We start from the raw sequence: 44,674 nt of genomic DNA, 5'->3' as shown, positions 1-44,674 counted from the left end.
CAGTGAACGACCCACCGGCTGACGCCGGTGGCATCATTTGGAGGAATGTAATTCCAGATACTGCAGGATGATATCGTCGGTGACATTCCCAGACGTGGTGGAGAAGTAGCCACGGGCCCAGAACCGCCTGCCCCAGTAGCGCTTGCGCAACTCTGGGAACTCTATCTGGATGCGGCGCGATGATCGGCCTTTGATGCGCTGCATGACACCAGACAGCGATAGCTTGGGCGGGATCGACAGAAACATATGCACGTGATCTCGCGCCAAAACGCCGCGCACAATATGTACCCCCATCTCATTGCAGGTCTGCATGATGATCTCCCGGATACGCGCGCGCATCCGTCCCCGTAGAACTTTGTACCTATACTTTGTGGCCCATACGACATGGAATCTGTGGTAAAATCGCGTGTGCGCGGATGCCGAGTAGCGCATGATCTCTCCTCCTGAAATTTGAAGCCTTACCGCCTCAGCGGGCTTCAAATTTCAGGAGGAGAGATCAGCAGAAGATTCGCTGAAGCGGACCGGCTGGAAGCCGGTGGCTTCGATCCGTTAGATGGAAAGTCAATTCGAAGGACCAGCTACGCATCGGATACGATTTGTGCAACACGCTCTGACGCGGCTGGCATCCATTATCTCGACGCCCCGATTTCCGGCGGGTCGATCAAGGCCGCCAGCGGGCAATTGTCGATCATGGCCGCCGGTACGCCAGAGGCTTTTGCCGCCGCCCGGCCGCTGCTTGACAGTATCGCGGAGACAGTGTTCGAGCTGGGCGGCAGCGCCATGAAGGCCGTGAACCAGCTTCACTGGGCGCGGAAACTCTGGTTGATATCGATCTTGGCTGCACGCCGAACACCATCGAACCGATCACGGCACCGATGGCTGGTCAGCATGACCTGACGCTCGGCTCAAAGATCGAGATCGGCTTTGCGCCCCGTGATGCCATGCTTTTTTACGCCAATGGAGATACCGTTCCTGCAGCCTTTGCCTGACAGGCCTCGTCAAAGCAACTCGGTAGGAATGGGGCTATCGGCGAATTGGCTTAAGGTTGGAGCGCAGGGGCAAGTTATAAACTACGAGGACCTGTATTGGTTGTACACCGGGGAAAGGCTCGGCGTAAGAGGGCGGCGTGGCCCGAAACGGGCGCGGGGATTTCCGACACCTGAGCGGCATCGTCAATCCCCGTCTCAGATTGGGTGCGGCGCTAGCGCAATTCGTCCATCGCAACAAAATCCATGTCGGTGAAGTCTTGGTTGTCGCCAGCCATTGACCAGATAAAGCTGTATCGGCCAGTCCCCGCTCCGCTGTGAATGGACCAGCCAGGCGACAGAATAGCCTGCTCGTTGGCGACGACGAGATGACGGGTTTCTGTTGGCTCACCCATTAGATGGAATACCCGGGTATCCTCTGTCATGTCGAAATATAGATAGACCTCGGAGCGCCTGTCGTGGGTGTGACACGGCATCGTATTCCAAATACTACCGTCCGCAATGGTCGTGATGCCCATGACCAGTTGGCAGCTATCGCACACCTCGGGATGGATATATTGTCGCAACACCCGAACATTTGCGTCTGATTGGCAGCCAAGCTCCAGTTTGTTTGCATCCTTCGGCGTGATCTTTTTCGCGGTATGGGCGTGGTGTGCCGGTGTGCTGATAAAGTAGAAATACGCAGGCGTGGCGGCAGAATTGCTCGTGAAGGTTACCGTCTCGATACCCATCGGGAGGTAGAGGCAATCAAGGGCGTCAACAGCAAAGTCCTTGCCATCTGCCGTAATCGTCCCTGCCCCGCCGATATTGATGATACCGACCTCGCGACGGTCGAGAAAATTCTTGGACCCGACCTGCTTGCAAGACGTAAGCGCTAGTCCAGCTTGCTTCGGCACCGCGCCACCAACAATCGTCCGGTCCAGATGGCTATAAACCATGGTGACTTTACCGGTACGGAAGATATCCACAATGAGGTAGTTTTCACGCAGTTTCTTGGTGTCGAATGACTTGGTTTCTGCAGGGCTGCAGACTTGACGAATTTCGATAGTCATAGTGTCTCCGGTGTGTTGCGAATGGCAGGTTAGATGTTGACCAAGGCGTCGAGGTCCGCATCGTGGATGAAATAGTCTGGATGGGAATCAACGACATTTTTGATGTGCAGGTGGAGGCCGGTCAGATGACGTTCCATTGCCGCACTCGCCTGTTCGGCATCCCGAGCCTCGATTGCATCAACAACAGCAGCGTGTTCCTCGATGACCATGTTCATTCGCCCGACTTCAGGAAGGGTCAGGCGGCGGAACCGGTCTACCTGAAGTTTGATGTCCTGGATCATAAGCCAAAGTCCGGGCAACCTGCCGGTCGCCGCTAGTTGCTCGTGGAAGGCTTCGTCCGCGAGATGAAAATTTGGCATGTCTCCCTGCGCAGCCAGTTCGCGCTGCCGCTCGAGAAGCGCCCGTAACTCGAGCACCTGACTGCGCGATGCAAATATTGCGGCGGCGCGTGTGGTCGCGCCTTCAAGAGCGCATCGGGCAATCAGCGCCTCGGGCAGAGCCGAGACGGGAATGCGGGCGACAAATGTGCCTGACTTAGGGACGACCTCCACGAGATTCTCACGCGCAAGCCTCAAGATCGCCTCGCGAATTGGAGTGCGGCTGACACCGGATTCCTTGGCGAGTTCCGTTTCCGAGATGGGCGCACCAGGACGAAGTGTCATCGAAATGATGTCATCTCGAATTTTCGTATAGAGGCTTTGCGCCAGGGTCGGTGTGGCCCCCAAAGGGAACCGAGCTCGACCCTTCGGGGCGGCATTTTGTGCGCGTTTTCTGTGTTCAGGCACCTGAAGGCTACTCTCTGCAAGGGTCATCTGATCAACGTATCTTATTCCTCAGGTTATAACGCCACTGCAAATAAGCCTTGTTATTCGCCATAACTTGTATATTAGATATTCAAGATGTCGTCAACCGCGCCGAGAGGGCCCACTGGGTTGCGGCATAATTCGCCCGTTCTGAGGGCCAACAGGGAGAGAATGATGTCGATTCGAGATTTTGCTTCAATTGTAACGGCGGGATGCTTCGTGCTTGCTGGCACAGGTTCTGCTTATGCGACGGAAACGCTCAAATGGGCTCATGTATATGAAACCGGCTCGGCCTATAACGAGGTTGCAGAATGGGCAGCGGAAGAGGTCAATCGGCTCACTGATGGCCGTGTGGAAATCGATGTTTTTCCTGCTTCAACACTGGGAAAGGAAGTCGAGATCAACGAAGGGTTGGGTCTTGGGGCTGTCGATATCATCTATACCGGTCCAAGCTTTGTTGAGCGCTACTATGGTCCGATCGCGATTTCCGACTACCCGTTCATCATGCGCGGCTGGGATCATTGGTCAGCGTATCGCGATAGTGAACTGTTTGCCGAACTTTCCGAGGGTTATCACGACGCGACCGGAAACCAGGTGCTCGGCCTCGTCTACTACGGTCAGCGCCACGTGACGTCCAACAAGCCAATTCTGACCCCCGCGGATATGGAGGGGCTGAAAATACGTGTACCCAATTCGCCGGTTATGTTGATGTTTCCGAACGCTGTTGGCGCCAACCCGACACCAATGGCGTTTTCCGAAGTCTACCTTGCCCTGCAGCAAGGCGTGGTTGATGCTCAGGAAAATCCGCTTCCGACCATCAAGTTCAAGAAGTTCTACGAAGTTCAGTCCAACATCAATCTGACAGGCCATATCCTGAACTCCTTGCTCGTGATCGCCTCTGACAATGCACTGGATCGCATAGGTGAGGACCAGGCCATTGTGCGAGACGTATTGAAAGAAGCTGCCTCAAAGGTTTCGGATGAAATCTATCAGTCAGAACTTGATCTGGTCGCCTGGTTTCGCGAACAAGGCATCACGGTGAATGAGGTCGACAAAGCTCCATTCCAAGACGCTGTGCGCCCGATGCTGACCGGTGAGGATGTTCCCTATGCGATGGAACACTTCCGCCGCCTCGGCGAGCTGTAAGCCATCAGGCTGAATTTCAGATATGGACAATCATAAGCAGTCGATGGAGGGACGTGCCGATGAGGCGCGTCCTGACATCACCTTCACCGATTCAGAGATTGATATCTCTGACTTTGGTCTCACCGACCTGCCGGGGCTGATTGCACTGTGGTTCCTGGCAGCGATCGTTTTTCTCCAGTTCTTCACGCGCTACGTGCTCAACGACAGTTTGGCGTGGACAGAGGAGATCGCAAGATACGTCCTGATTTTAGTCGCATTCTTCGGTGCCATTTCTGTTACCCGTAAGGGGACGCACATTTTTCTGGAATTCTTTTATCGTTACCTCTCTCCGCGCGCCGGGAAGTGGCTCGCAGTCATTATGGAGCTGGTTTCGGTGGTGTTCTACGGATGTCTGACGTGGCTGGCCGTGGAACTAGCACAAAAGACCAGAACCAAAATGGCGTCAGTCGAAATTCCGAAAAGCCTGCTCTATTGGGGCGTCGTAGTGGCCTTAGCCGCAATGACTGTTTTTTCGATCTATTGGCTTGTACGAAAGATCCGCCAATCCCCAGAGGATGTCCTGCGCGAGCTGGAAGAACATTCCCTCCACGACGCTACGAACTGACAGGCGAAATTCAAATGACACTTATTCTTCTCTTTGTTCTGCTGTTCCTGTTGCTGATCTCCGGTGCACCTGTGGCAGTAGCGCTCGGGGTTTCATCGCTGATCTTCATCATGCTGGATGGGTTGCCCAACGTCATTGTGCTGCACAATATGGTCAATGGAATTAACTCGTTTCCCCTGATCGCCGTGCCTTTTTTCATCATGGCAGGCCATTTGATGAACTCGGCTGGAATCACCACGAAAATCTTTGCGTTTGCACGCGCGGCAATTGGCTGGATGTACGGCGGTCTCGGACATGTAAACGTCGGGGCGAGCGTTATCTTTGCAGGGATGTCGGGCGCGGCCGTAGCGGATGCCGGGGGGCTGGGAAATATTGAAATTAAGGCGATGCGCGAGGCTGGGTATGACACGGATTTTTCGGTTGGCATAACCGCCGCATCTTCAACGATCGGACCAATCATTCCACCCTCGCTGCCATTGGTCGTCTATGGCGTGATCGCTGATACATCGATCGGTCAACTGTTTGCCGCGGGCCTTATCCCCGGCATGCTGATGGCTTTCGCGCTCATGGTGATGGTCGCCATTTTTGCGAAACTCAGAAACTATCCTCGTGATGAGCGTTTCCAGGTGCGCCTGTTTTTGACGACATTGTGGCACGCTATCCTGCCTCTGTTTACACCTCTGATCATCGTTGGCGGCATTCTCACAGGCATCTTCACACCGACCGAAGCAGCGATCGCAGCAGTGGCATACTCCATGGTGCTCGGGTTGTTTGTTTATGGCACGCTAACGTTCAAACGCATTCTGCGGGTGTCGATGGATACAGTCGAGACCACTGCGTCCATCATGATGATCGTCGCAGCATCCTCCGTTTTTGCATGGATATTGACGGCAAATCAGGTTGCGCAGATGTTCGCTGAATCCATGTTGGGTTTCACTGACAATCGGACGGCGATCCTCTTGATTATCATGCTGATTGTCCTTGTTGTTGGATGCTTCATGGAAACCTTGGCTGCCATCACGATCTTGACGCCGGTGTTGCTGCCAGTAGCAATTGAGATCGGAATTGATCCCGTCCATTTCGGCATCATCTTGATCCTGAACCTCATGATCGGCCTGCTGACACCACCGGTCGGCTTGGTTCTATACGTCCTGGCTAAGGTCTCTGAGGTCCCGTTTGAGCGTTGCGTGACCGCGACCGCACCGTTCCTCATCCCGTTGATTTCGGTGCTGTTGTTACTGACCTTTGTGCCTGCGTTGTCGATGTGGCTGCCTGAAATCATCTACCGATAGGCTTCGCGTTTCAATCGGTCAGATAATCAATCAAGGAAATACAATGAACACGGACACTCTTTTTGACTTGCATGGAAAGACCGCCCTAGTGACTGGGTGTAAACGTGGTTTAGGGCGCGCAATGGCCGTCGCTTTGGCAGAAGCCGGAGCCGACATCGTCGGTGTCAGTGCCACGCTGGAGGCAACCGGCAGTGACATTGAGCGCGAAATCACAGCGCTCGGTCGTAGATTCCGAGCCTACGCATGTGACTTTTCCGACAAGCAAGCCGTTCTGGACTTTGCAGCGCAGGTGCAACGTGACGTCGAAAGTATCGATATTCTCGTCAACAATGCAGGTACAATCAGGCGTGCTCCTGCGGCGGACCATAGTGACGAACTATGGGACGAGGTGATGGAGGTGAATCTGTCCTCTCAGTTTCGCCTCACACGAGAGATAGGCAAGAAAATGGTCGCCCAAGGGGCTGGAAAGATAATCTTTACGGCATCTTTGCTAACATTTCAGGGCGGTATCAATGTTCCTGGCTATGCTGCGTCCAAGGGTGGGGTCGGTCAGCTCGTAAAGGCGTTTGCAAATGAATGGGCCGGCTCTGGCGTAAATGTCAACGCCATCGCGCCCGGTTACATTTCCACGGACAACACCTACGACCTGAGAAACGACCCTGACCGCTCCGCCGCGATCCTAAGCCGAATTCCCGCAGGCCGTTGGGGGACGCCCGAAGATTTCGCGGGTCCCGTCGTGTTTTTGGCGTCGGAAGCAGCAGCCTATGTTCACGGTTCAATTCTGACTGTCGACGGAGGTTGGATGGGAAGATAATCGCAGGAGTTGTGAACCGGCGTGCGAGATTGTGGCTGTGACTCAAAGTAGGGCCATGCCAAACACTCCCGTTTCAGCGCCTTCAACCGAGACACCGCTCGCATCCGGAACCAACAGGACCTTCAGCCCGCGCCCATCTCGCCGCTGGAGATGCCCTTGAGATAGAGCCAAGGCACCGCTGTCAATCGGCACGTTCCGATACTCACCTTCGAATTCAAAGGTCGGCGTCTACCACAGCTTGGTAAGCAGGCCCATTTTCCAAAAGTTTGCGACATGTATGGACATCCCCCTTTGCGCAAGAAGAATCTCTGGTTAGCAATTTGCGTAGTCGGGTGCTGACATTTATGCGGCCTCATGTTGCGGCTTTCATACACCGCGGGCCCGTATGGAGTTCTCAGATCAGGTCCAATTCAGAACCGCGTGCTCAAGGGCACTTTGTCGCAATCTGGTTTTCCTGATCTCGTCTCGTCGACTGTTGCGCCTTACCTTCCGTTTGACCTTCCTACGTCTCCGAACTCAAATCTATTTCCACGATTCAACGTGTTACGACTTGTGCTCGGTATTCTCCGCCATGTGCCATCAACGCCCAGGCGATACGTGCCATCTTGTTGGCCAGTGCCACTCGTATCAGCATGGGAGGCTTGCGCTCCAGCATCCTTGCAAGCCAGGAACCCGGACAAGGGCCAGTCCCTGCAACAACGTAGCCGTCCGGCGTGCCTGCTCTGACGCGGTTTGTAGAGTATTGATAGTGTCCACCATCGATAGTGGACACTATGAGGCACTCTATGGCGGGCAAGAAGGGCGGAAAGAAGCGGTTTTGGTCTGATGAGGAGAAGCAGTCGATTTGCGATCAGACGCGGGTTTCGGGCGTTTCGGTTGCACAGGTGGCGCGACGGTACGCGCTGAACGCCAACCTGATCCATAGATGGCTGCGTGACCCGCGTTTTACATCAGACAACGAGGCAGACGGTAACCGCCCGATTTGAACCGCCTGCTCGTATGCCCTGTTGATTGATAAGAGACGTCCATAATGACGTCATTAAAGACGTCTCCTACAGGGAGGCAGGGATGCGGGGCGAAATTCTGGGCGTGGAACGTCGGCGCCGGTGGAGTGACGACGAAAAGTTGTCGATTGTGCTTTCGGTCGGGGTGAATGGCGCGACGGTATCGCAAGTCGCGCATCGGCACGAGATCAGGAGGCAGCAGATTTATGCTTGGCGATACGAGCTGAGGAAGAAGGGGCTTCTACGGTAAGCCCGGATGCATAGTCAGCGACAACGGGACAGAGTTCACGAGCCGGGCCATTCTAAGGTGGGCCGATCAGAACGCAATTCCGTGGCACTACATCGACCCCGGCAAGCCGCAGCAGAACGCGTTCATCGAGTCATTCAATGGCAGCCTGCGCGACGAGCTGCTGAACGAGGAGATCTTCGACACCCTGGGTGACGCACGCCGAAAGCTGGCCCTCTGGCGCTACGACTACAACACCGTCAGGCCGCACTCATCGCTCGGGAACCAGACGCCGCTCGAAGCGCGCCGGACGCTTGAGCAATTTGAGGGCGCCGCGCCCGGCGCGCTTGCCCAAACCGAAACCGACGACTATCAAAACCAAACCCGCAGACTCTCGTTATGAACGAGGGACCAGCGGGGGGCAGGTCAGGTGCAATGTCTGTCATTACCGCGGCCAGCCGGTTCGGTGTCAAAAAGGGTTCCTGGCTGGAACGCCTTCTTGCACGAAAGCCCAAACTCGTGGCGGCGATCACCTTGGCCAATAGAATGGCCCGTGCAATCTGGGCGATGATGACGAAGAACGAGGATTATCGGAACCCCGAGGCGGTGGCGTAGCAGCGATATGCGCAACCGGCGCCCCGGTGTAAGAGACGTGTGAGGAGGTCACTGATACTTATGGGAGATTGATCGGCCAGATCCGGACTGGGAAAACCATCTATGTGGCATTGAGCTTACAGCTCTCGGATATGATTTGGACCCGGTTCGCGCATCACCATACCGGCCCGCGGCCATCAACAGAGCCACAATGAAGAGGCCTTATACATGACCGCACCTGATCACACACTCATAGTTTCAATAAACCCTTGCACTAACGGCGGCATCCATACATGCCACATGCGAGAGAATACCATCACCCAACTGCCTGATCCATCGGGATTTGGGACCGACCCTTTTACCGATGTCATCCGCGATGGGGCGCGCAAGCTGATCGAACAAGCGATCCATGCAGAGCTGGCGGCGCTCATGGCCGCCTTTGCCGGGGAAGCGCTCGAGGACGGACGGGCGCGGCTGGTGCGTCATGGCCACTTGCCGGAACGCGAGGTGCTGACGGGCATTGGTCCTGTACGGTCGAGCAACTCGGTTAGCGAAAGCGTTTGAGCCGCCGTTTCGACCCGCCGTCTGATCTCGTCACTAGGAATGCTTCGCCGTTTCAAGCCAAATGCGAGATTGTCACGCACGCTCATATGAGGGTAGAGAGCGTAGGACTGGAACACCATCGCGATGTCGCGATCTTTGGCGGGCACCCGGTTCATGACGGTGTCGTCAATCGATAGCGTACCCTGTGATATGGTTTCGAGGCCAGCGATCATTCGCAGTGTGGTGGATTTCCCGCACCCCGACGGCCCGAGCAGGACCATGAACTCTCCATCCTCAATGGTCAGGCTTATGTTGTCCACAGCCGCGGCGCTTCCGCCGTCATAGGTCTTGGTGATTTCTTTCAGCGCGACGACAGCCATGGCCCGCCCTCCTCTTGGTGCGTTAATTTCATTTCACGGCGCCTGCCGTCATGCCCTGGATCATTCGTTCCGAGAAAAAGACATATGCGAGGATGATCGGGACCACCGCGATCATCAGACCCGTTGCCAGCATGCCGACATCATCCAAATGGTCGCCCATGAAGCGCTGGATACCAAGTGGCAGAGTACGTTTGGCGTCATCCACCAATAGCACAACAGCAAACAAGAATTCGTTCCAGATGAAGATCATGTTCAGGATGACCGTGGTCGAGATGGCCGGAAGGCCGATAGGCAGCGTGATCTTCCAGAAGATCTCGAAGTCAGAGTAGCCGTCCATGCGAGCTGCATCGAAAAGGTCCTGTGGCAGCCGCGAAAAGAACCCTTCGAGTATGAATACCGTCAGGGGCATCTGAACCGCGATGTAGACGAGAATAAGCCCAAGCCGCGAGTCGTACAGCCCATAATTTACCAGGATTTGGAAAATACCAATAATTGTGATTTGCGGCGGCAGGACGATAGTTGAAAATATAAGAAAGAAAATCAGACGGTTACCCGGGAACTTGTAACGCGCCAGACAATACGCCGCCATGGCGCCCAGGATGCTCAGGACAGCGACCGAGACAACGGTGATAACCACACTGTTGAAAAAGTAAGTGCCGTAGTTCGAGCCGAACCAGGCTTCGGAAAACTTCCACCAATGTGCAGGAGAGGGTAAGCCGTAAGGATTATCGGTGATTTCAGTGGTGGTACGCAACGACATCACCGCCACCCAGGCAAACGGCCCCGCAGCAAAGCAGGTATAGGCCGAAAGGCCTAGGAGAACGATGGCCCGTACAATCATGTTTCCAGTGATCGGCATGTCAGTACTCCAGCTTGTTTTTGGAGCGCGTCAGTACGGTTGTGACGATCACGACGATCATCACCAGCGCAAAAGACAAAACTGCGATCGCTGAAGGGTAGCCAAGGTCAAAGCTGTCCCACTGGAATGCACGCTTGTAGGTATAAGTACCCAAAGTTTCGGTGGACCAAAGCGGGCCGCCCTTGGTCACGATCCAGACCAAGTCAAACACCTTCATCTTGCCGATGAAGGCGAGGATTAACAGGTTGATCAGCGTACCTTTGATCATCGGGACCTTGATGAAGAACAATTTCGACCACCAGCCGCAATTGTCGAGTTCGGCAGCCTCGATGACTTCGCCGGGGAGTGAATGCAACGCAGCAAGGCAGACGACCATGTGAAAACCCACCCATTTCCAGGCGTCCACAGCGATAAGTGCCCAGAGCGCGGTGCTTGGATTGCCCAACCAGACCTCTGTCCAAGCGTCTATCGGGCGAACGAACATGTGCAAGGTCCGGATTCCGAAACCGGTCGTGGCCGCGGCAACCCCCTTGGTATTGATCGGCTGGCAGAAAACGGCGTGCAAGGGCGCGGCGTGCTCGTGGATCTCGAACGCATATTCGGCTCCGGGCGCCGCTTGATCGGTGCAAAGGAGCTGCTCCATGCCCTGCAAGTGACCGGCGCGACAATCGCTGCGGGTGACATCCTATGCCTGCATACCGGCTTTGCTCGCCACCTCTGGGAAATGGGCGAGCGTCCCGACCGCGAAAAGCTGTCCGGTCTGGGATGCGAGCTTGATGGTGCGGACGAGGAACTTCTGGAATGGGTGTCCGCGTCGGGTATTGCAGCAATTGCCGCCGACAACGCGGTTGTCGAGCATCGTCCCGTCGCCCCCAGGACGGATGGGGTGCTGCTACCGCTGCATCATCACTGCCTGTTCAAGATAGGCGTTCCATTGGGCGAACTCTGGTTCTTGTCCGATCTTGCCAACTGGCTTTCGTCCCATAATCGCAGCCGGTTTTTCCTGACCGCACCCCCCCTGCGTCTGCCGGGTGCCGTCGGCTCTCCTGTCACACCGATTGCTACGGTTTGACTGCAAAGGAAACTCTCAATGGAAAACTCCGTGTCCCGCTCCGACCGTATTCTTGAAAAGGCGGACCGCACACTGGCGCGCCTCGAAAACATCAGCGCGGCCATTGGCGCCTGGGTCATCTTTGGCCTGATGCTCCTCAGCATTGCCGAAATCTTGTCGCGCAATCTGTGGGGAGCCCCAATCCGAGGTCAATTCGATCTGATCATCCTGATCGGCCCTCTCTATGGCTTACTTGCTATGTCCTATTGTTATCGAAAGGCGGGACATGTTCGCATGGATCTATTGAACCGCAAACTTTCCGGCCGCCCCGCGTGGTTGGCCGAGCTCATCATCACGCTCGGAGCGCTGTTGATCACGGTCCAGCTTTTTCAGGGCTCCGCCATGCACTTTGAGCGGTCCTTTCAGATCGGCGACACGACGCTGGCAACAAATTGGCCAACATGGCCGTCCAAGCTTGTTGTGCCCATCGCGTTCGCACTGCTGATCGCGCGGCTTTTGGTCACGATCTGGGCTTTTGGGCGGCTTGTCATCTCGCCTGACCAGCGGATCCTCGCTGTTCCCATACCGCCGAACCCCGTGACCGAGCGGATCGACTAGATAACCGTGCTGTCGGGTCGTCATCTGCCCGACCTCTCTTACAGAACATCCAGGAAAGGAAAGACCTTGGATCCTATCGCTGTGGGCGTTCTTGGCGTCGCTGGACTTCTCTTCCTCATTCTGATCGGATTTCCGGTCGTCTTTGCTGCGGCGCTTACCGGGTTTCTGGGAATGAGCTATCTCAAGGGATTTGGCGTGGCGACCAATGTCTCGGGCCTCATCCCATACGACAGCACCGCCAATTATGCGCTGTCGGTGTTGCCGCTCTTTATACTCATCGGCTTTCTCGCCAACTCTGCAGGTATGATCAACGGCGCCTATAGGTTCGCAAGGGTCTGGTTTGGCTGGCTCCCCGGCGGCCTGGGCGTCGCCACGATCTTTGCAAGCGCTGGCTTTGGCGCCGTCTCCGGGGCAAGCACAGCGACGGCGGCCGTCTTTTCGCGCGTGGCTATTCCTGAACTTACCAAGAGCGGCTACACATCGCAGCATTCAGCCGCGCTTGTGGCCGCAAGCGGTACACTGGCCTCGCTGATCCCACCCAGCACGATCTTGGTGGTCTATGCTATCATCGTGGAGGAATCGATCGGCAAACTGTTGCTGGCCGGGTTCATACCGGGCCTCTTCTCCGCACTGATCTATGCTGGGTACATTGTTTTCTCGTCTTCCGTCGGTGGCAGCAATGACGTTCAGGTGGTGCGCTCTAACTGGAAAGAGCGCTTGAACGAGATACCCAATGTCCTGCCCATCGTGGCTGTCATAGTGGTGATCATTCTGGGCATGTCTTCGGGCTGGTCCACACCAACCGAGGCGGGTGCCATGGGTGCCGGCATCGTCTTCGTTTTCTTTCTGTTTTCAAGGCATTTTTCGATACGCGAACTGCACACATGCCTGATGGACTCGATCCGTCTCACGGTGATGATCTTCGCAACGATTTGGGGCGTTCTTATCCTCGCCCGCTTTCTGGCGTTCAGCGGTTTGCCCGGGGCAGTTGCGGCATGGATCGTCGCGCTGGATATGCCAGCCTCGATCATCTTGCTCTTCATCCTGCTGGGTTATGTCATACTCGGCATGTTCATGAACGCCATCGGGATGTTGCTGCTGACCCTGCCCATTATCTTCCCCGCCGTTGTGCAGCTTGGGTTCGATCCGGTCTGGTTTGGCATTCTAGTCGTCAAGGTGGTAGAGATCGGCCTGATCACCCCTCCTATTGGCCTGAACTGCTTCGTCGTGGCTGGCGTTCGCCCCGACATTCCCCTTAGTTCGATCTTTCGGGGGGTTCTGCCGTTTCTGGCCATGGATGGCCTCACACTCTTGCTGCTCTTCATGTTCCCGATCATCGTGTTATGGTTGCCTTCGGTCGTTTGAAGCTCACTCTCTGCGCATTTCCGCCGTGTGCTAGGCACACTTCGGTAATGAAGCGCCAAGCTGATGACCCCACTGGACGCGCGTCACATGTTGAAACGCGCGATCAGAGGGACCAAAAAAGTAAACATGAGGTGCAAGATGCGCGACGCCAAGACATCAAATAGGGTTACTGCAAACGATGTCGCCCAAGCCGCAGGCGTATCGCGTTCCGTTGTCTCGCGCGTTTACACCAAGGGCGCATCTGTCTCAGCCAAGAAACGTCAGCTGGTGATGGCAGCGGCCACAAAGCTCGGCTACGAGCCCAATATCGCCGGACGTATGCTGGCAGGCAAGGCAAGCAACGTCGTCGGGATATTGGTGGGTCCGATCCTCAACCCATTCATCGCTGCCTTGCTTGACAAGCTGACGGACGGCTTGCGCGACGCAGGTTACTTGCCAACCCTTTTCAAGGTCGACACAACAGATGCGGATCCGTTAAACATCCTGCCTTTGATTGGGCAATACAACATGCTTTCGACGATCATCGTCGGCGTTGCGCCCACTGAAGAAATTGCCCGGCAATTCTTCCGCACCGCTCCATCTCCGGTAATTCTGAACCTCGGGCTTGTCCGCGACATCCAGGCGGCTGTCGTGACAACCGACCATTTCGGAGGTGGTTTGCTTGCGGCCCAAGCCCTGCTCCTAGGCGGCGCCCAACGCCCGGCGCTTATCATTCCCGAACATGGCCGCGCAGTCTATCGCGAGCGCGAGGCTGGGTTCTGGCAATGCATCGACGACGCGGGCCTGCCAAGATTGCGGCAGACCGCCGCAGACGGCTCATACGCCGACGGACACGCAGCTACACTCGCGCTCATGCAGGAAAAAATTGTCCCTGACGGGGTCTTCTACGGCAACGACTTGATGGCACTTGGTGGACTCGATGCGCTTCGGCTTGAACTAGGCCTTGAGGTACCCGAGGACGTCGCAGTTATCGGATATGATGACATTCAGAACGCCTCTCTCGGCTCGTACAAACTCAGCACAATCCGCCAACCCGTCGAACTTCTAATCCAGAAAGCGCTGGAGGCGGTAGAGCAGCTTGGGAACGACTCATCCTCTACGACGTTCGAGACAACGCTGCTTGCGCCAACGCTCGTAACGCGGAACACGACCAAACCAGCACTTAACGCGTCTCCTTGATGGCCGGGACCCTGTGCAAGAAGGGCCACATCACAATTCATTGGCGTTGCGTGTCACAAGATGAGAAAAGCTAAAATGGAAAAAAGTCCCAAGGGCATCGAGCGCGGACTAACGAACTACGGTGATCCAGCGTTCTCGAAATATCTGCGCCGTTCATTCGCCAGTTCGATGGGCTACAGTCGCGAGATGCTTGAGAGACCAATCGTCGGCATCTGTCATGCCGCTTCTGGGTTCAACAATTGCCACAGGCATTTTCCCGAATTGATCGAAGCGGTCAAACGCGGAGTTCTCGCTGCGGGTGCTCTGCCTATCGAATTCCCGACGATCTCGCTTGGTGAAGTTTATCTCTCGCCCACGTCGTTGAAATTCCGCAACCTCATGTCGATGGACGTCGAAGAGATGATTCGTGCGCAACCCATGGACGCGGTCGTGCTGCTTGGTGGCTGTGACAAGACCGTTCCTGCGCAGATCATGGGCGCTCTGTCGGCCAACCTGCCCGCAGTTCAGCTTGTTGCCGGGCCGATGTCTACGGGTCGCCATAAAGAACACCGTCTGGGGGCGTGCACCGACTGTCGTCGGTTCTGGCAGAGCTTCCGGGCCGGTCGGTTAGACAAGGTTGAAATTGACACAATCGAACAAAAGCTGGCCTCCACTGCCGGGACCTGCGCCGTGATGGGCACTGCATCGACTATGGCTGTTCTGGCAGAGGTGATGGGGCTGATGCCGCCCCTTTCTGCGGCTATCCCCGCGGTGTCGGCCGAGCGACTGCGGATGGCCGAAGCGACAGGTAAGCTGGCTGTGGACCTGATCGGAAGCGGGCGCACACCCGGGTCCATCGTGACGCGACAGGCCATCGAAAATGCCATGATTGTGCTCCTGGCTTTGGGCGGATCGACAAATGCCATTATACACCTCGCCGCGATTGCGGGGCGGGTGGGGCTTCGTGTCGACCTGGAACGGTTAAACGTGCTTAGCGACCGCGTACCAACACTCGTGGACCTGAAGCCGACCGGAGCTTTCTATATGGAGGACTTGCACTATGCTGGTGGGGTACCCGCAGTAATGCGCGAGTTGGCGGCCCTGCTTCACCTCGATGCGCCCACGATCACGGGCGAGACAGTAGGAGAGCTGGTGGCCACCGCCGACACTTGGGTCGATTCAGAGATCATCCGCCCGGCATCCGACCCCATCCTTGCGACGGGCGGGCTGGTCGCACTTTACGGCAACCTCGCACCGAATGGCGCCATACTCAAGCGAGCTGCCGCCGATCCCACTTTGTTTGAGACCGCTGGGCGCGCTTTGGTTTTCGACTCGTTGGAGGATCTTTCCAACCGCATTGATAGTCCTGAACTTGACGTGACGGCGGATGACATCCTCGTTTTGCGCAATGCCGGACCAACCAGCGATGCTGCCATGCCAGAGGCCGGGTATCTGCCTATCCCACGCAAACTCAGCCGCGCCGGTGTCACGGATATGATCCGTATTTCCGATGCGCGGATGAGTGGTACGGCGTATGGCACGATTGTTCTGCATGTCTCGCCCGACGCTGCCGCTGGAGGGCCGCTGGCGGCCGTACAAACGGGCGACCGTATCCGACTGAGCGTTGCAGAAAGGCGGCTAGACCTACTCGTCTCGCAGGATGAAATCGAGCGGCGCCTATCTAGGATCGATGCTTTGCCGCGTGCTGTTGGCCGAGGCTATGAACGCCTCTACCAAGAGCAAGTTATGCAGGCGGAGGATGGTTGCGACTTCCGCTTCCTGACCTCAGCTCCCGATTGATCGATCGCACAAACGCCGGTGGAAGCCAAACCGGCACAATAGCGTTTATACCCCGACGCCAACCACCCTGCCTGGCTCGCAGGTCGGATGCCAAGGTTCCAGAATTGCAAAAACAAACATGACTACGAGTTGAGCCGCTCGTGCAGCGCTGTAGCCGCAAGCGGGCAGTGTCAGCCCTAGTTCGCCATATTCCGCTCATGCACTATCAGGTTCAGGTCCGGAAGCAGTCGTATCGCAAGCTGAAACTGCGACGCGGCAGCTTGCTGCGCAACGGTCCATTTCCCGTCACTCGTTCAAGGCGGGCGTAAACGGACTCTAATACCAACGGCTTGATCAATTGACCTTAATCCAGCTTCTGCTGGCGATTGAGGTTATGCGGTCAGGATCGTTTACGAAGAAGTTCCTGGCGTCTTGGCATTTGTTGAGGATGTCCTCATAGCTGTCGAACACCGAAATGGCGAGTTTGTTGGCACGCAAGTAGGCCCAGACGATTTCTATCGGATTAAGTTCGGGAGCATACGGTGGCAATTTCAGGAGGGTGATGTCGTCGGGCACCTCAAGAGCTTTCGCACAATGCCAGCCAGCGTCGTCCACGATCAACAGTGCATGCGCCCCGGGCGCGACCGCCTTTGCGATCTCTTTGAGATGCAACCCCATGGCTTCGGCGTTGACATAAGGCAGTATCAGCCACGCGGCGGTGCCGTGTGCCGGGCAGGCGGCACCAAAAATTTAGCGCTATTTGTAGCGTGTATCGCGAGGCGCGCGTGGTCGGGAGCACGCCGCGCCCAAATGCGGGTCAGCGTAGCCTGCTGTCCCACGCGGCTTCGTCTTGGAACCAAACCTCCAGCGCCTTGCTCTGGGCCGGTACAAGCAGAATATCTGTTACGATACTGGCAAAAGTTTTTTTGAACACAGCCTGCGCTGCCGGGTCGGCACTGGGATGTTCCGGGCGCACCGAGAGCCTGCGAATTCCCAGCGTGGCCAGATATGTACCGGCCGTGCGCTCATGGAGTTTGACATTGAACTCCGCCTCAAGGCGCCGCGCAAGGTCTACGCGCCGCCAATGCACGACAACATCTCGCGCGGAATCGGGCCCGGCCTCAACCCAACGCGAGAAGTGCGCCATCTGGTCTTCAGACAAGAGGGGTTTCAGCTCACCACCACCACAGTTGGACAGTCTTTCGATACCTTCAGCATTGTAACGGTGAATTCAGTCCCGAAGCGTCTGACGATCCATTCCGCGGCCTTTCGCGACGCTCCCTCAATCACCAAAGCGATGGCCAAAAGCCGCCGCGATATGCGACTGTCCTTCACGCGTCCAGATTGTCTGCGCAAATCCGCCACCGTCGCGACATCGCGGGAAATCTTCACCGTCATTCCAACCTCCTTATCGGTTGGAGCGATTGAGTCAGACTTTCACGAATTTGGGCATCCCTGTCTGACGTCAGCGCCGATGGTGCAGTTTAGGGTGATTTGATAACAGAGGGTTTCTAGCACATCGTAACCACCAAGGCGTGGAGATGAGACAGAAACCCGGAACCAAACGGAGCCACGGCGTGAAGGTTGTGAAAGACGTTCGTCGTGCGACACGCCAACAGTATTCAGGCCGGACGAATTGGCTGCCCTGGAACGTTCGCCTTGAACTCGGGCGAGTGGTACTTCCGCTTCGACATCTCTGATCTCCTCGTCGTCGAAGACCAGCAGACAACAAATCATAGCTTGCGTGAGTGTCCGAATTTCTTGGGGGTAGCTCAGCCCTTCGAGCCCGACTTCTTCAGCAGCCTTTTAGGGCTCCTTTGGCATCGGGTCGGCATGGAAGGTGAAGACATCTTCGACCTCAATTTGGATCGGACGGGTATCTGGGTGGCATTGCATCAAAGGCTCCATGGCGGCCCACCAACGCCACTGTACAGGATCAGGTTCTGTCGTGACAAATGGCGTATCGCGGTCTTGCACGGCAATCAGCAACAAGCCGTGGCGATGTATCGTTAACTGGCGGATGCCGTTTTTGCACATCAGGTCCAAGAGCTCGGGCCAGATCAGGTCGTGGCGGGCCTTGTATTCGGCCTCGCACCCCGGTTTGAGGGTCATCAACCAGACACGGCGGTTCATGCTGCGGCCACGCGGTTGTCATTGATGTAGCCCCAAACGATATCATACCCCAGACCGGGAGCCTGTGGCAGCGGGTTCATTCCATCTGCGTTCATCGGATCGCAGTTTGCGCGCAGGTAAGGATGGGGCGCGTCATAGTTGACGCCTGGGGCCAGCAACCCTTTTCGTGGCATTCGCTCGTGTCCTTAAATGTTGTGCCCATTGCGTGCAGATTGTCCCAACCCGCCATGTGGATTCGCATTTAATGCCGTAGGCTTTGCAAACCACAGCCGTCTTGCGACATCCGGTCAACCCGCCGCGCCGATATCCGTAATTCGCATCAGGCCGAGCCAAGTCGCGCCCCGGTTTCGGCATCAAACGCAATTAACCGGCCCGGCTCAATTGCCAAGTGTACCTGATCACCTTGGGTCAGTTGCATACGGTCGCGGGTTGACACCAACGTCGGCGTGCCGGCCAGGTCAACGATAAACTGAATTTCAGCGCCAGTCGGTTCGACCACCGTGACCGTCCCCGCCGCCCCCTGATCGGTGATCATGATATGCTCGGGCCGGACGCCGGCGGTAAATGTCTGCCCGTTGGTCAGCCCTACCGGAGCGGGTGTCAGCCTATTGCCATCGGCGAGCACCGCCTGCCCGTTTTCGACCACGGCAGGTAGAAAATTCATCGCTGGGGAGCCGATAAATCCGGCGACAAACTTGTTTGCAGGTCGGTCATATAAATCCAGAGGCGCGCCGATCTGTTCGACGTGTCCGTCTTTCATGACTACGATCTTGTCGGCCATTGTCATTGCTTCGATCTGATCATGGGTGACATAGACAATTGTTGTTCCCAGACGCTGATGCAGTTGCTTGATCTCGGCGCGCATTTGTACGCGCAAGGCGGCATCGAGGTTCGACAGCGGTTCATCGAAGAGGAACACCTTCGGATCACGCACGATAGCGCGGCCCATGGCCACACGCTGACGCTGACCGCCTGACAATTGCTTGGGGAAACGTTCGAGCATTGGCGCAAGGCCCAGGATTTCGGCGGCCTGGGCAACCTTCTTATCGATCGTCTCTTGGTTGACCTTCGCCATCTTCAGCGGGAAACCCATGTTCTTGGCGACATTCATATGCGGATAGAGCGCATAGTTCTGGAACACCATGGCGATGTCCCGGCTTTTGGGGTGCAGATGTACGATGCTGGACCCATCAATGGAAATTTCGCCGCCGCTGATGGTTTCCAGACCGGCGAGCGAGCGCAGCAAAGTGGATTTGCCACAGCCCGATGGGCCAACCAGCACGACGAACTCGCCGTCTGCAACATCAAGGTCGATGCCGTGAAGAACCTCGACCGGTCCATAGGATTTGCGAATGTCACGAAGTTGTACAGAGCCCATGTCAGACCTCCCTCAGTCTTTTTTGGCGCTGTGGCCAAGGAATTGATGTGCGATTTTGGCAGGAGGTTGATTTCCTGCCTTGTTGTTTGGGACGAGAACGCGCCCATTGTCAAAGACCGGTTCCGCCCCCATCAGCCCGTAAAGCGGAGAGGCGTCCCCCCGGTCGACGAATTCGACGACCGGATCTGATTGCCGTGCCGCCGCCATGGCCAGCGCCCAGGGTTGTTCGCAGGTGTTGTGCAGAATGACCGGCACATCGGCGGCCCTGGCCATGTCGAGAATGCGCAGGCATTCGGTGATGCCTCCGGCCCAGGCGACATCCGGTTGCAGGATGTCGACCAGACCTTCACGGATCAACTCGGCGCAATCCCAACGGGTAAAGCTGAAATTGCCAAGGGCCAGACGGGTGTTGTCGGCAAGACCGGCCCTGAGTTTGCGCAGCCCATCCAGGTCATGGGGCGGCAAGGGATCCTCGATCCAGTAAAGGTCATGCCCGACCGCGGCTTCGGCAAAGCGCAAGGTGTAATCGGTGTCCCAGGCCATGAAGGCATCCAGCATGATCCGGCTATCCGGCCCGGCGGCCTTACGGAAGGCCGCCATGCAATCGACATTGGCCTGCAGGCCCTGATCACCGGCGTCGGGACCGAATGGCATCGCCGCCTTCAACCCCCACCAACTGTTGTCGCGATGCGCTTCGGGCTGTGTTGCGGTACAATAGACACCCAGATCCCCGGCACCGCCACCCAAGGCCGTCACCAAGGAAACGCTTTTCGTTTTCGCGTGCAGATCCCAAAGCGCGATATCGACCCCCGCAACCGCCATCATCGCGAAGCCGGACCGGTCATAGGGCAAGAGCGAATTGAACATCTGATCCCAGACATCCGCAATATCGCTGACCGTTGTCCCTTGGATCAGGCGCGACAGATGCGTCTGGATGATCAGGGCCACAACCTCGCCGCCGTTGGTACAGGACCAACCCACAAGCCCATCTTCGGATTCGATCCGCACGAACACCTTTTTCGTGGGCCACATCCACCGGGATCGGTTTTCGCCGAACTGGGGCCAGCGCGACATGGGGGAGGCTACGCGGCTGGTTTGCAGCTTTTGTGCCTGAAATCCGCAATCTATGGCGCGGGCCTGAATGGAGGCGATCTTCATCCCTTCACCGCCCCGGCCAGCAGGCCGCGTGTGAAGTACCGTTGACCAAAGAAGAACACGACCATGATCGGCAGCGCGACCAGAGAGGCAGCGGCACCCACGCGGTTGAATTCGATGGTGAACAGTTCGACAAAACTTGCCAGCCCGATGGTGACGGTCTTGTTGTCGGTGGATTCCAACAGGATCGAGGCAAAGGCAAATTCGCTCCATGCGCCGACAAAGTGCCACATCGCAGCGGTGATCAGGGCAGGCGTTGCCAGTGGCAGCACGATCCGGACCATGCACTGCAATCTGCTGGCGCCGTCCATCATCGCGGATTCCTCCAGCTCAAAGGGGATTTCACGCAGCGAAGAGGCGATGATCCAGGTCGCGAACGGCAGGCCGAATGCCGAATAGAGAAGGATCAGCCCGACCAGTGTATCCTGAAGGTTGAGCGAGTTCATCAGCCGGTAGGTCGGCAAAAGAAGCGCCGCACCCTGGAACATCCGGCTGATCAACAGTCCCCCAAGGATCAGATCGCGACCGGGAAAATGCAATCGGCTGAAGGCGTATCCGGCCAGCGTGCCAAAGATCAGCACGAGGATGGTGGAACTAACCGCGACGATGAAACTGTTGGAGATCAGCGTAGGCCAGTTGAGGATCTGGCTGGATTGTGAAGTTTCGTCGAACAGCGCCGTGTAGGCTTCGAGCGTGGGGGCCTGGGGCCAGAAGGTCAGCGGCAAGCTGGCCAATTCGCCGGTGGTTTTGAAAGAGGCCAGGACCAGCCAGAAAATCGGGAACAGCACGTAAGCTGCAATGATGGTTCCTGCCAGGCTGAGCCCAAGCCAGTAGAGCGGGCGTGATGTCGCGTTCATTTGCTTCCTCCTGCGGCCCAGGACCGGCGGTTGATGTAAAGGTAAAGGCCGACCACACACATCAGGAACACGAGGTTGACGACCGACATTGCCGATCCGACACCCCAGTTGAAGAAGGTGAAGCTCTGCTGGTAGATGTATGTGGACATGATCTGGCTGGAATTGGCAGGCCCGCCCCCGGTCATGACCCAGGGCAGCGTGAATTCGGCAGTGATCCAGATCATCGAGATCACCGTCACAGCCGTCAGCGAAAACGCGATATTGGGCAGGATCACGTGGTGGAACCGCTGCAAGGCGCCAGCCCCGTCCATCCTGGATGCTTCGATCTGCTCGGCGGGGACCGAGCGGATGGCCGCGCAAAGGATAAGCGCCACCAGCGGCATCTTGCGCCAGACCAGCACGATGACCAGCATCCACATCACAAGGTTCGGATCGCCAAGAAACGAGATCGGCTGATCGCTAAGCCCGGTGCGTGTAAAGGCGTCACCGATCACCCCGACCTGCCCGTGCAGCATCCATTTCCACGCCATCGCCGTGACCACATCGGGCAACACCCAAGGCAGCAGGATCAGCGCGCGCAAACCGGTCGTCATCTTTGAATCGATCGCCAGATAGGTGCCGACAGCCAGCCCGGTCATGACGCAAAGCAGCGTGCCGCCCAGGATCCAGATTGCCGTATTCTTGACCACCGTCAGAAAGACAGGGTCAGCCCAAAGGGCGCGAAAGTTGGTCAAGGTGCCAAAGCCGCGTTCCTGGCCCATGACAAATTGCGTGAGGCTGAGTGTGGCGACATCCCATGTCGGGCCAAGCACGAAAGCCATGACCGCTGCGACAACGGGAAGGATCAGGAAATAGGCCAGCCATCGGTCACTGCTGCGGTTCATCGTTCGGCCTTTCGATAGGGGAATGGGGTCCGCCCCCCCGGTTGCGGGGCGGAGGCTTTGATCGTCGGGCTGCGGGTCCGGCAATTCTGAAAGGACCGCCGGAGCGGCGCTGGTCAGCCGCGCAGCAGATCAATCTGTGCTTGTGCGGCCTCATTGGCGGCGTCGAGAGCCTCTTGCGGCGTCTTCTGGCCCAGAACGACTTGCTGGATGGCCGTGGCCAGCGCGCTTTCCACGGCAGAGACGCCGATGAAACGCGGCATCGGCTCGGCACCGGCAAAGAAGTTGCCTTCGTTGTATGACTTGATCCAGTTCGGCCAGACCTCTGCCAGGGCGGGGCTTGACCAGGCTTCCTTGCCGGCGGGAACGCGGGCAATTTCGGGGTTTCCGCCCCAGGTGTTCAGCTGCTCGGTCTGGGTCCAGAAATCAATATAGGCCATGGCCGCTTCAGGGTTTCTGGTGCGCGAGGAAACCATCAAAAGGGCCGACCCGTCCATGATGGCCGCAACCGGCGGGAAGCTTCCGCTGACGGTATCAGGGCGCGGGAATGGCGCGCCTTCCCAGTTCAACTCCGCCGGGACCGGCCAGGGTGTGTTGAGCCAGGACAGCCCGATCCACATTGCCGCGCGCCCCTGCCCGAACAGTTGCGCGGTATCGCGAAAATTGGTTTCGGTCATGGATGTGCCGGGTGGTGTCGACCCATCGGCGATCAGGTCGGCATAAAGCTGCAATGCATCGACCATGCCCTTTTCGTTCAGCAGAACCGTGTCGGTTTCCTCGTCGAACACACGGCCGCCATTGGCATAGGCGATGCCTTCGAAAATGTTGATATCGACGGGGGCAGTGGTAGCCGGAAAGGCGATGCCGGGGCGGCCGGGTTTGGTCATCGCCTTGGCGTATTCTCGCAGCTCGGACCAGCTGGCGGGCGGGCGATCAAAACCGGCCTCTGCGAGGGCATCCATGTCAATCGCCAGGAACGTCGCCATGTCCACATAGGTGGGCATGCCGTACAATTTGCCTTCGTGCACCCCGGACGCCAGTATCTCGGGAACGAGGCGGGTTTGCCAATCTTCGATCTGGCCATCAGCGGCCAGATCATCCAGCGGCTGGATCAGGCCAAAGCCTGCAAATTCCGGAATGTCCTGCCCGAACGCAATCACCACATCCGCCAGGCGGTTGGTCTGGAAGCCGGCCAGAATTTTCTGACGGCGGATCTGGCCGTTAAAGAACGAATAATCCAACTCGATATCCGGGTAGGTGGCCGCGAAGCGGTCATTGGCGGCTGGCCAGGCCTCGACTTCGGCCGGTGTGCCGCCGAATTTCCAGACCGAAAGCTTGCCACTTGCGGTCTGCGCCGCCCCCACGCCAAGGCCCATCGTCGCCGCCAGTGCGGTCGTTCCGATTAGAAACCCGCGTCTGCTGAGATCAAGGTTCATGATTTCTCCTCCCGTGTAAAAGCGTTGCTAGCGGCATCACCGTAATGATGTTCGAGCGTCATTGCGTATTGACATAGGATTAGGCTCATGACATTCGTATGTCAACGATCATTTTCGGCTGGCTGACTTTTTGGTGGTCGAAAGGCCGCCCACAAGAATGAGAAGCAAATGACAAACGGTGATGTCTCCGCAAAACAGGTCCGCGCCGCCATAATCGGCGCCGGGCATTTCGCGTACCGTGTGCATATTCCCGTGCTACAGGCTCGCCCGGAGGTCGTTCTGGATTCCGCCTGTCGCATCGGCGCAGACGACCTTGGGCTAATTCGCGACGAGTTCGGATTCGCTTTTGCATCCGAAGACTGGCGCGATGTCCTGGCGCGTGACATCGACATTGCCGTGATCGCAACCCCGCATCACCTTCATTTCGAACAGGCCATGGCGTTTCTGCAAAAGGGCTGCCACGTCCTAGTAGAAAAACCGATGTGCCTAGATTCGCAAGAGGCCTGGGCGCTTGTCTCCAAGGCAGAGGAGGTGGGGCGCGAGCTTCTGGTTTCTTACGGCTGGCACTACAAGCCGGGTCTGAAGAAGGCGCGCGACCTGTTGGGCCGGATCGGCAAGGTCGAACATGTGCTGTGCCACATGGGGTCGTTCACGCGGTCGGTCTTTGCGGGCAGCGGCGGATCATCGCGGTGGGACCACATCCGCATCCAGCCTGAACCCGAGACCTGGCAAAATGCCGATGCTGGGGGTGGTTTCGCCTTTGGGCAACTTAGCCATGCCTTGGGTCTGCTGTTCTGGCTGACCGACCTCCGGTGCGAATCCGTTGGCGCGATAACGCTGGACGCGCCCAATCGGATCGACCTGCATGACGCCGCCGTGACGCGCTTTGACAATGGGGCGACCGGGGTGTTTTCGGGAACATGCGGCGTGCCCCAGGGCCATGGGTTCGAGCTCGACATCCGCATCTACGCAGAGAGCGGCTCGATCCTGATCGACATAGAAACGGAGCGGATGATCCTCAAACTGCCCGATGGCAGCAGCGAGGATCATTCCGTGCCTGCCGGGACATGGGCCTACAGTTGCGAAGGCCCGGCCAACGCGCTGGTCGATGTAGCACTTGGAAAAGACAGCAACGAAAGCCCCGGCCATGTCGGCGCGCGGGCGGTCGAAACCCTGCACGCACTCGTTACCTCGGCCAGGGCCGGGGGCAGTGCCACACCAATCAAACTGATGAAGGGATAATTCAGTGACGACCTATGACTTTTCAAACCAGACCGCCATCGTCACCGGCGGCGCGCAGGGAATCGGCGGTGCGGTGACCGAACTTCTGACCGCCAATGGGGCCCGTGTCGTCATCTGGGACATGGATGTGGAACTGGCCCAGACGACAGCCGCGCGTGTGGGGGGCGGCGCGCTGGCGGTGCAGGTCGATGTGTCCGACTGGGACAGCGTTCAGGCCGCAATGGCCAAAACGCAGGAGACCAGCGGCAGTGTCGAGGTCCTGGTGAATTCGGCAGGCATCGCCGGCGCGAACGCGCCGCTGGCGGATTATCCCGTCGAGGAATTCCGCAAGATTGTCGACATCAACCTGAACGGCACCTTTCTGGTGAACAAAGCCGTTGTGCCGGGAATGACGGCCAAGGGCTATGGGCGCATCGTCAACATCGCCTCGGTCGCGGGCAAGGAGGGCAACCCCAATGCCTCTGCCTATTCGGCAAGCAAGGCAGGTGTGATCGGGCTGACGAAATCGCTGGGCAAGGAGCTGGCGGGGCAGGATATCTCGGTCAATTGCGTCACCCCCGCCGCGGCGCGCACGCGCATCTTTGATCAGATGAAGCAGGAACACATCGACTACATGCTGTCCAAGATTCCGCGCACCCGTTTTCTGGAACTGAACGAAGCCGCCGCGATGATCGCCTGGCTCGTCTCGGCCGAAAACAGCTTTACCACCGGCGCCACCTTCGATCTGTCGGGCGGACGGGCGACCTATTGATCACCACAAAAGATAAGGAAAACAGATGAAACTTCTCAGGTTTGGCCCCCGAGGCCAGGAACGTCCGGGTATGCTGGACGCCGATGGGCAATTGCGTGACCTTTCTGCGCATCTGCGTGATTTTGCGGGGCCGGATTTGCCCGAAGCGATCAAGACGGCGGCCTCCGTCGATCCGGCCAGCCTGCCGCTGGTCGACGGCACGCCCCGGCTCGGCCCCTGTGTCGGGCAGGTCGGCAAATTCGTTTGCGTCGGGTTGAACTATTCCGACCACGCGGCAGAATCCGGCATGGAAGTCCCGCCAGAGCCGATCATCTTCTTCAAGGCCACATCCGCGATCTGTGGGCCCAACGACGATGTCGAAATTCCGCGCACGTCTGTCGCCACGGACTGGGAAGTCGAGCTTGCCGTGGTCATCGGCAAGACCGCGAAATACGTCAGCGAAGAGGACGCGCTCGATCATGTGGCCGGTTATTGCGTCGTCAATGACGTGTCCGAACGTGATTTCCAGATCAAACGACATGGCCAGTGGGTGAAAGGCAAATCCGCCGACACTTTCGGCCCGACCGGCCCCTGGCTGGTCACCCGGGACGAGGTGCCGGACCCGCAGAACCTCGACATGTATCTGGAGGTGAACGGCCACCGCTATCAGAAGGGCACGACCCGCACGATGGTTTATGGTGTGGCCTATCTGGTGTCTTATGTTTCGCAGTTCATGAGCCTCCAGCCGGGTGACATCATTTCGACGGGCACCCCGCCGGGTGTCGGCATGGGACAGACCCCGCCGTCATACCTCAAGCCGGGGGACGTCATGGAGCTTGGCATTCAGGGTCTTGGCGTGCAGCGGCAAGTCACCGTGGCGGCAGACTGATCCCCCATGCGAAGCGCCCCTAATTTCGATGGTCCGATGCCAGGTACGATTGTCGATGCGCATCACCATCTGTGGGAACTGGAGCGTTTTCCTTACTCGTGGCTTGCCCCGGATGCGCCGCCGCGCCCCTTTGGCAATCATGACGCGATCAAACGCGATTTTCTTACCTCGAACTACCTTGAACATTTCGAGGGGTTGCCGCTGGCGGCGTCGGTGCATATCGACGCCAACTGCGGCGCGGCGGAGCCCGGGGATGAAACTGCCTGGCTTGCAGACCTGTCCGGCAGGTCAGGTTGGCCCCATGCAGCCGTTGGCGGCATTGATCTGTTGTCACGGACTGTCGCCGATACCTTGCAGGCTCATGCGCGCCATCCAATCGCCCGGGGCGTACGGGCCATGGTGGCCCATGATCGCACAGGTCGTTGGTGTTTTTCGGATCGCGCGCATGTCCTGAGCGATCCGACCTTCATCAAGAATGCAGGCCTGCTGAGCGAAATGGGCTTCAGCCTCGATCTGGTCATTGTCCCGGAGCAACTGGCCGAAGTCGCCGGACTGGCCGAAACCCTGCCGAACCTTTCGATCATCGTCGATCATCTGGCAACCCCGGAGACTTCGTCGCTGTCAGAGTGGCGCAATGGGATGGAAATGATCAGCCGCTTTGACAACATCGCCATGAAGCTGTCAGGTCTTTGGATCATCGACAAACACTGGCGGGTCGAACGGCTGCGACCCTATGTTCACCATGCCCTTGACCAGATCGGGGGCGACAGGCTGATGTATGGATCCAACGCGCCAATCGACACCCTACACTGCTCGGTTGTCGATCAGATTAGCGGCCTTGCCTTGCTGATTGGCGAAAAGCACCCCCAGGGGATCGACGCCGTGTTCAGCGATACCGCCCGGCGGGTGTACCGCTTTGGACCCCCCATCAACAATAGATAAAAGGCTTGCAGTCGATCCAGAGAGAGGATTTGATATTCGTGCATCATCATGCCATGATCAAACTGTGTTCGGGTTCAGAAAAAGGGATTGCGCATCATGGATGAGAAAAAACCTCGCACGCTCAAGGATGTATCCATTGCGGCCAACCTGTCCCTGATCACCGTTTCACGGGCCCTGCGCAAGCCCGAGACTGTGCGCGAGGAAACCCGCGCAAAGGTCCAGGAAGCGATCCGGCGCGTCGGCTATGTGCCCAACCTCACCGCACGGTCGCTGGTGTCCAACAGATCCAACATGGTCGGTCTGGTGGTTCCTTTCCTGCGCAGCTCGCTCTTTGCCGACCTTGCCGAAGGATTGACCGATGTGCTGACCCAGCATGACCGCCAGTTGCTGCTTGGCGTCAGCAACCGCGCGATCGAACAGGAATGCGGTGCGGTGCGCACCTTTCTTGGTCGTCAGGCAGATGCCATCGTGGTCACTGGCTTTACGCACACCGACGACTGCGAAAACCTGTTGCGCAATTTTCATGGTCCCGTGGTCGAAACCTGGAACCTCAAGCCCGATACCATCGACCTCGCCGTCGGGTTCGACAACAAACGTGCGGCGATGGAGATGACGCGCTACCTCATTGGCAAGGGCCATCGTTCCATTGCGGTGGTCGGGGGCGATTTCGACAACAACGATCAGGCGGCTGACCGTTATGCCGGATTTTCGGAGGTCATGAAGAAACACGGCCTTGCGATCAATCCCGACCACATCATCGAGATTCCCAACCCCACGACGGTCAAAATGGGCCGCGAAGCGCTTCACCGTCTCATGTCGGGTGCCGCGAAACCCTCAGCCATCTTCTTTCACGCCGAACTTCCGGCGCATGGGGCGATCATGGCTTGCCTTTCGGAAGGCATCCGGGTGCCCGAAGACGTGGCCATCGCGGGATTCGGCGATCTGAGCCTTTCGGAAATGCTACCCATCCCGCTGACGACCGTGAAAATTGACGCTGTGGGCATCGGGCGCAAGACAGGGGCGCTGATCATTGACCGGCTTGATGACAAGATGGAAGAAGACCCTGTCGTCGATGTCGGTTTCGAACTGATGGTACGCTCAAGCGCGTGAAATCGGCCGTTGCTGGTGTGTCAGCCCGGCTCAAAGCCGCCTTCATAAGGGAATACCCGGCCTGAACGGTCAATGAACTTGCCTGCCCAGTCCGGGCTTGCCTGTTCCAGCGTTTGCCGCACAAGGGCAACCGTGTCTTCGGTGCTGTAATCACCGGCATTCTGGGTCATGTCTGTGGCCGTACGCCCCGGACGCAGCGAGAAATAGATCACGCCCTCCCCCTCCAGCGCCGCACCAAGAGAGATCGTCGCCGCATGGGCCGCCGCCTTGGTCGTCCGGTAAATGACAAGCTCGGGGCCGGTCATGTGACCGAAAATACCCGATTGGCTGCCAAGCGTGATACCCAGCGGACGTACTGTGCGTTTGAGGTTGGGCAGCAGGGCACGTGTCACGATGGCAGGGCCCAGCACATTGATGCGGAACGCGTTGGTCCATTCCCCAAGGCTCGCGTCCAGCGCGGAACGCTCACGGTCCCCCATGATCCCGGCATTGTTGAGCAAAAGATCAATAGGCTGATCCCTAAGATGCTGCGCAAGCGCCTCTGCCTGCGTTTCATCGGCTGTATCGAGCGGGCATACCTCGACGCCAAGCTGGTACAGCGCCTCTGCCTGCGCAGTGTTGCGGCAAGTGGCGATGACATGCCAGCCCGCCTGCGAGTACTGCTTGCAGAACTCAAGGCCAAGACCTCTGTTGGCACCCGTCACCAAGACGGTTTTCCTGTCGGGCATCAGGGTGTTCCTTTGTTTTGGCTTTGCCTCAGGCGGCTGGCGGAAGTTTCCTGAGCCTGAGCGTTTGCAGCAACAGGGCACCGAACAGGGCGACCCCGATCATGCAAGCCCAGATCTGCAAGGACGGGACCAGCACCGTGATCGCCAGCGCGGCAAAGATCCAACGGAACACCTTGCCGACCTCGACCATGAGGTATCCGGTGGTGACAAGCAGCGCAAAGATCGAGAAGGCGCTCACAACCCCGAAGGCCATGGCGATGTCCTGCATGCTGCCGATCCCCAGCAGGCCGGGCTGAAGAACGAACAAAAAGGGCAGCGAGTAGGGCACGATGGCCATCTTGATGCCGCGCCATCCGGCTTCCCAGATCGACGCATTGGCCACCGACGCCGCCGCAATCGTCGCCAACGCGACAGGGGGAGTGATTGCCGCAAGCACGCCATAGTAGAACACAAAGAAATGCGCGGCGAGCGGTGCGACCTCCGCCTGTATCATCGCGGGTGCGACCGTCAGGGCGAGGATGATATAGACCGCAACCGTCGGCAGGCCCATGCCCAGTACGATGGAGCTGATCATGGTCAACAACAGGACCAGCATGATGTTCCCGTCCGAGACGAAAAGAACCGCGTTCACCAGCTTGGTGCCAAGACCGGTCAGCGAGAAGACCCCGATGATGATACCCGCGCTGGCCCCCAGAAGGCCGATAGAGATCATCATGTTCGCGGCCCGCATCGCCGCTTGCGCCATGGACTGGAACGACAGCCATTTGCCGGTTGCAAGCACGGTGGCAAAGGGCACGGATATGATCGCAAAGAGGGCGGCGGTCGAGGCGGTATAGCCCAGACCCAGCAACCCGATCAGCAGCACGGCGATGGGTGCAAGTAGGAACATACCGCGCGCGCTTTTCTGGTCTTCCTCCAGCGGAATGTTGACGGTCTCGGGGCCTTCGTTGCGTCGGCTTGCGTGCACTGACGCAAACAGGGTCACGTAGTAGAAAAAGGCGGGCAAGGCCGCTGCAAGCAGGATTTGAGAGAACGGAATTTGCAGGATTTCGGCCATAATGAACCCTGCTGAGCCCAACACTGGAGGCATGATTTGCGAACCCGTGGAGGCAACGGATTCAATCGCAGCCGCTTCCGACGATTTGTAGCCGGATTGCTTCATCATCGGAATGGTAATGCTGCCCGATGCGATCACATTAGCGACCGCAGCCCCCGTCATCGTTCCGAAAAGAGCGCTTGCAGCGATGGACACCTTGCCGGGCGCACCAGTGCTCTTGCCGAAAAGGCGCATCGACAGGGCGACAACCGCACCCGATCCGCCCGACACTTCCAACAGCGCCGTCAGGATGATGAACACAAAAACAATGTGCAAAATGGTGTTGAGCGCAATCCCATAGATGCCCTCTGTGCCGATGAACAGATGGTTCGACAATGTTGCCAAATCAATCGAGCTATGCCCGATGCCAGGCGGCAGGGCCGAACCCACAAGGGCAAAGACGATGAACAGACCGGCCAGAACGGCAAGCGGACGCGCTCCCCACTGCCAAGTGCAGTAGATCGTCAGAATGATCGCCAAACAGCCTGCGGCGACGTCCCAGTCGGACGGGCCGAGGACCATGATCTGGCTTTGCCGGAAATACGCCCCGAAGGTCACGACAGTGCACCATCCAACCACCGCCATCAAGAGTAGTGACAGCCACGCCAGGGGCCGGTTCTGCCCCGGGGTCATCAGGGCGGCGATCAGCACTCCGCCCCAGAAGATCTTTGTGCTCAGCTGGCCCGGCCAGGTCTCATAGCGAACCAGATAAAGGACACCGCATGTCATCAAGAACAAAAGGACATTCCTGACATGTTTCCAGTAGTCTGTATCGAACACGCTGCACATCCTTGCAGTTTGAAAAGGGTCGGGGCGCCGATCGCGCAGGATCGATCAGATCTTGCCGGCTTTCTTGAGATAGGCTTCAAACCCGTCATGGCGGGGAATGGCCGGAGCCTGCGCCGACAACGGATTGTCAGGCGTGAAGAACCCCATGAGCGGCATGATCGATTTCAGCTCATCGGGATGCGCATATAGAACATCACTGATTTCCTTGATGACATCAGCGCCGACTTCGGCAGCGCCCGCAAAGATCACTTCAGTCCCGAGCGAAGCCACCGCTTCATCCTGACCGCGATAGACACCCGCAGGCAGATCGACCTTGAGGAAGAATTCGTTCTGGCCGTTCACCTTTGACCGAATTTCATCGTCAAGTCCGATGAAGTCGATATCCATCTGGCTTGTAATGTTGAGAAGTGCGGCACCGGGAACGCCGGTGAACATCACGGCTGCATCGAGCTTTCCATCAGAGAGCGAAGCAACCTGTTCGTTGAATGAAAGGAATTGCCCGTCGACATCATCGACCGAAAGGCCGGCCGCTTCCAACGTCGCGATGGCAATCTTGGAACAGGTCGTGCCGGTAGGGCACAGGCCAACCCGCTTGCCTTTCAGATCAGCGATGGAAGTGTAACCCTTCGCGCTCGGGGCGATGAAGCTGTGGTAGTTGTAGTACCCACCCCAGATCGCCCTGAGGTTTTCAACTGCATTGCCCTCAAAGGGTCCCTGCCCCTTGTAGGCCTCGATCGCGGCGGACGGTGTGAGCAGACCAAAATGTGCCTTGCCGCGCAGAATAAAGCCAGAGGTTTCGGTTGTACCGCCCGTTGGCAGAACTTCGATCCGAACCGTGTCGGAGTGTTTGTTGACAACCTGCGCGATTGCGCTGCCCACGAAGTATGACGTGCCGCCGGTGGAACCCGTCGCGACGATGAATGTCTCGGCTGACTGCGCAACACTGCCACCAAAAGCAACGCTGGCTGCCAATGCGAACGCCCTGCCGAAGCTGTTCAGTAACATCTCTTCCTCCCCAAGATAGTTGATCTACGTATGTCACATATAGTGATGTTCGTATGTCATGGTCAAGATAATTCTCGCAAGGCACGAATTCGGCCATCATTGTCCCGTAGCGGATTGCAAATGCTCGCGAGTGGAAAAAACTTGGTGATCGACGTGGTGGAGTCTCGGAGCAAGGTGAAGTGGTCCCACCTTTTCGGACAGTTTTGCAGCTTTGCTAAGGTGTATCGTGTTTAGGTTTTATGCTGCCTTTTGCTTTTCCAGGCCTGCCCAATATGGGTCACGTCCGTCAAGGTGGTGTAATTTATCGGGTGGCCTGAGTTCATGATCAAGCGGCTTTGATGCTGATAATTGGGTCTGTCTCCTCGTTGTCAATCTGGGCGAAAGCCTCGACCATCATGTAACGGCTGGCTGTTTGCCATTTGATGGCATGGACCATCTCTTCGGCAACGTTGCGATGTAGGCTGGTCGACGCAATCAAATCAGGAGCCAGCCATGTCTGTCACAACAATCGGTCTCGATCTCGCCAAGTCGATCTTCCAGGTTCACGGCGTCGACGCACAAGGGCGCGCCGTTCTCAAGCGTCGTATTCGGCGTCGCGACCTACTTGCCTTCTTTCAAGAGGCGTTGTTGCGCGGACTGCCAGACGGCCGATATCGAGACGTTCTGTTTTTTTCAGGATGCTGTAAATGCCGCACAAATTTAACGCCGCTCGTCGTGACAAGATCCCGAAGCAAAAGTATCGGGTGACCAACTGGTCTGAATACAACGAAGGCCTGCGGCAGCGCGGTGATCTGACGATTTGGATGAGTGAGGATACTATTAGGTCATGGTTCATCTTCAGCACGGTAACGGCGGGGGTGAAGATGCGCGGGACGGACGAGACGAGCAGGTCGCTATTCAGCTATGTCGATCTGGAAGAGCGCATTCCGCCGCGACACCCGCTGCGCAAGATCAGACAAGTGGTCAATGACGCGCTCGCCAGTCTGGATGGCGAATTTGAGGCGCTTTACACCGATTTCGGTCGCCCTTCGATCCCGCCGGAACGGCTTATCCGGGCGGGTTTGCTCCAGATCCTGTTTTCGATCCGATCCGAGCGGCAGCTCATGGAGCAGATGGATTACAACTTGATGTTCCGCTGGTTTGTCGGCCTCGGGATCGACGATCAGGTATGGGTGCCGACCGTGTTCACGAAGAACCGCGACCGGCTGCTGACGACCGACATGTCGCGCAAGGTGATGGCGGCGATCCTGGCCCACCGCGAGGTCGCGCCGCGACTATCGGACGAGCATTTCTCGGTCGATGGCACGCTCATCAAGGCCTGGGCGTCGATGAAGAGCTTTCAGCCGAAGGAAGAGGCCACACCCCCTGACGATGGCGGGTCGGACGATCCGCCCACCCCGGATAACGCCCCCAAAACCAAGCCTTCCGAGACCCAAGCCGAGACCGATCCGATGCCCTCCAACACCCACCGCCACCGCAACGCCGAAGTCGACTTCAAGGGCGAGAAGCGCTCGAATGCCACCCATGCCTCGACCACAGACCCGGACGCACGGCTCTACAAGAAATCCCCTGGCACCGGGGCCATGCTGTGCTTCATCGGGCATGCCTTGATGGAGAACCGCTCGGGCCTGATCGTTCAAGGCGACTTGACCCAGGCCGACGGCCATGCTGAACGCAAGGCAGCATTGGACATGGTTCACCGCCATGCCCCGGGATCGACCCGACAGCTGACGCTGGGGGCGGACAAGGGGTATGACGCATCGGGCTTCGTGTCCGATCTGCGCCAAGCCTGCGTCACGCCCCATGTCGCCCAGAAATCACGATACTCAGCGATAGATGGCAGAACCACCCGGCATGAGGGCTATGCCCTGTCCCAGAAGCACCGAAAGAGGATCGAAGAACCGTTTGGCTGGGCTAAGACAGTCGGTGGCATGGCCCAGACCATGTATCGCGGCGTCGAGCGGGTTCGTTCTCGGTTCATCCTGACGATGGCCGCCAACAACCTCGCAAGGCTGCCCCGGTTGCTGACTGCATGACGAGGGACAAAGGCACCCGGCGCAAACGTCAAACGCGCCGACAGAACTGAGATTACGCGACCCGGCCCTGATGACGGGACAGCGTTCCGGATCAGGGACTATTTCAGCGACCTGTTAACGCCCTATTCTGCGCTGAGCCGGAGTCGACCCCATCCTGACCGATACTCCAGGAGCGCTAAAATCGCTGAGCATTGGTTGAATGATCTCATCGCAAAGGCTATGGTAGTCCAATAGAGCACCAAGGGGTGAACCAATGGGCGTCCACAAGCAAAGCGTCAGTTTCACGGACGCGGCCTTCGCCTTCGCCCGTGAGCTGGTTGAAAGCGGTGAGTATCCAAACGTCAGTGCCGCCGTATCAGGTGAGATGGCCCGCGCCAAGGCAAGCCGCGACAAGGCGCGCGCCCTGTTTGAAGCGGAGGTTCAACGCCGGCTGACCTTGCCGTCGGACAGATGGGAGCCGGTAGGGGCGCTCGATGAGTTCACGGCGGACGCTCGAAAGCACCTTGCCAGGATCGCCGCCAAAGGACGGCCAGACACAGACCCGCCCAAATGACCCGTCAGGTGAAGCACCCGCTCGTCGGGAATGACTTGATCGCATTGGTTGATCATATCATCGAGAGTACTGACGGCGACACACAAGCGGCCGCCCGGCGGCTCGGGGTGCCGTCAAGGTGACGGCATATTGCGATGCCTGCAGATGGCGGCATCCACACCATCATATCCCTTTCTCAGTTGAGAATTGACGGCGCTTCGACACCGCCATGATATGCCGCCCCTCAGGGCATCACCAACTTTCAGCCTTATCTCTTGTCAACATGACCTAAGATCCGGGAGGATTACCAACCTGCCGCCCACGTTTCATCAACCCACATCGCGATGTAGGCAATGAGTCGGCTCGCGGTGGACAGATAACAAATTTGCGGTAACGTTCCTTTCTTGGGTCGGCTGCACCGACTGGAACTACGAGGCCCTTGGACTCTGCCTTGCTGACTGTCAGAAAGGGATAGCGCTTCGTTTGCCGCTGCCAACGTTCACGAACTACTGGAAACGCGAGACGAGTGTCAGCCCCTGCAAGAGCAACTGGTGACACGCGAACTAATTATTATCAACAAGGTCGAGTTCGGGCCACTTTGCAAGGCCCTAGCCTCCCTGCGAAACGAGCGCGACGTCGTTGTAAAAACCCTAAGCTTGCTAGTTTTGACTGAAAAGTATTTTATAACAATTACCTAAAAGAGTTCACTCGTCCAGGAGGCAGGCCAGGACAGCGCTACGGTGATGTATGGTGGCGACCTTTGAATCGCTCAATGCAATACATTGCAGAAGCCCGGAACCAAGGTGATTCGGCAAACGCCAGCGAAATGGGAAGCGCCTTTCTGAGAACGGCAGCCACGCCGACACTACTCGACTTCTGCACCGCAGATAACAGTTCATCCCGCATCGTTAATGACGCATCATAGTACATTCAATTTTCGAACTTTTTTCAATTCATGCGTATACCTAGATCTGTGAACTGCACAAAAAACAGCCTGGCGGCGAACATTCATGCGTGACATGCGGGCATTTTTGTGAGAACGTTCTCGCACGATGAGCGCAGTTGACCTTGAGAGATTCCTCTTCAATGAAACACAACGTCAGACACGCCCAAGAACTGATGGTCGGCTCTCATGATTGGCCTCTTGTTGGCAAGGGCGTTCTCAACGAAGTGGGCATCTCTGCCCTCAACAAACAGCCACTTCTTGCAGAAGGCTATGGTGGCGAAACTGGCTTAAAAAGGGAGTTAGCCAATGAAAAAATCACGTGTGTTTTCCACTCTGATCGGAGCAGTTTTGTCTTTGCCTCTTTCGCTCTCGAGCGCGATTGCGGCGGATCCGGTCAACTTGACCATCATTGCTCAGCAACCAGGCTCCAGCTTCTATGCCTATGCTACAACGATCTCGCAACTCCTCAATGAATCGCTTCCAGAGGGCTCCAGCGTCAATATCGTTCCTCGTGGCGGTTCCGTTGCCAACCCAACTGCTTTGAATGCTGGCAACGGCGATCTCGCATTCGGCCTCTCTTACACCGCAAAACTTGCGTATCTAGGTGACGAAGAGGTCTATGCCGGTCGTGGCGCTCACAAAAACATCATGGGCGTGACTGGCGGTATGCACATGTCCTACACCTACGTTCTGGCTCGTCGCGACTACATTGAGAAAACCGGCCTGTCCTCTCTAGAAGAGATGCTGGCCAGTGATGACCTTCCTCGAATTGCTATGAAACCGCAGGGTTCCATCGTTCTGCCGATCGCGGAAAACATCCTCAGCACCTACGGCTGGAGCCTTGAAAAACTCCGTGACGCCAAGAAACTGACTCAGGGCCAGCCGTCCCAGATCAGCGAAATGCTTCGTGATAACCGCGTCGATGTATATTTCGAAAACGCGCCAACCAACCATGCCGGTGTAACGGAAGTCACGCTGACCAACGACATGATGTTTCTTCCGATCTCAAAGGAGGCATCGGACCTACTCGTTGAAAACGGCATGACGGCCCAAACCGTCCCTGCGGGAACCTATCGCGGCATGGAGGAAGATTATGAAACCACTGCAACCGGAATGGTTATCATGGCCAACAAGAATAGTTCGGAAGATGCGATCTACGAGTTTACCAAGGCCATCGCCGAAGGTTACAATCAACTGGTTTCCGAAAATGCCGCCTTGTCCCATTGGGATCCGAAGGCAACCATTGGCATTGAATTCACAGCTCTTCCTCTGCATCCGGGTGCAGAAAAATACTATAAGGAAGCTGGTTGGAAGTAATCTCCAGATAGAAACAGGGAATGGCGATCTCCGCCACTCCCATTGACATCCGGCCTTCTTGAAAATGCCCATGTCTCTGTCTTCACGCGCAATAAGGTTCCGGAACCGAATACACCTTTTAGGATGCGCAACAGGGCATGTCTTGGGAATACCAATTCACAAGACTTCAACAACAGAATGAAAATATCGCTCAGATCTAAACCGAAGAAATGGTTTATTGACCAAGCGCTCGAGGAAAAATGCGATGAGTTTGCGTCTAAGCGGAATACGTAGTATTTTGGCGAGCGTTACAGGTATCTTTTACGTGCTGCTGATGATCAAGCAGTTCTTTGTGCCTGATGCGCCCATGTTGATCATACCGTTTCACGTTTTTGTAACACTTGGACTTGTCTATCTTTTTATACCCTTCAAGTATAAGGGCAAGACCCCCCTCCTTTCTCATATCTTTGACTTGGCCGCGTATGCCTTCTGCCTGTTTCTTGCTTACTACTACTGGCAGAATGTAGAGCGAAATCAGCTTCGCTTTGAGAGCATCGATCCGGTCTACATTGGTGAGGTTCTCGCGTTCTGGGTTGGTCTACCCCTCTTGTTGGAGGGTGTCCGCAGAACAACTGGTTGGGGCCTTGTCTGTGTTTTGGGCGCTTTTCTCGCCTATGGAACCGGCTTTATGGACATGCCTGGCTGGTTAAATTTCCCCGGCTTCTCGCACAGTGATTATGTCGAAATTACAATGTTGGGCACCGAAGGTGTTTTCGGTGTAGCCGCCAACGCCATGGTTTCCATGGTCTTCTACTTTGTTCTTTTCGGTGCAATCTTTTCGGCGACCGGTGGCGGCAATGTCTTTATTGATCTCGCCCTTCTCGCCTCCGGACGCTTTGTCGGCGGTGCTGCGAAATCCGCCATTGTCGCGAGTTCCTTGTTTGGGACCGTCAGTGGGGCTGCAGTCGCGAACGTAACTTCCACCGGTGTATTGACGATCCCTCTAATGAAGCGCACCGGCTACACCCCAGAGCAAGCAGCGGCCACAGAAGCCGTTGCATCGACCGGTGGTCAATTGATGCCACCCATCATGGGTGTTGCCGCATTTGTGATGGCTGACCTGCTTGGAGTGCCCTACGTCACAATCGCCTTGGCAGGCATCATTCCTGCTCTTGGATATTATGTAGCGCTTTTTGTCAGTGTCGACTTGCTCGCCCGCAAGGCGAATATCGGCTCTATCAGCTACGTGGATCTCAAGGAGAATATGCACCCACTGAGACCGAGAGCCCACTTACTAATCGCACCGCTTGTTATCGTTCTCGGGCTGTTCAGCGGATATTCGGTCTCCCTATCGGCCTTGTCAGGCACCGCAGCGGCCGTTCTCTTGCCCTTCCTGCGCAAGTCTACCCGGTATCATGTCAAGGACATTATCACCATGGTCGTAGACTGCGCGAAACAGATGGCAGTTATCTCGGTTGCCGTGTCCGCGGTTGGTGTCATCATTGCGGTTTCGATCCAATCCGGTGTCGCAATCAAGTTTGTTACGCTTCTCGCCGATGTTGGCTCGGGCAACCTGCTGCTCTCACTGTTCCTAGTGATCTTGGGATGTCTTACTCTTGGCATGGGACTGCCAACGGTCGCAGCTTATATCATCAGCGCTGTCATCTTCGTGCCAGCACTCGGTCGACTGGGCGTCGATCCGCTGGCGGCACATTTCTTCGTGCTCTATTACAGCGTACTGTCCATGATCACGCCGCCCGTTTGCCTTGCTGCCTTTGCCGGTGCAGGCATTGCAAAGGCCGATGCCAATAAAACAGGCTTGTTGGCACTGTCCTTGGCCATGGTGATCTTCGTGCTGCCGTTTGGCTTTGTCAGGGACATGGCTCTTCTGGGTCAAGGCTCTAAGGGCACTATTCTTGCGGCCTGCTTTGGTATCCTGTGCGCCACTACATCTTGGGCTATCGCCCTGCAAGGTTGGCTTGGTGTGCGCCTGAAGCTTCTGCAACGTGCCATGTTTATCGTACTCTGCATCGTGATCATCTATGAACCGACAATGTCGATCATGTGGCTGGCTGCTGTTGTGATATTCGTGGCACTTTGCGGCCTCCTTATCTATCGCGGGAAAGGAAGCTTCGGGCCGAAACGCATCAGCGCGGTAGATCCGCCTTCCTAGGATGATTTCAAATCAGGGCAGAATGGCATTACTGTCTTGCTGCTTGAAGCCTTCCTCACGTGTTTTGAATGTCTGAAACGATAGGAATGGGCGCAATGATCAGCCGGCACCGAAAGGGCAGAATTTCGGTTTCGTAGGAGGCCAAAAATAACGAGAGTCGCGTGAAAGACCTTGTATCTTCCCGGATCAAGATAACACGCGCGGCCCCGGTGATTTGGTGAATGAACTGGAGATTTCTTCTCTGGTTACACTTGACAAACCCGAATGGAACGAGAGAGAAAATGCGTGAAAACAGAATTCTGAAAGTATGGTCTGAAAACGGTGTGGTCATTAACGGATGGCTGCACAATCCAAGCTCGTATAGCGCCGAAGTCCTGGCGAACCAGGACTATGACTGTCTGACCATAGACCTTCAGCATGGTATGATCGACTTTCAGGCAGCATTTGGTATGCTTCAGGCCATCTCAAGCAAACCGGTTTCGCCGATTGTTCGCGTACCATCCCACGACCAAGCCATGATGATGAAAATGCTGGATGCCGGTGCCTATGGTCTGATTTGCCCGTTCATCAACAACCGGGAAGAATGCGAGAAATTTGTGGGTGCTTGCAAATATCCTCCAGTCGGCGTGCGCAGCAATGGCGCTCACAGGGCTATGAATTATGCCGGCGCCGATTACATGCAACATGCTGACGATACCATTGTCACGCTCGCTATGATCGAGACGGTTGAAGGACTGAAGAACGTCGACGAAATCGCGTCCGTCGATGGTCTGTCAGGGTTGTTCGTCGGGCCGGCGGATTTGGCTTTCAGTCTGGGGCTCAAGCCTCAACTTGAATTGGTCGATCCTGTTTTAGATGAAGCTATCGACACCATCATTGCTGCGGCCAAACGGCACAATATTAACGTTGGCACTGTATCTTCCAACGGCGAGGCGGCAAGAAAATGCGTTGAGCGCGGCTTCAACTTTGTTTCTCCAGGAACAGAAACTGGGCTTCTTGCTGGTGCAGCCGCGTCCAACATCAAAATAGCGCGCGGACAATAAGACATCGCCAAGGTGGCGCTTCTTTTGCGGCGGGCGGTCCAGAATCGCTCTCGTAGACGTTTGAAGTTTGTCATTTTAGAAGGTCCGGTGCTCTAGTTTCGAGTTCTACAATACCGTCAGGCGGCATTCTTCCCTTGAGAAAAGAACGTGAAGGGAGGCATACTGGCACGGTCGGGTTCAGACCTTGCCGGCATGAAAATCAACTAGGACGCATCTTGGAAAAACCGCTCGGTCGTCCAGAGAACGGTGGGACCGCTTCGTGGCTGCCCTGTCTTCTTTAATTGAGAGGCGTTAGTTTATGTCAGGCCGTGTCACCATTAAGGATATTGCTAGCTCACTGGGAGTGTCTGTTTCCACGGTTGGTCGCGCATTATCCGGCCAGGACCGTATCAGTGCGCGCACACGCCGACAGATCCTTGATGAGGCTGATCGTCTTGGCTACGTAGCCAACTCCGCAGCTCGCGTTATGCGGGCGGGCCATAGCAACCTGATTGGGCTCGTCATCCCGGAAATTGAGAATGACGCCAATGCTGCCATTGCGCGCTGTGTTGCGGAAAGTTGCGCGGCGAGAGGTTATCAGATGGTATTGTTCATCTCCAGCGACGACCGAGATCGTGAATTGGCCAATATCCGCGCTCTTGCTGAAATGCGTTGTGCCGGTGCCATTGTCACTCTGGGACCTTCACCTCATCGCGAGACCATTAGGCTGCTGTCAAGCATGCCGGTGGTTCAGATCATGCGCCATACATCCAAACTTATCTCGGACTCTATCACCATGGACGACCGCAACGGGATTGCACAAGCGGTTCGCCATCTGGCTGAACTGGGGCACAAGCGTATTGGCTTTGTGGGGGGGAGTGATAAACTGAGTACCGGTGTCAATCGTATCGTCGGCTTCGACGCCGGTTTGGTCGGCGAGGGATTGGTTCGCGATGATGCACTCGTCATTACCGGTCCAGTACGTGCATCCTTTGCCCGCAAAGCAACAGAGCAGCTCCTGAATTCGGAAAATCCACCGACGGCCATTGTTGCGGCCGCTGTTCGGCTCACGATCGGGGTTTTGGAGACAGTTAACAAATTCGGTCTGAAAGTGCCTGACGATATTTCTATAATCGGCTATACGGATCCGCTTTGGCTGCGTGGTTGGGGGCCAGGGATAACGACCATTTCAATTCCTGTACATGAGGCAGGGATAGCCGCAGCTTCGCTACTTATACAACGCATACAAGATAAAGGAAAAAAAAGGGCCGTTGCTTCGGTGTATACACCCAACCTGATCGTTCGTAACAGCACAACTGTCCCTAGACCCCATGATCGGTTTCTGAACAGACTGGGTTAGCGGCCTCTCCCGCGGCATTCTCCGTTCGAGGGTTGCACCCGGCTGGCGGGCAGGGCAATCGCGTTTGGCTCAGGCGGCTGCCAGTCCATTGAGAATGCTGCGTAGGAAGGCGTCGTCCCAGCCTGCGCGCTGGAGTTTCATTGAGAGCGAGCCTTTCGACGTGTCCCTGCGGGCGACGTCCAGCGCCCGACGGCGCAGGACGGCGATGTTCGCCGGGCCGTTATCCTTTCGGTTGCGCGCCGCGTCTTCGCGAAACGAGACGTCGAGCTGCCAGTGCAGCGCGTTCTCGATGGCCCAGTGAGCGCGGACCGTGGCCATGAGGACCTCCGGCGTTGGCAGCCAGGACAGGGCGAAGAAGCGCGTCTCGGAGGTGGTTCTGCCATCGGTCTCACGGCTCGCTTCGATCCGTCCGAACCCCTTGAGCCCAGGGAATTCATGATGTTCCGCCAGCCCCTTTGGCAGATACGACCATGGCCGTCCGTGTCTCCTGCCGGCCGTGGCCGGCCTCCTCCTGCCGGACAACCGTAAGCGTAGGCTGATCACCCATCGTTTGACGGCTTGACTGCGTTTGGACGGTCGTCAGAGGTCAGTCTATCAGCTTTGCGTCTTTCGCGCGTTTGATCGTGTCCAAGACGCTTGTGAGGGTACCGATTGCGCCGAAAGTTTCGTGCTTTGTCATGTTTTCGTTGCGCTCGAATACGTCCATGCCTTGGGTCAGGAGCGCCATGATTTGTGCTTCACCGATAGCGTTCATGCGCATTGCTTCGACGATGATGGTTTCCATGAGCATCTGCTGCGCCGCGACCTGTCCCGCGATCACCTCGATGCTGCGCTCGACGTCCTTGATCTTGCTCATGCGTGCCGCGCCTCGTCTGGTTTGAAGTTCCATGGCAGGAGGTCTTGGATATCTTCCTGCATATGTCCATTCAGTATCTTTTCCAGGACGTGTTCGAGATAGGCCTGCGGGTTGATGCCGTTCAGTTTGCAGGTTCCGACCAGCGATGCCATGCGGGCCCAAGTGACCGCGCCGTCGTCATTGCCTGCGAAGAGTGCATTTTTCCTCGTGAGAGGAATCGGTCTGATCGCATTCTCGACTGGACGTGTCGCGGTTTGATGCCGCTCCTTTGATAGCATTTATTGCAACAAAGGAGACGAACTATGGGATTGAGACGGACGGATGAATTCCGGGCTGACGCTGTGCGGATCGCGCTAACCAGCGGTCTGACACGCAAGCAGGTGGCATCGGATTTGGGTGTTGGCCTTTCAACACTGAACAAGTGGGTGACGGCGCATCGTGATACCGAGGTTGTGTCAGACAAAGACCTCGACCTTGCCCGGGAGAATGAACGGCTTCGACGGGAGAACCGTATTCTCAAGGAGGAGAGGGACATCCTAAAAAACCGTTCCGGGTGACCTGCCCCCCGCGAAATCCCTCACCTTGATGTAGAGTCTGCGCCAACTCTGAAGGAGCAGACACATGCGAAAGAGCCGTTTCACCGAGGCGCAGATAATCGGGATGATCAAGGAACAGGAAGCCGGAATGCCGACTGCGGAGGTGTGTCGCCGGCACGGCTTGAGCACGGCGACATTCTACAAACTGAAGGCCAAGTATGGCGGCATGGAGGTGTCCGAGGCTGCGAGGCTGAAGGCCCTTGAGGACGAGAATGCCAAGCTGAAGCGCCTGCTGGCGGACACCATGCTGGACAACGTCGTGTTGAAAGACCTGCTGGGAAAGAGCTGACGACATTGACCAAGCGGCGAGACGCGGCGCTCCGGGTGATGCGAGATCATGACATCTCGCAGCGCCGGGCGTGTCGGCTGGTTGGTGTCGATCCCAAGACAGTCCGGCGTGAACGCCCGCCGGACAGTGCCGATATCCGCAAGGAGATGCAGGAGATCGCGGGCAAGCGGCGTCGGTTCGGGTATCGCCGGATCGGCGTCCTGCTGGAACGCAAGGGCATGATCATGAACCACAAGAAGCTGTATCGCATCTACCGCGAGGAAGGGCTGTCCGTAAAACGACGGCGCGGCCGGAAGCGAGCTCGTGGCACCAGAACACCGATGCCGTCGGCCCCGTGCGCCAACGCGCGCTGGTCATTGGACTTCGTCTCTGACAGCTTTGGTGCCGGGCGCAAGTTCCGGATCCTGGCGGTGATCGATGACTGCACCCGGGAATGCCTGTGCCTGGTTGCCGATACCAGCCTGTCCGGGGCAAGGGTTGCCCGGGAACTCAGCGCCCTCATCCGGGTCTACGGCAAGCCCGGCTGTATTGTCAGCGACAACGGGACCGAGTTCACCAGTCGGGCCATCCTGAAATGGGCCGACGAGAAGAAAGTGCAGTGGCACTACATCGACCCCGGAAAACCGCAGCAAAACGCGTTCATCGAAAGCTTCAACGGCAGCCTGCGGGACGAGCTGTTGAACGAAGAGATCTTCGACAGCCTGGACGACGCACGTCGGAAGCTGGCCCTCTGGCGCTACGACTACAATACGGACCGCCCGCATTCGTCCCTGGCCAACCAGACCCCGCAGCAAGCGCGCCGGACGCTTGAGCAATTTGAGGGCTCCGCGCCCGGCGCGCTTGCGCCAGATGACAAAGCCGAATACCCTAATCCAACCTGCAGACTCTCATTATGAATGAGGGACCAGCAGGGGGCAGGTCAC

General features: G+C 57.0%; 43 protein-coding genes and 7 pseudogenes. 29 read left to right on the top strand and 21 right to left on the bottom strand.

Annotated elements, in window-relative coordinates; genetic code table 11:
- Positions 1 to 33: 33 nt before the first annotated feature.
- Positions 34 to 435, bottom strand: coding sequence for an IS200/IS605 family transposase (tnpA, locus tag ACP15R_RS25145; RefSeq protein WP_424985241.1), 402 nt, complete (start codon positions 433 to 435; stop codon positions 34 to 36).
- A 15-nt stretch (positions 436 to 450) separates the two neighbouring features.
- Between tnpA and ACP15R_RS25140 the strand changes: the two genes are divergently transcribed.
- Entirely contained in the window at positions 451 to 897 is a 447-nt protein-coding gene (locus ACP15R_RS25140) for an NAD(P)-binding domain-containing protein (RefSeq protein ID WP_424988639.1), read from the top strand.
- Positions 898 to 1,201: 304 nt separating this feature from the next.
- Here the strand turns inward: ACP15R_RS25140 and kduI are convergent, their stop codons facing one another.
- Together kduI and ACP15R_RS25130 are read right to left on the bottom strand one after the other, a co-directional pair.
- Positions 1,202 to 2,038 (bottom strand): 5-dehydro-4-deoxy-D-glucuronate isomerase, encoded by an 837-nt coding sequence (gene kduI, locus ACP15R_RS25135; protein WP_424988638.1) that lies wholly within the window; start codon positions 2,036 to 2,038, stop codon positions 1,202 to 1,204.
- A gap of 29 nt (positions 2,039 to 2,067) precedes the next feature.
- Positions 2,068 to 2,850, bottom strand: a complete 783-nt coding sequence (locus ACP15R_RS25130; protein WP_424988637.1) for a GntR family transcriptional regulator — start codon at positions 2,848 to 2,850, stop codon at positions 2,068 to 2,070.
- Positions 2,851 to 3,015: 165 nt separating this feature from the next.
- Here ACP15R_RS25130 and ACP15R_RS25125 point away from each other — a divergent pair, with 165 nt between their 5' ends.
- From ACP15R_RS25125 to ACP15R_RS25110, 4 genes are read left to right on the top strand one after another with little or no spacing between them, the layout of a single operon-like run.
- The gene (locus ACP15R_RS25125; protein WP_424988636.1) at positions 3,016 to 3,987 is read left to right on the top strand and encodes a sialic acid TRAP transporter substrate-binding protein SiaP; all 972 of its coding nucleotides are present in this window, start codon (positions 3,016 to 3,018) and stop codon (positions 3,985 to 3,987) included.
- Between the two features lie 22 nt (positions 3,988 to 4,009).
- On the top strand, positions 4,010 to 4,591 hold the full coding sequence (locus tag ACP15R_RS25120; protein WP_424988635.1) for a TRAP transporter small permease: 582 nt from the start codon (positions 4,010 to 4,012) through the stop codon (positions 4,589 to 4,591).
- A 14-nt stretch (positions 4,592 to 4,605) separates the two neighbouring features.
- Complete coding sequence (locus ACP15R_RS25115) at positions 4,606 to 5,883, top strand: TRAP transporter large permease (RefSeq protein ID WP_424988634.1); 1,278 nt, start codon at positions 4,606 to 4,608, stop codon at positions 5,881 to 5,883.
- Between the two features lie 43 nt (positions 5,884 to 5,926).
- Positions 5,927 to 6,697 (top strand): SDR family oxidoreductase, encoded by a 771-nt coding sequence (locus ACP15R_RS25110; protein ID WP_424988633.1) that lies wholly within the window; start codon positions 5,927 to 5,929, stop codon positions 6,695 to 6,697.
- Positions 6,698 to 7,232: 535 nt separating this feature from the next.
- On the opposite strand, the pseudogene ACP15R_RS25105 reads toward ACP15R_RS25110, so the two are convergent.
- Positions 7,233 to 7,370 (bottom strand): annotated as a pseudogene (locus tag ACP15R_RS25105) (IS110 family transposase); the annotation flags it as partial.
- A gap of 112 nt (positions 7,371 to 7,482) precedes the next feature.
- Here ACP15R_RS25105 and ACP15R_RS25100 point away from each other — a divergent pair.
- The 5 genes and pseudogenes from ACP15R_RS25100 to ACP15R_RS25080 all read left to right on the top strand — a co-directional run.
- Positions 7,483 to 7,683, top strand: a complete 201-nt coding sequence (locus ACP15R_RS25100) for a transposase (RefSeq protein ID WP_424988632.1) — start codon at positions 7,483 to 7,485, stop codon at positions 7,681 to 7,683.
- A gap of 82 nt (positions 7,684 to 7,765) precedes the next feature.
- On the top strand, positions 7,766 to 7,951 hold the full coding sequence (locus ACP15R_RS25095; protein WP_424988631.1) for a transposase: 186 nt from the start codon (positions 7,766 to 7,768) through the stop codon (positions 7,949 to 7,951).
- A pseudogene (locus ACP15R_RS25090) lies at positions 7,944 to 8,330 on the top strand (integrase core domain-containing protein); the annotation flags it as partial. The gene ACP15R_RS25095 and the pseudogene ACP15R_RS25090, both read left to right, overlap by 8 nt.
- Before the next feature lie 32 nt (positions 8,331 to 8,362).
- Positions 8,363 to 8,542 carry a hypothetical protein gene (locus ACP15R_RS25085; protein ID WP_424988630.1) on the top strand — a complete coding sequence of 60 codons (180 nt, stop codon included), beginning with the start codon at positions 8,363 to 8,365 and terminating at the stop codon, positions 8,540 to 8,542.
- A 279-nt stretch (positions 8,543 to 8,821) separates the two neighbouring features.
- A pseudogene (locus tag ACP15R_RS25080) lies at positions 8,822 to 9,052 on the top strand (IS256 family transposase); the annotation flags it as partial.
- Here ACP15R_RS25080 and ACP15R_RS25075 read toward each other — a convergent pair.
- From ACP15R_RS25075 to ACP15R_RS25065, 3 genes are all read right to left on the bottom strand, one after another.
- Positions 9,004 to 9,345 carry an ATP-binding cassette domain-containing protein gene (locus ACP15R_RS25075; protein WP_424988640.1) on the bottom strand — a complete coding sequence of 114 codons (342 nt, stop codon included), beginning with the start codon at positions 9,343 to 9,345 and terminating at the stop codon, positions 9,004 to 9,006. The pseudogene ACP15R_RS25080 and the gene ACP15R_RS25075 sit on opposite strands and share 49 nt — an antisense overlap.
- Positions 9,346 to 9,472: 127 nt before the next feature.
- Complete coding sequence (locus ACP15R_RS25070) at positions 9,473 to 10,303, bottom strand: carbohydrate ABC transporter permease (protein WP_424988629.1); 831 nt, start codon at positions 10,301 to 10,303, stop codon at positions 9,473 to 9,475.
- 1 nt (position 10,304) lies between these two features.
- Positions 10,305 to 10,787, bottom strand: a complete 483-nt coding sequence (locus ACP15R_RS25065; RefSeq protein ID WP_424988628.1) for a carbohydrate ABC transporter permease — start codon at positions 10,785 to 10,787, stop codon at positions 10,305 to 10,307.
- On the opposite strand from ACP15R_RS25065, the gene ACP15R_RS25060 reads away from it, so the two are divergent.
- From ACP15R_RS25060 to ACP15R_RS25040, 5 genes are all read left to right on the top strand, one after another.
- Positions 10,788 to 11,375 carry a cyclase family protein gene (locus ACP15R_RS25060; protein ID WP_424988627.1) on the top strand — a complete coding sequence of 196 codons (588 nt, stop codon included), beginning with the start codon at positions 10,788 to 10,790 and terminating at the stop codon, positions 11,373 to 11,375.
- Positions 11,376 to 11,393: 18 nt separating this feature from the next.
- A complete protein-coding gene (locus ACP15R_RS25055; protein ID WP_424988626.1) occupies positions 11,394 to 11,972 on the top strand; it encodes a TRAP transporter small permease subunit in 579 nt (192 codons plus the stop codon).
- A 66-nt stretch (positions 11,973 to 12,038) separates the two neighbouring features.
- On the top strand, positions 12,039 to 13,337 hold the full coding sequence (locus ACP15R_RS25050; RefSeq protein ID WP_424988625.1) for a TRAP transporter large permease: 1,299 nt from the start codon (positions 12,039 to 12,041) through the stop codon (positions 13,335 to 13,337).
- 138 nt (positions 13,338 to 13,475) lie between these two features.
- Positions 13,476 to 14,516: a LacI family DNA-binding transcriptional regulator gene (locus ACP15R_RS25045; RefSeq protein WP_424988624.1), complete on the top strand. Its 1,041-nt coding sequence runs from the start codon at positions 13,476 to 13,478 to the stop codon at positions 14,514 to 14,516.
- A 75-nt stretch (positions 14,517 to 14,591) separates the two neighbouring features.
- Positions 14,592 to 16,295, top strand: coding sequence for a dihydroxy-acid dehydratase (locus ACP15R_RS25040; protein WP_424988623.1), 1,704 nt, complete (start codon positions 14,592 to 14,594; stop codon positions 16,293 to 16,295).
- 333 nt (positions 16,296 to 16,628) lie between these two features.
- Here ACP15R_RS25040 and ACP15R_RS25035 read toward each other — a convergent pair.
- The 8 genes and pseudogenes from ACP15R_RS25035 to ACP15R_RS25000 all read right to left on the bottom strand — a co-directional run bounded on the left by ACP15R_RS25035 (position 16,629) and on the right by ACP15R_RS25000 (position 24,114).
- Positions 16,629 to 17,672: pseudogene (locus ACP15R_RS25035) on the bottom strand (IS630 family transposase).
- Positions 17,673 to 18,080: 408 nt separating this feature from the next.
- Entirely contained in the window at positions 18,081 to 18,407 is a 327-nt protein-coding gene (locus ACP15R_RS25030) for an L-rhamnose mutarotase (RefSeq protein WP_424988622.1), read from the bottom strand.
- A complete protein-coding gene (locus tag ACP15R_RS25025) occupies positions 18,404 to 18,580 on the bottom strand; it encodes a hypothetical protein (protein ID WP_424988621.1) in 177 nt (58 codons plus the stop codon). The genes ACP15R_RS25030 and ACP15R_RS25025 overlap by 4 nt, the downstream gene beginning before the upstream one ends.
- Positions 18,581 to 18,726: 146 nt before the next feature.
- Entirely contained in the window at positions 18,727 to 19,785 is a 1,059-nt protein-coding gene (locus ACP15R_RS25020; RefSeq protein ID WP_424988620.1) for an ABC transporter ATP-binding protein, read from the bottom strand.
- 12 nt (positions 19,786 to 19,797) lie between these two features.
- The gene (locus ACP15R_RS25015; protein WP_424988619.1) at positions 19,798 to 20,817 is read right to left on the bottom strand and encodes an enolase C-terminal domain-like protein; all 1,020 of its coding nucleotides are present in this window, start codon (positions 20,815 to 20,817) and stop codon (positions 19,798 to 19,800) included.
- A 122-nt stretch (positions 20,818 to 20,939) separates the two neighbouring features.
- Complete coding sequence (locus tag ACP15R_RS25010; protein ID WP_424988618.1) at positions 20,940 to 21,797, bottom strand: carbohydrate ABC transporter permease; 858 nt, start codon at positions 21,795 to 21,797, stop codon at positions 20,940 to 20,942.
- A complete protein-coding gene (locus tag ACP15R_RS25005; protein ID WP_424988617.1) occupies positions 21,794 to 22,681 on the bottom strand; it encodes a carbohydrate ABC transporter permease in 888 nt (295 codons plus the stop codon). Before ACP15R_RS25005 ends, ACP15R_RS25010 begins: the two co-directional genes overlap by 4 nt.
- Before the next feature lie 113 nt (positions 22,682 to 22,794).
- Positions 22,795 to 24,114, bottom strand: a complete 1,320-nt coding sequence (locus ACP15R_RS25000) for an ABC transporter substrate-binding protein (protein ID WP_424988616.1) — start codon at positions 24,112 to 24,114, stop codon at positions 22,795 to 22,797.
- 168 nt (positions 24,115 to 24,282) lie between these two features.
- Between ACP15R_RS25000 and ACP15R_RS24995 the strand changes: the two genes are divergently transcribed.
- From ACP15R_RS24995 to ACP15R_RS24975, 5 genes are all read left to right on the top strand, one after another.
- Complete coding sequence (locus ACP15R_RS24995; RefSeq protein WP_424988615.1) at positions 24,283 to 25,356, top strand: Gfo/Idh/MocA family protein; 1,074 nt, start codon at positions 24,283 to 24,285, stop codon at positions 25,354 to 25,356.
- A 4-nt stretch (positions 25,357 to 25,360) separates the two neighbouring features.
- Entirely contained in the window at positions 25,361 to 26,107 is a 747-nt protein-coding gene (locus ACP15R_RS24990; RefSeq protein WP_424988614.1) for an SDR family NAD(P)-dependent oxidoreductase, read from the top strand.
- 25 nt (positions 26,108 to 26,132) lie between these two features.
- Positions 26,133 to 26,975, top strand: coding sequence for a fumarylacetoacetate hydrolase family protein (locus ACP15R_RS24985; protein ID WP_424988613.1), 843 nt, complete (start codon positions 26,133 to 26,135; stop codon positions 26,973 to 26,975).
- A gap of 36 nt (positions 26,976 to 27,011) precedes the next feature.
- Positions 27,012 to 27,917, top strand: coding sequence for an amidohydrolase family protein (locus ACP15R_RS24980; RefSeq protein WP_424988612.1), 906 nt, complete (start codon positions 27,012 to 27,014; stop codon positions 27,915 to 27,917).
- Positions 27,918 to 28,013: 96 nt separating this feature from the next.
- Positions 28,014 to 29,027: a LacI family DNA-binding transcriptional regulator gene (locus tag ACP15R_RS24975; RefSeq protein WP_424988611.1), complete on the top strand. Its 1,014-nt coding sequence runs from the start codon at positions 28,014 to 28,016 to the stop codon at positions 29,025 to 29,027.
- A 20-nt stretch (positions 29,028 to 29,047) separates the two neighbouring features.
- Here the strand turns inward: ACP15R_RS24975 and ACP15R_RS24970 are convergent, their stop codons facing one another.
- The 3 genes from ACP15R_RS24970 to ACP15R_RS24960 are packed head-to-tail and all read right to left on the bottom strand — an operon-like array spanning position 29,048 to position 32,645.
- A complete protein-coding gene (locus ACP15R_RS24970) occupies positions 29,048 to 29,755 on the bottom strand; it encodes an SDR family NAD(P)-dependent oxidoreductase (RefSeq protein WP_424988610.1) in 708 nt (235 codons plus the stop codon).
- A 28-nt stretch (positions 29,756 to 29,783) separates the two neighbouring features.
- A complete protein-coding gene (locus ACP15R_RS24965) occupies positions 29,784 to 31,631 on the bottom strand; it encodes a TRAP transporter permease (protein ID WP_424988609.1) in 1,848 nt (615 codons plus the stop codon).
- A gap of 54 nt (positions 31,632 to 31,685) precedes the next feature.
- Positions 31,686 to 32,645, bottom strand: coding sequence for a TAXI family TRAP transporter solute-binding subunit (locus ACP15R_RS24960; RefSeq protein ID WP_424988608.1), 960 nt, complete (start codon positions 32,643 to 32,645; stop codon positions 31,686 to 31,688).
- A 492-nt stretch (positions 32,646 to 33,137) separates the two neighbouring features.
- Here ACP15R_RS24960 and ACP15R_RS24955 point away from each other — a divergent pair.
- The 7 genes and pseudogenes from ACP15R_RS24955 to ACP15R_RS24925 form a co-directional block, all read left to right on the top strand.
- Positions 33,138 to 33,260 (top strand): annotated as a pseudogene (locus tag ACP15R_RS24955) (IS110 family transposase); the annotation flags it as partial.
- Positions 33,261 to 33,508: 248 nt separating this feature from the next.
- The gene (locus ACP15R_RS24950; RefSeq protein WP_424988607.1) at positions 33,509 to 34,681 is read left to right on the top strand and encodes an IS5 family transposase; all 1,173 of its coding nucleotides are present in this window, start codon (positions 33,509 to 33,511) and stop codon (positions 34,679 to 34,681) included.
- Positions 34,682 to 34,934: 253 nt separating this feature from the next.
- The gene (locus ACP15R_RS24945; protein WP_424988606.1) at positions 34,935 to 35,234 is read left to right on the top strand and encodes a hypothetical protein; all 300 of its coding nucleotides are present in this window, start codon (positions 34,935 to 34,937) and stop codon (positions 35,232 to 35,234) included.
- Positions 35,235 to 36,465: 1,231 nt separating this feature from the next.
- Entirely contained in the window at positions 36,466 to 37,476 is a 1,011-nt protein-coding gene (locus ACP15R_RS24940) for a TAXI family TRAP transporter solute-binding subunit (protein ID WP_424988605.1), read from the top strand.
- A gap of 244 nt (positions 37,477 to 37,720) precedes the next feature.
- Positions 37,721 to 39,628, top strand: coding sequence for a TRAP transporter permease (locus ACP15R_RS24935; protein WP_424988604.1), 1,908 nt, complete (start codon positions 37,721 to 37,723; stop codon positions 39,626 to 39,628).
- Between the two features lie 281 nt (positions 39,629 to 39,909).
- Positions 39,910 to 40,671: an HpcH/HpaI aldolase family protein gene (locus ACP15R_RS24930; RefSeq protein ID WP_424988603.1), complete on the top strand. Its 762-nt coding sequence runs from the start codon at positions 39,910 to 39,912 to the stop codon at positions 40,669 to 40,671.
- A 298-nt stretch (positions 40,672 to 40,969) separates the two neighbouring features.
- Positions 40,970 to 42,010, top strand: a complete 1,041-nt coding sequence (locus ACP15R_RS24925; protein ID WP_424988602.1) for a LacI family DNA-binding transcriptional regulator — start codon at positions 40,970 to 40,972, stop codon at positions 42,008 to 42,010.
- Between the two features lie 69 nt (positions 42,011 to 42,079).
- On the opposite strand, the gene ACP15R_RS24920 is transcribed toward ACP15R_RS24925, so the two are convergent.
- The 3 genes and pseudogenes from ACP15R_RS24920 to ACP15R_RS24910 all read right to left on the bottom strand — a co-directional run.
- Positions 42,080 to 42,553: an ISAs1 family transposase gene (locus tag ACP15R_RS24920; protein ID WP_424988601.1), complete on the bottom strand. Its 474-nt coding sequence runs from the start codon at positions 42,551 to 42,553 to the stop codon at positions 42,080 to 42,082.
- Positions 42,554 to 42,596: 43 nt separating this feature from the next.
- Entirely contained in the window at positions 42,597 to 42,866 is a 270-nt protein-coding gene (locus ACP15R_RS24915) for a hypothetical protein (protein WP_424988600.1), read from the bottom strand.
- Positions 42,863 to 43,114: pseudogene (locus ACP15R_RS24910) on the bottom strand (transposase domain-containing protein); the annotation flags it as partial. The gene ACP15R_RS24915 and the pseudogene ACP15R_RS24910, both read right to left, overlap by 4 nt.
- 54 nt (positions 43,115 to 43,168) lie before the next feature.
- On the opposite strand from ACP15R_RS24910, the pseudogene ACP15R_RS24905 reads away from it, so the two are divergent.
- Positions 43,169 to 43,408 (top strand): annotated as a pseudogene (locus ACP15R_RS24905) (transposase); the annotation flags it as partial.
- A 79-nt stretch (positions 43,409 to 43,487) separates the two neighbouring features.
- Positions 43,488 to 44,647 (top strand): IS3 family transposase gene (locus tag ACP15R_RS24900; protein WP_424988599.1). Its coding sequence is split into 2 segments (ribosomal slippage): positions 43,488 to 43,737 and positions 43,737 to 44,647, totalling 1,161 coding nucleotides; the frame shifts between segments, so codons are not numbered across the junction.
- Positions 44,648 to 44,674: the final 27 nt, after the last annotated feature.

This window comes from Microbulbifer sp. S227A (assembly GCF_049800935.1).
Note: the sequence above shows the minus strand (reverse complement) of the source record. Positions and strands in the feature narration are given on the sequence as shown.

Excerpts from the sequence above, each read along its gene's own strand:
- kduI (WP_424988638.1), bottom strand. The coding sequence starts at position 2,038 with ATGACTATCGAAATTCGTCAAGTCTGCAGCCCTGCAGAAACCAAGTCA.
- ACP15R_RS25130 (WP_424988637.1), bottom strand. The coding sequence starts at position 2,850 with ATGACCCTTGCAGAGAGTAGCCTTCAGGTGCCTGAACACAGAAAACGC.
- ACP15R_RS25125 (WP_424988636.1), top strand. The coding sequence starts at position 3,016 with ATGTCGATTCGAGATTTTGCTTCAATTGTAACGGCGGGATGCTTCGTG.
- ACP15R_RS25120 (WP_424988635.1), top strand. The coding sequence starts at position 4,010 with ATGGACAATCATAAGCAGTCGATGGAGGGACGTGCCGATGAGGCGCGT.
- ACP15R_RS25115 (WP_424988634.1), top strand. The coding sequence starts at position 4,606 with ATGACACTTATTCTTCTCTTTGTTCTGCTGTTCCTGTTGCTGATCTCC.
- ACP15R_RS25110 (WP_424988633.1), top strand. The coding sequence starts at position 5,927 with ATGAACACGGACACTCTTTTTGACTTGCATGGAAAGACCGCCCTAGTG.
- ACP15R_RS25100 (WP_424988632.1), top strand. The coding sequence starts at position 7,483 with ATGGCGGGCAAGAAGGGCGGAAAGAAGCGGTTTTGGTCTGATGAGGAG.
- ACP15R_RS25095 (WP_424988631.1), top strand. The coding sequence starts at position 7,766 with ATGCGGGGCGAAATTCTGGGCGTGGAACGTCGGCGCCGGTGGAGTGAC.
- ACP15R_RS25085 (WP_424988630.1), top strand. The coding sequence starts at position 8,363 with ATGTCTGTCATTACCGCGGCCAGCCGGTTCGGTGTCAAAAAGGGTTCC.
- ACP15R_RS25075 (WP_424988640.1), bottom strand. The coding sequence starts at position 9,345 with ATGGTCCTGCTCGGGCCGTCGGGGTGCGGGAAATCCACCACACTGCGA.
- ACP15R_RS25070 (WP_424988629.1), bottom strand. The coding sequence starts at position 10,303 with ATGCCGATCACTGGAAACATGATTGTACGGGCCATCGTTCTCCTAGGC.
- ACP15R_RS25065 (WP_424988628.1), bottom strand. The coding sequence starts at position 10,787 with ATGTTCGTTCGCCCGATAGACGCTTGGACAGAGGTCTGGTTGGGCAAT.
- ACP15R_RS25055 (WP_424988626.1), top strand. The coding sequence starts at position 11,394 with ATGGAAAACTCCGTGTCCCGCTCCGACCGTATTCTTGAAAAGGCGGAC.
- ACP15R_RS25045 (WP_424988624.1), top strand. The coding sequence starts at position 13,476 with ATGCGCGACGCCAAGACATCAAATAGGGTTACTGCAAACGATGTCGCC.
- ACP15R_RS25040 (WP_424988623.1), top strand. The coding sequence starts at position 14,592 with ATGGAAAAAAGTCCCAAGGGCATCGAGCGCGGACTAACGAACTACGGT.
- ACP15R_RS25030 (WP_424988622.1), bottom strand. The coding sequence starts at position 18,407 with ATGAACCGCCGTGTCTGGTTGATGACCCTCAAACCGGGGTGCGAGGCC.
- ACP15R_RS25025 (WP_424988621.1), bottom strand. The coding sequence starts at position 18,580 with ATGCCACGAAAAGGGTTGCTGGCCCCAGGCGTCAACTATGACGCGCCC.
- ACP15R_RS25020 (WP_424988620.1), bottom strand. The coding sequence starts at position 19,785 with ATGGGCTCTGTACAACTTCGTGACATTCGCAAATCCTATGGACCGGTC.
- ACP15R_RS25015 (WP_424988619.1), bottom strand. The coding sequence starts at position 20,817 with ATGTGGCCCACGAAAAAGGTGTTCGTGCGGATCGAATCCGAAGATGGG.
- ACP15R_RS25010 (WP_424988618.1), bottom strand. The coding sequence starts at position 21,797 with ATGAACGCGACATCACGCCCGCTCTACTGGCTTGGGCTCAGCCTGGCA.
- ACP15R_RS25005 (WP_424988617.1), bottom strand. The coding sequence starts at position 22,681 with ATGAACCGCAGCAGTGACCGATGGCTGGCCTATTTCCTGATCCTTCCC.
- ACP15R_RS25000 (WP_424988616.1), bottom strand. The coding sequence starts at position 24,114 with ATGAACCTTGATCTCAGCAGACGCGGGTTTCTAATCGGAACGACCGCA.
- ACP15R_RS24995 (WP_424988615.1), top strand. The coding sequence starts at position 24,283 with ATGACAAACGGTGATGTCTCCGCAAAACAGGTCCGCGCCGCCATAATC.
- ACP15R_RS24985 (WP_424988613.1), top strand. The coding sequence starts at position 26,133 with ATGAAACTTCTCAGGTTTGGCCCCCGAGGCCAGGAACGTCCGGGTATG.
- ACP15R_RS24980 (WP_424988612.1), top strand. The coding sequence starts at position 27,012 with ATGCCAGGTACGATTGTCGATGCGCATCACCATCTGTGGGAACTGGAG.
- ACP15R_RS24975 (WP_424988611.1), top strand. The coding sequence starts at position 28,014 with ATGGATGAGAAAAAACCTCGCACGCTCAAGGATGTATCCATTGCGGCC.
- ACP15R_RS24970 (WP_424988610.1), bottom strand. The coding sequence starts at position 29,755 with ATGCCCGACAGGAAAACCGTCTTGGTGACGGGTGCCAACAGAGGTCTT.
- ACP15R_RS24960 (WP_424988608.1), bottom strand. The coding sequence starts at position 32,645 with ATGTTACTGAACAGCTTCGGCAGGGCGTTCGCATTGGCAGCCAGCGTT.
- ACP15R_RS24950 (WP_424988607.1), top strand. The coding sequence starts at position 33,509 with ATGCGCGGGACGGACGAGACGAGCAGGTCGCTATTCAGCTATGTCGAT.
- ACP15R_RS24945 (WP_424988606.1), top strand. The coding sequence starts at position 34,935 with ATGGGCGTCCACAAGCAAAGCGTCAGTTTCACGGACGCGGCCTTCGCC.
- ACP15R_RS24940 (WP_424988605.1), top strand. The coding sequence starts at position 36,466 with ATGAAAAAATCACGTGTGTTTTCCACTCTGATCGGAGCAGTTTTGTCT.
- ACP15R_RS24935 (WP_424988604.1), top strand. The coding sequence starts at position 37,721 with ATGAGTTTGCGTCTAAGCGGAATACGTAGTATTTTGGCGAGCGTTACA.
- ACP15R_RS24930 (WP_424988603.1), top strand. The coding sequence starts at position 39,910 with ATGCGTGAAAACAGAATTCTGAAAGTATGGTCTGAAAACGGTGTGGTC.
- ACP15R_RS24925 (WP_424988602.1), top strand. The coding sequence starts at position 40,970 with ATGTCAGGCCGTGTCACCATTAAGGATATTGCTAGCTCACTGGGAGTG.
- ACP15R_RS24915 (WP_424988600.1), bottom strand. The coding sequence starts at position 42,866 with ATGAGCAAGATCAAGGACGTCGAGCGCAGCATCGAGGTGATCGCGGGA.